This is a genomic window from Massilia sp. Dwa41.01b (assembly GCF_014171775.1).
Taxonomy (GTDB): Bacteria; Pseudomonadota; Gammaproteobacteria; order Burkholderiales; family Burkholderiaceae_D; genus Telluria.
Map to the genome: position 1 here is coordinate 4,269,659 of NZ_CP050454.1, position 57,671 is coordinate 4,327,329.

At 63.0% G+C, this 57,671-nt stretch carries 47 protein-coding genes, 2 tRNA genes and 8 pseudogenes (2 of these 57 running past the window's edge); 26 read left to right on the plus strand and 31 right to left on the minus strand.

Annotated features, from left to right (window positions below):
* The 4 genes from radC to G4G28_RS19680 form a co-directional block, all read left to right on the plus strand.
* On the plus strand, positions 1-121 hold the 3' portion of the coding sequence (gene radC / locus G4G28_RS19665; RefSeq protein WP_182989581.1) for a DNA repair protein RadC. It extends 551 nt beyond the left edge of the window; only the last 121 of its 672 coding nucleotides appear in the window; its start codon lies off the left edge, out of view; its stop codon occupies positions 119-121.
* Between the two features lie 173 nt (positions 122-294).
* A complete protein-coding gene (rpmB, locus tag G4G28_RS19670; RefSeq protein ID WP_005665737.1) occupies positions 295-531 on the plus strand; it encodes a 50S ribosomal protein L28 in 237 nt (78 codons plus the stop codon).
* 10 nt (positions 532-541) lie between these two features.
* Positions 542-712 (plus strand): 50S ribosomal protein L33, encoded by a 171-nt coding sequence (gene rpmG / locus G4G28_RS19675; protein ID WP_182991897.1) that lies wholly within the window; start codon positions 542-544, stop codon positions 710-712.
* A 142-nt stretch (positions 713-854) separates the two neighbouring features.
* Positions 855-1,862 (plus strand): hypothetical protein, encoded by a 1,008-nt coding sequence (locus G4G28_RS19680; RefSeq protein WP_183107739.1) that lies wholly within the window; start codon positions 855-857, stop codon positions 1,860-1,862.
* A gap of 105 nt (positions 1,863-1,967) precedes the next feature.
* On the opposite strand, the gene G4G28_RS19685 is transcribed toward G4G28_RS19680, so the two are convergent.
* The 5 genes from G4G28_RS19685 to G4G28_RS19705 all read right to left on the minus strand — a co-directional run bounded on the left by G4G28_RS19685 (position 1,968) and on the right by G4G28_RS19705 (position 7,136).
* Positions 1,968-3,176 (minus strand): fatty acid desaturase, encoded by a 1,209-nt coding sequence (locus tag G4G28_RS19685; RefSeq protein WP_182989583.1) that lies wholly within the window; start codon positions 3,174-3,176, stop codon positions 1,968-1,970.
* Positions 3,177-3,402: 226 nt separating this feature from the next.
* Positions 3,403-4,683 (minus strand): mechanosensitive ion channel family protein, encoded by a 1,281-nt coding sequence (locus G4G28_RS19690; RefSeq protein ID WP_182991898.1) that lies wholly within the window; start codon positions 4,681-4,683, stop codon positions 3,403-3,405.
* Between the two features lie 14 nt (positions 4,684-4,697).
* Positions 4,698-5,999, minus strand: a complete 1,302-nt coding sequence (locus G4G28_RS19695) for an RsmB/NOP family class I SAM-dependent RNA methyltransferase (protein WP_182989584.1) — start codon at positions 5,997-5,999, stop codon at positions 4,698-4,700.
* Positions 6,000-6,014: 15 nt separating this feature from the next.
* Positions 6,015-6,659: a phosphoribosylglycinamide formyltransferase gene (purN, locus tag G4G28_RS19700; RefSeq protein WP_182989585.1), complete on the minus strand. Its 645-nt coding sequence runs from the start codon at positions 6,657-6,659 to the stop codon at positions 6,015-6,017.
* 78 nt (positions 6,660-6,737) lie between these two features.
* Positions 6,738-7,136: a barstar family protein gene (locus G4G28_RS19705; RefSeq protein ID WP_182991899.1), complete on the minus strand. Its 399-nt coding sequence runs from the start codon at positions 7,134-7,136 to the stop codon at positions 6,738-6,740.
* Between the two features lie 537 nt (positions 7,137-7,673).
* Here G4G28_RS19705 and G4G28_RS19710 point away from each other — a divergent pair.
* The 4 genes from G4G28_RS19710 (at position 7,674) to G4G28_RS19725 (ending at position 10,933) form a co-directional block, all read left to right on the plus strand.
* A complete protein-coding gene (locus G4G28_RS19710) occupies positions 7,674-8,018 on the plus strand; it encodes a glycine zipper 2TM domain-containing protein (RefSeq protein WP_308601094.1) in 345 nt (114 codons plus the stop codon).
* Positions 8,019-8,128: 110 nt separating this feature from the next.
* Positions 8,129-8,935: a spermidine synthase gene (locus G4G28_RS19715; protein ID WP_182989586.1), complete on the plus strand. Its 807-nt coding sequence runs from the start codon at positions 8,129-8,131 to the stop codon at positions 8,933-8,935.
* A 24-nt stretch (positions 8,936-8,959) separates the two neighbouring features.
* Positions 8,960-10,786 carry a GspE/PulE family protein gene (locus G4G28_RS19720; protein ID WP_182989587.1) on the plus strand — a complete coding sequence of 609 codons (1,827 nt, stop codon included), beginning with the start codon at positions 8,960-8,962 and terminating at the stop codon, positions 10,784-10,786.
* A gap of 71 nt (positions 10,787-10,857) precedes the next feature.
* Positions 10,858-10,933, plus strand: a tRNA-Lys gene (locus tag G4G28_RS19725).
* 61 nt (positions 10,934-10,994) lie between these two features.
* On the opposite strand, the gene G4G28_RS19730 is transcribed toward G4G28_RS19725, so the two are convergent.
* The 9 genes and pseudogenes from G4G28_RS19730 to G4G28_RS19770 all read right to left on the minus strand — a co-directional run bounded on the left by G4G28_RS19730 (position 10,995) and on the right by G4G28_RS19770 (position 22,952).
* The gene (locus G4G28_RS19730; protein ID WP_182989588.1) at positions 10,995-13,013 is read right to left on the minus strand and encodes a DUF2235 domain-containing protein; all 2,019 of its coding nucleotides are present in this window, start codon (positions 13,011-13,013) and stop codon (positions 10,995-10,997) included.
* Positions 12,994-13,566 (minus strand): DUF3304 domain-containing protein, encoded by a 573-nt coding sequence (locus G4G28_RS29445; protein WP_182989589.1) that lies wholly within the window; start codon positions 13,564-13,566, stop codon positions 12,994-12,996. The genes G4G28_RS19730 and G4G28_RS29445 overlap by 20 nt, the downstream gene beginning before the upstream one ends.
* A gap of 329 nt (positions 13,567-13,895) precedes the next feature.
* Entirely contained in the window at positions 13,896-14,147 is a 252-nt protein-coding gene (locus tag G4G28_RS19740; protein ID WP_182989590.1) for a hypothetical protein, read from the minus strand.
* Between the two features lie 61 nt (positions 14,148-14,208).
* On the minus strand, positions 14,209-15,090 hold the full coding sequence (locus tag G4G28_RS19745; RefSeq protein ID WP_182989591.1) for a DUF4123 domain-containing protein: 882 nt from the start codon (positions 15,088-15,090) through the stop codon (positions 14,209-14,211).
* Positions 15,087-16,353 (minus strand): annotated as a pseudogene (locus G4G28_RS19750) (DUF2345 domain-containing protein); the annotation flags it as partial. The gene G4G28_RS19745 and the pseudogene G4G28_RS19750, both read right to left, overlap by 4 nt.
* A 211-nt stretch (positions 16,354-16,564) precedes the next feature.
* Positions 16,565-18,532: a DUF2235 domain-containing protein gene (locus G4G28_RS19755; RefSeq protein ID WP_182989592.1), complete on the minus strand. Its 1,968-nt coding sequence runs from the start codon at positions 18,530-18,532 to the stop codon at positions 16,565-16,567.
* The gene (locus G4G28_RS19760; RefSeq protein WP_182989593.1) at positions 18,492-19,010 is read right to left on the minus strand and encodes a DUF3304 domain-containing protein; all 519 of its coding nucleotides are present in this window, start codon (positions 19,008-19,010) and stop codon (positions 18,492-18,494) included. Before G4G28_RS19760 ends, G4G28_RS19755 begins: the two co-directional genes overlap by 41 nt.
* A 202-nt stretch (positions 19,011-19,212) precedes the next feature.
* Positions 19,213-20,091: a DUF4123 domain-containing protein gene (locus G4G28_RS19765; protein WP_182989594.1), complete on the minus strand. Its 879-nt coding sequence runs from the start codon at positions 20,089-20,091 to the stop codon at positions 19,213-19,215.
* Positions 20,088-22,952, minus strand: a complete 2,865-nt coding sequence (locus G4G28_RS19770; protein ID WP_183107740.1) for a type VI secretion system Vgr family protein — start codon at positions 22,950-22,952, stop codon at positions 20,088-20,090. The genes G4G28_RS19765 and G4G28_RS19770 overlap by 4 nt, the downstream gene beginning before the upstream one ends.
* On the opposite strand from G4G28_RS19770, the gene G4G28_RS19775 reads away from it, so the two are divergent.
* From G4G28_RS19775 to G4G28_RS19790, 4 genes and pseudogenes are all read left to right on the plus strand, one after another.
* Positions 22,894-23,697 carry a hypothetical protein gene (locus G4G28_RS19775; protein ID WP_229425211.1) on the plus strand — a complete coding sequence of 268 codons (804 nt, stop codon included), beginning with the start codon at positions 22,894-22,896 and terminating at the stop codon, positions 23,695-23,697. The genes G4G28_RS19770 and G4G28_RS19775 overlap by 59 nt on opposite strands.
* Before the next feature lie 89 nt (positions 23,698-23,786).
* Positions 23,787-23,862, plus strand: a tRNA-Lys gene (locus G4G28_RS19780).
* A gap of 61 nt (positions 23,863-23,923) precedes the next feature.
* Positions 23,924-24,520, plus strand: coding sequence for a YigZ family protein (locus G4G28_RS19785; RefSeq protein WP_182989595.1), 597 nt, complete (start codon positions 23,924-23,926; stop codon positions 24,518-24,520).
* Positions 24,521-24,713: 193 nt separating this feature from the next.
* A pseudogene (locus G4G28_RS19790) lies at positions 24,714-25,745 on the plus strand (MFS transporter); the annotation flags it as partial.
* 89 nt (positions 25,746-25,834) lie between these two features.
* Here G4G28_RS19790 and G4G28_RS19795 read toward each other — a convergent pair.
* The gene (locus G4G28_RS19795; RefSeq protein ID WP_183107741.1) at positions 25,835-26,674 is read right to left on the minus strand and encodes an HDOD domain-containing protein; all 840 of its coding nucleotides are present in this window, start codon (positions 26,672-26,674) and stop codon (positions 25,835-25,837) included.
* 148 nt (positions 26,675-26,822) lie between these two features.
* Positions 26,823-27,308 (minus strand): BON domain-containing protein, encoded by a 486-nt coding sequence (locus tag G4G28_RS26790; protein WP_229507731.1) that lies wholly within the window; start codon positions 27,306-27,308, stop codon positions 26,823-26,825.
* Between the two features lie 188 nt (positions 27,309-27,496).
* On the opposite strand from G4G28_RS26790, the gene G4G28_RS19805 reads away from it, so the two are divergent.
* The 3 genes from G4G28_RS19805 (at position 27,497) to G4G28_RS24845 (ending at position 29,330) form a co-directional block, all read left to right on the plus strand.
* Complete coding sequence (locus tag G4G28_RS19805; protein WP_210283266.1) at positions 27,497-27,997, plus strand: hypothetical protein; 501 nt, start codon at positions 27,497-27,499, stop codon at positions 27,995-27,997.
* A gap of 374 nt (positions 27,998-28,371) precedes the next feature.
* Entirely contained in the window at positions 28,372-29,091 is a 720-nt protein-coding gene (locus G4G28_RS19810) for an SDR family oxidoreductase (protein WP_202033684.1), read from the plus strand.
* On the plus strand, positions 29,085-29,330 hold the full coding sequence (locus tag G4G28_RS24845) for a hypothetical protein (RefSeq protein ID WP_202033686.1): 246 nt from the start codon (positions 29,085-29,087) through the stop codon (positions 29,328-29,330). The genes G4G28_RS19810 and G4G28_RS24845 overlap by 7 nt, the downstream gene beginning before the upstream one ends.
* A 42-nt stretch (positions 29,331-29,372) precedes the next feature.
* On the opposite strand, the gene G4G28_RS19815 is transcribed toward G4G28_RS24845, so the two are convergent.
* From G4G28_RS19815 to G4G28_RS28600, 8 genes and pseudogenes are all read right to left on the minus strand, one after another.
* Entirely contained in the window at positions 29,373-30,056 is a 684-nt protein-coding gene (locus G4G28_RS19815; protein ID WP_182989597.1) for a hypothetical protein, read from the minus strand.
* A gap of 84 nt (positions 30,057-30,140) precedes the next feature.
* Positions 30,141-31,767 (minus strand): annotated as a pseudogene (locus G4G28_RS27785) (methyl-accepting chemotaxis protein).
* Positions 31,768-31,929: 162 nt separating this feature from the next.
* Positions 31,930-33,663: a hypothetical protein gene (locus tag G4G28_RS19825; RefSeq protein WP_182989599.1), complete on the minus strand. Its 1,734-nt coding sequence runs from the start codon at positions 33,661-33,663 to the stop codon at positions 31,930-31,932.
* A gap of 111 nt (positions 33,664-33,774) precedes the next feature.
* Positions 33,775-34,428 carry a TolC family protein gene (locus tag G4G28_RS28590; RefSeq protein ID WP_308601105.1) on the minus strand — a complete coding sequence of 218 codons (654 nt, stop codon included), beginning with the start codon at positions 34,426-34,428 and terminating at the stop codon, positions 33,775-33,777.
* Positions 34,429-34,510: 82 nt separating this feature from the next.
* A pseudogene (locus tag G4G28_RS28595) lies at positions 34,511-35,257 on the minus strand (TolC family protein); the annotation flags it as partial.
* Between the two features lie 16 nt (positions 35,258-35,273).
* A complete protein-coding gene (locus tag G4G28_RS19835; RefSeq protein ID WP_183107743.1) occupies positions 35,274-36,779 on the minus strand; it encodes a DHA2 family efflux MFS transporter permease subunit in 1,506 nt (501 codons plus the stop codon).
* A 107-nt stretch (positions 36,780-36,886) separates the two neighbouring features.
* On the minus strand, positions 36,887-37,672 hold the full coding sequence (locus tag G4G28_RS19840) for an efflux RND transporter periplasmic adaptor subunit (RefSeq protein WP_308601108.1): 786 nt from the start codon (positions 37,670-37,672) through the stop codon (positions 36,887-36,889).
* Positions 37,673-37,760: 88 nt separating this feature from the next.
* Positions 37,761-38,066 (minus strand): annotated as a pseudogene (locus G4G28_RS28600) (biotin/lipoyl-binding protein); the annotation flags it as partial.
* 129 nt (positions 38,067-38,195) lie between these two features.
* Between G4G28_RS28600 and G4G28_RS19845 the strand changes: the two are divergent.
* From G4G28_RS19845 to crtB, 8 genes and pseudogenes are all read left to right on the plus strand, one after another.
* Complete coding sequence (locus G4G28_RS19845; protein ID WP_182989601.1) at positions 38,196-38,852, plus strand: TetR/AcrR family transcriptional regulator; 657 nt, start codon at positions 38,196-38,198, stop codon at positions 38,850-38,852.
* A 128-nt stretch (positions 38,853-38,980) separates the two neighbouring features.
* Positions 38,981-39,166 carry a hypothetical protein gene (locus tag G4G28_RS19850; RefSeq protein WP_182989602.1) on the plus strand — a complete coding sequence of 62 codons (186 nt, stop codon included), beginning with the start codon at positions 38,981-38,983 and terminating at the stop codon, positions 39,164-39,166.
* 395 nt (positions 39,167-39,561) lie between these two features.
* Positions 39,562-40,530 (plus strand): polyprenyl synthetase family protein, encoded by a 969-nt coding sequence (locus G4G28_RS19855; protein WP_183107744.1) that lies wholly within the window; start codon positions 39,562-39,564, stop codon positions 40,528-40,530.
* Between the two features lie 117 nt (positions 40,531-40,647).
* On the plus strand, positions 40,648-41,073 hold the full coding sequence (locus tag G4G28_RS26805; protein ID WP_229507732.1) for a hypothetical protein: 426 nt from the start codon (positions 40,648-40,650) through the stop codon (positions 41,071-41,073).
* Positions 41,074-41,376: 303 nt separating this feature from the next.
* A complete protein-coding gene (locus G4G28_RS26810; protein ID WP_229507733.1) occupies positions 41,377-41,928 on the plus strand; it encodes a glycosyltransferase in 552 nt (183 codons plus the stop codon).
* 68 nt (positions 41,929-41,996) lie between these two features.
* Positions 41,997-43,127 (plus strand): lycopene beta-cyclase CrtY, encoded by a 1,131-nt coding sequence (gene crtY / locus G4G28_RS19865; protein WP_229507734.1) that lies wholly within the window; start codon positions 41,997-41,999, stop codon positions 43,125-43,127.
* Positions 43,120-44,609 (plus strand): annotated as a pseudogene (locus G4G28_RS19870) (phytoene desaturase). Before crtY ends, G4G28_RS19870 begins: the two are co-directional and overlap by 8 nt.
* Entirely contained in the window at positions 44,606-45,598 is a 993-nt protein-coding gene (crtB, locus tag G4G28_RS19875) for a 15-cis-phytoene synthase CrtB (protein ID WP_183107745.1), read from the plus strand. Before G4G28_RS19870 ends, crtB begins: the two are co-directional and overlap by 4 nt.
* Positions 45,599-45,686: 88 nt before the next feature.
* On the opposite strand, the pseudogene G4G28_RS26815 reads toward crtB, so the two are convergent.
* Positions 45,687-46,028: pseudogene (locus G4G28_RS26815) on the minus strand (beta-carotene hydroxylase); the annotation flags it as partial.
* Positions 46,029-46,150: 122 nt separating this feature from the next.
* Between G4G28_RS26815 and G4G28_RS19885 the strand changes: the two are divergent.
* Positions 46,151-46,564, plus strand: coding sequence for a DUF2141 domain-containing protein (locus G4G28_RS19885; RefSeq protein ID WP_183107746.1), 414 nt, complete (start codon positions 46,151-46,153; stop codon positions 46,562-46,564).
* Positions 46,565-46,753: 189 nt separating this feature from the next.
* On the opposite strand, the gene G4G28_RS19890 is transcribed toward G4G28_RS19885, so the two are convergent.
* The 6 genes and pseudogenes from G4G28_RS19890 to aceE all read right to left on the minus strand — a co-directional run bounded on the left by G4G28_RS19890 (position 46,754) and on the right by aceE (position 55,857).
* On the minus strand, positions 46,754-47,071 hold the full coding sequence (locus tag G4G28_RS19890) for a hypothetical protein (protein ID WP_183107747.1): 318 nt from the start codon (positions 47,069-47,071) through the stop codon (positions 46,754-46,756).
* Between the two features lie 269 nt (positions 47,072-47,340).
* Positions 47,341-48,213, minus strand: coding sequence for an NAD(P)-dependent oxidoreductase (locus G4G28_RS19895; protein ID WP_229507735.1), 873 nt, complete (start codon positions 48,211-48,213; stop codon positions 47,341-47,343).
* 642 nt (positions 48,214-48,855) lie between these two features.
* On the minus strand, positions 48,856-49,335 hold the full coding sequence (locus G4G28_RS19900; RefSeq protein ID WP_182989604.1) for a DUF5063 domain-containing protein: 480 nt from the start codon (positions 49,333-49,335) through the stop codon (positions 48,856-48,858).
* A 472-nt stretch (positions 49,336-49,807) separates the two neighbouring features.
* Positions 49,808-51,688: a dihydrolipoyl dehydrogenase gene (gene lpdA, locus G4G28_RS19905; protein ID WP_182989605.1), complete on the minus strand. Its 1,881-nt coding sequence runs from the start codon at positions 51,686-51,688 to the stop codon at positions 49,808-49,810.
* 12 nt (positions 51,689-51,700) lie between these two features.
* Positions 51,701-53,040: pseudogene (aceF, locus tag G4G28_RS19910) on the minus strand (dihydrolipoyllysine-residue acetyltransferase).
* Positions 53,041-53,163: 123 nt separating this feature from the next.
* Entirely contained in the window at positions 53,164-55,857 is a 2,694-nt protein-coding gene (gene aceE / locus G4G28_RS19915; protein WP_182989607.1) for a pyruvate dehydrogenase (acetyl-transferring), homodimeric type, read from the minus strand.
* Between the two features lie 386 nt (positions 55,858-56,243).
* Here aceE and folD point away from each other — a divergent pair, with 386 nt between their 5' ends.
* Both folD and G4G28_RS19925 read left to right on the plus strand, forming a co-directional pair.
* Complete coding sequence (folD, locus tag G4G28_RS19920; protein WP_182989608.1) at positions 56,244-57,152, plus strand: bifunctional methylenetetrahydrofolate dehydrogenase/methenyltetrahydrofolate cyclohydrolase FolD; 909 nt, start codon at positions 56,244-56,246, stop codon at positions 57,150-57,152.
* Between the two features lie 138 nt (positions 57,153-57,290).
* Positions 57,291-57,671, plus strand: partial view of a M3 family metallopeptidase gene (locus G4G28_RS19925; RefSeq protein WP_182989609.1) — the start only. It continues 1,707 nt past the right edge of the window; only the first 381 of its 2,088 coding nucleotides appear in the window; it begins with the start codon at positions 57,291-57,293; its stop codon lies off the right edge, out of view.

Here is a 57,671-nt window from a genome sequence, read left to right on the forward strand (position 1 = left end):
CGACCTGGCGCTCACACAGGCGCTGCGCGAAGCGCTGGCGCTCGTCGACATTCGCGTGCTCGACCATTTTGTGGTGGCGGGAACACAGGTGCACTCGTTTGCCGAGCACGGGCAATTGTGATGCTGCCCGGGGTTAACTGCGTGAAAACAAGCCTTTAGCACCGATTGTACAATTGTGACTTTTATCCACATGAGCAGGACACAATTGTTTTTCGCAAGTGATTGATTCAGCGATGGTTTTCACGCTATACTCTCGTTTTTCCGAATTCGGAACTTATTCTTAAGGAGTGCGCTATGGCACGTGTCTGCCAAGTTACTGGCAAGGGAGTGATGGTTGGCAACAACGTCTCCCACGCAAACAACAAAACGAAACGCCGTTTCCTGCCTAACCTGCAGAACCGTCGCATCTACGTCGAATCCGAAAACCGTTGGGTCTCGCTGCGTTTGTCGAACGCCGGCCTGCGCGTCATCGACAAGCTGGGCATCGACGCCGTTCTGGCCGACATGCGCGCTCGTGGCGAAAAAGTCTAATTAGGGAGCTATCATGGCAAAAACTGGCCGCGACAAAATCAAGCTGGAATCGACCGCAGGTACCGGTCACTTCTACACCACCACCAAGAACAAGCGCACGATGCCGGCGAAGATGGAAATCATCAAGTTCGACCCGAAAGCTCGCAAGCACGTTCCGTACAAGGAAACCAAGATCAAGTAATCGATCCTGGAGCTGTACAAGAAAAGCCGCCCATGCAAATGTGCGGCTTTTTTGTATTGACGATCGTGTTGTGACAATCGGTGCATTTTTTACAAGCACCGTCGCGTATAGTGGCGGGGTTCCGAACGAGACGATTGTTCCCATGTATCGCCGCACCACCGTTTTACATCGCCCCGTCTTCGCCGCCCTGCTGTTCTGGGCCGCCGCAGCAACCGCCGAACCGGGTCCCGCTTATCCGAACACGGGCAGCTTCGGTGTTCCGTTCGAGACGAGCGAAGACTGGTATCGGGAGTGCATGCGCGTCGCGCAGGTGCAAACGCCACCGGTTCCGCCGGCGCAGGCCCAGCCGGCAAGCTGCAAGGCGACTGACCTCTACTATTCGAAACTCGACCAGGCGCAGACCTCCGACGCCGAGTGGCGCCAGGTGCGTGCCTGCGCCCAGGCCAGCGGCGACGACGCCGTCCTGATGATGTTGTATGCGAACGGCCTCGGCCAGCCGCGCGACCTCGACCGCGCCATCTTCCATGCCTGCCGCCTCGATACCGCCAAGGCCGAAATGGAGGCGCGGGTCGGCTACCTCGCCTCGGGCGCAGCCAATGCCGACGGCCAACCCTTCGACCTGTGCGACCACATCACCAGCGGCTACATGGGATCGGTCTGCGCCGGCCTCGGCGAAACGCGCAGCGAACGGTCGCGCGCGCTGCGCCTGGATCGCTTTGCTGCCACGCTGCCGGCGCGCGCCCGGCTTCCCTTCTCCCAGCTGCGCAAGGCGGCCGAGGCTTTTGCCCGGCAGTCGGCCTCCGAAGTCGACCTGAGCGGCACGGGCGGCGCCGGTTTTGCCATCGGCCGCGCCTCGCGCCGGCGCGACGAATTCGTGCAGGCCGTGTTCGACGCGGCCGCGGGCGAGATACCCCCGTGCGACGCCGGCGCAACTGGCGCAGCTCGACCGTCAGTTGAACCTGCGCTACCGCAAGCTGATGGGCGGCGCATCGGATGCGGGGGCGACCATGCCCGCTTCAAGGGCAGCACCGTCACCCGCGCCGACGTGCGCATTACCGAACGCGCCTGGCTGGCCTACCGCGACGCCTGGGCGCCCTTCCGGCGGCGGGCGCGACCCGTACCGACCTGGTCTCGATCCAGGCGCTGCTGACGCGCCAGCGGATCGCCCAGCTCGGCAAGCTCTGACGGCACGTCCAGAAACGAAAAAGGCTCCCCGAAGGGAGCCTTTTTCGTTTCCACCGCCGTGCGGCGAAGGTCAGGCGTAGCTGCGCAGGCGCAGCGAGAACTCCTGCAGCGACTTGATGCCCGACGCCTCGGCACGTGCGCACCAGTCCTGCAATTGCTGCAGCAGCTGGTCGCGCGTCGAATGCGAGCGTTCCCAGATCGCGGCCAGTTCCACGCGCATCTGGTGCATCGTTTCCAGTGCCTTGCTGTGCTTGAACAGCTCGATCAATTGCTGCTTTTGCGACAGTTCCAGCTTGGCCGGCTCGCGCTGCAGCAGCTTGCGCGAGGTTTTCAGGAAACGCTTCTCCAGCGCAGCCTGCGTTTTCAGGTGCTCGAGCTCTTCGCGGAAAGCGACCTTGACCGACTTCGCATACTTCGCCATCACGTCGTACCGGTTGGCGATGACCGATTGCAGGGTGTCGAGGTCGGCAACCTGCTTGTTCTTGGCGAACTTCGGCTCCGGCGCCACTTTCTTCACCTTGGCCAGGCCCAGCATTTCCAGGGCGCGGATATAGGCCCAGCCGATATCGAATTCGTACCACTTGCTCGACAGCTTGGCCGAGGTGGCGAAGGTGTGGTGGTTGTTGTGCAGTTCTTCGCCACCGATCAGGATACCGAACGGGAAGACGTTGGTGGCCGCATCGCTGCACTCGTAGTTGCGGTAGCCCCAGTAGTGGCCCAGGCCGTTGATGATGCCGGCCGCGGTAATCGGGATCCACAGCATCTGGATCGCCCAGATGGTGACGCCGATGACACCGAACAGCACAAAATTGATCACCAGCAGCGAAGCGACGCCCAGCATGCTGTACTTGGTGTACAGGTTGCGCTCGATCCAGTCGTCCGGCGTGCCGTGGCCATACTTGGCCAGGGTTTCCTGGTTCTTGCTCTCGGCGCGATAGAGCTCAGCGCCTTCGAGCAGCACTTTCTTGATGCCGCGGGTGACCGGGCTGTGGGGGTCTTCCTCGGTATCGCATTTGGCGTGGTGCTTGCGGTGGATCGCTGCCCATTCCTTGGTCACCTGACCCGTCGTCAGCCACAGCCAGAAGCGGAAAAAGTGGCTCGGGATGGCATGCAGTTCCAGCGCGCGGTGCGCCTGGTGGCGGTGCAGGTAGATGGTGACGCTGGCGATGGTGATGTGGGTGACCACCAGCGTGTAGAGCACGACTTCCCAACCGGACAGGCCGATCAGGCCGGTATTCAGAAATTCCAGGACGGAATGCAGGATGTTGCTAAAGCTCATTAAGGCTCCAAAAGAAAAACAGTCTGAGGCACGCCGACTTTCTGCGAGAGGGTCGCCCAGGCATGCAGCGCGAAACGCGCACACCACGACGATATTCTACGCACTTTCTCATGACGCACAGCACGATACCCGCAGGTAAATTGCGCCAGAGCTCAAAATGTGCGACACGAAGTTGCACGATATGCATGGAAAGCGCGTGACAACGCCTCAACAGCTTGAAGCGTCATCAAGCGCGCTCAACTTGCGGCATCGGTGGTGGCAGTCCCAGGCGGATCGTGCCGTCGCGCACCAGCGCATAGATATTCTTGTTCACGGCCGAGATCACGCTGCCGCTGCCCTTCTCCGCGTCGACGATCGAAAAGCCGAGTTCGAGCTCGTAGCCGGTGGGGCCGAAGGCGTTCAGTTGCACTGACGGCGCCGGATCCGCGACCACGCGCTCGACACCGTCGGCCTGGCGCAGCAGGGAATCCATCACCTCGTTCAGGTCGCTGTCGTACGCCACGGTGACTTTCGTGCTCAGGCGCACGGCCTTGTTGGTGGCCGCCTGGTTCAGCACGACGCCGGTGATCAGCATTTCGTTCGGCAATAAGGTTTGCGTACCGTCGAGCGCTTGCAGCACCGTGGTGCGCGTATTGATGCGTGCCACGCGGCCCGAATACTTGTCGACCGTGATCGGGTCGCCGATCGACAGGCTGCGTTCCAGCAGGATGATGAAGCCGGACACATAGTTGCTGGCAATGCGCTGCATGCCCAGACCGAGACCGACGCCGAGGGCGCCGCCGAAGACGGACAGGATGGTCAGGTCCAGGCCGACCAGGTTCAGGCTCACCAGCACCGACACCAGGATCAGGAGCGCGTTTGCCATACGTGCGAGCACCACGCGCGACGAAGTATGGAGGCTTTCCAGTCCCATCAGGCGCTCTTCGAGTGCGGCACCGGCCCACAGGGACACCATCATCAACACGACAACCGAGGCAATGGCCTGCAAAATGTCGAGTAAGGAGATTTGCTTGTTCTTCCCCAGCGTCACCACGTGCAGGTCGAGGAACTTGATGACGTCCGGCCACATGCCGGTGAGATACAGCGCAACGGCCACCCACACCACCAGCGCCAGGATCTTCTCGAAGGTCTGCAAGGCAGGACCCAGCTGCCCGTGGCGCGCAAACACGCGCCGCAGCATGTAGAAGACGATGCGGATCACCGCCATCGAAGTAAACAGCGGCAGCGCCACGCGCAGCAGGTGCACGCTTTGATGCTCCTGAAGAGCGAGCTTGGCGCTCCAGACCAGGCCGGCAATCAGGAGCGGCGCCAACACCCGGCCGAAGCCTTCGACGCCAAGGCGGCGAATGGCGTTCTGGCTGTCGTCCTCGTGCAGCCAGCTGCGCCGGATGAAGCGCGCCAGCAACAGGCCGACGAGGACCGCGCCGACGATGGCCAATGCCTGCCACAGGATGCGCGGATTGCTGATGTCCTCGAGCAAATCCTGCAACAGGTCGGTCAACGGCATCGCCGGCGCGGCCTTCACGCTTCGTCGGCCTCGTCAGCCGCCTTGGCAGCCTTCGCCGCCATTGGCTTACGCTCGAGCACGGCGGCAAAGAAGCCGTCGGTACCGTGCCTGTGCGGCATCAGCTTGAGGTATTTGTCCATGTCCAGGTCGATCTTTTGCTCAGCCAGGACTTTGCTCATCGGCACCAGTTCGAAATCCGGGTGCGATGCCAGGAATTGCTCGACGATGAAGTCGTTCTCTTCGTTCAGCAGCGAGCAGGTGGCATACACCAGGCGGCCGCCGCCCTTGAGCAGGCGCGCGGCGCCGTCGAGGATCGATGCCTGCTTTTCCTGCATCTCGCCCACGGCGCTCGGCTGCTGGCGCCATTTCACGTCCGGATTGCGGCGCAGCGTACCCAGGCCCGAGCATGGGGCGTCGACCAGCACGCGGTCGATCTTGCCGGCCAGGCGCTTGATCTTGGCATCGCGCTCGTGCGCGATCAGCACCGGGTGCACGTTCGACAGGCCGCTGCGGGCCAGGCGCGGTTTCAGTTTCGACAGGCGCTTTTCCGAGACGTCGAAGGCGTAGAGGCGACCGGTATTGCGCATCGTCGCGCCCAGGGCCAGGGTCTTGCCGCCGGCGCCGGCGCAGAAGTCGACCACCATCTCGCCACGGCGCGCGGCCACGATCTGGGCCAGCACCTGGCTGCCCTCGTCCTGGACCTCGATCGCACCATCCTTGAACAGGGGCAGGTTCTGCAGGGTCGGCTTCTTCCTGATGCGCAGGCCCAGCGGCGAATAAGGGGTCGGCTCGGCAAGGATAGGTGCCTCGGCCAGCGTGGCAATGACCTCGTCGCGATTGGCCTTGATCGAGTTGACGCGCAGGTCGAGCGGTGCCGGTGTGTTCAGCACGGCCGCCAGTTCCTTTGCTTCGGCCTCGCCATATTGGGCCACCAGCTTGTCGAACAGCCACTGCGGCATGTTCGCCTGCGCCAGTGGCGGCAGCAGCGCGCGGTCGATTTCCTTGATGCGGGTGAGGAACTCGGTCTCGTCCTCATGCAAGCCACTGAGCGATTCGATCCCGACGGTTTCCGCCAGTCCCATCAGGGCAAGACGGCGCATCGACGGCGTGCCGCCAGTACCGCCGAACTCGGTGAAGAAGGTCTTGTTGCGCAGTACCGCATACACGGCTTCGGCAACGACGCCGCGCTCGCGCGAACCGAGGCGCTGGTGATCCTTGAAGTAGCGCGACAGGGTGACGTCGGCTGGCGCTGTAAAGCGCAAGATCTCGCGCAATACCTCTTCGGTACTGCCGAGTATCGCTGGGGGCAATCTCATGTAAATCCTTGACTATTAAATACTGGTGGTTTCGGCGAGGGGCGTCGCGCGCTGTGTGTCGCTGACGATGACCTCGCCCTGTTCGATGCGCAGCCTGTCTTCGACGAACAGGCGCACGGCCATCGGGTAGAGCTTGTGTTCCTCGACCAGCACGCGTGCAGCCAGGCTGTCGGCCGTGTCGCCCGGCAGCACGGCGACCCGCGCCTGGGCGACGACCGGACCGTGGTCCAGCTCGGCGGTGACGAAGTGGACCGTGGCGCCATGCTCGCGCACGCCGGCCGCGAGGGCCTGCTCATGCGTGTCCAGCCCCGGGAAGGCCGGCAGCAGCGACGGGTGGATGTTGAGCATGCGGCCGGCGTAGTGCTCGACGAAGGGCGCCGTCAGGATGCGCATGAAGCCGGCCAGTACGACCAGGTCCGGTGCGAAACGGTCGATCTGGCGCTGCAGTGCGGCGTCGAACTCGGAACGGGTCGCAAACCCCTTGCTCGGCACGACAGCGGTCGCGATATCGCGGGCCTCGGCAAAGCCCAGGCCGGCCGCGTCAGGCCGATTGCTGATCACGGCCGCCACGCGCGCCGGCCATCCTTCCGCCTCCAGTGCGCGCACGATCGCTTCCATGTTGCTGCCGCGACCAGAAATGAGGATGACGATGTTTTTCATAGGGGGCATTGTACCGCATGCCCCTTCTGCAACCAGATAGGCTGGACCTGCGCGGAGGGGACTACGGTGAGCGCGAATCTATTCGAAAGAATAGAATACGCGGAACGGAACCTTCTTTTCGGCCCAGAATTCGGCGGCGTCGCGGAACACGTCGAGCAGGGTTTCGCGCGCTTCCTTGTCGAATTTCTGGGTATTCGGCAGCTGTTCGAGCACGACCAGGAAACCGGGCTGGGGACCTGCCTGATAAATCGTGTCGGTGAGGCAGGTGCGCAGTGCGTCGAAATTCTTGCTGCAGGGTTTAGGGAAGTAAAAGTTTTCGCCGATGCGGGCGCACACCTGTTGCTTGGTCAGCGTGTTGGCACAGTGGGCATACAGAAAATGGTGGCCCAGGCGCGCCGCCTCTTCCTGCAGTTCCGGCACACGATAGGCGCGAATGGACTGCACAAGATTGGACGGCACTCTCATCAACAAACTCATTTTTCCCTCAAGTCGACCTGGTGTGTGTATCGAAACGCCGGGGCCGCTCACCATGCATACCCGGGCGATAAGGCTGCTCTCCTAAATCGTTTCCACGCGCCAATAAACCCACATTTGTGTAAGGGTAACCTTTTTGTGGTAAGCGAAGCAACCCGAATGTGCGTTTCTGGCGGTATTTCGAAGAAACCTGCCGCTTTTTGGGTGTAAACAGGCCACATATGCCGCGTTTGGCATTCTGGCCATCGCGCGCCTGCCCGGCGTCGCCTGTTACAATTTGTTGCCACGAAGATTGATCAAACGGTCACTGGAGGATTAACATACATGTGTGCAGGAATACTCCTCCCATTCAGTGCCAACGACGAGGCCTAACATGAACATGCAAACCAGATTGATGCTTTCCGCCCTGGGCCTGTGCGCCCTGCCGCTCGCCGGGGCAGCCGAGTTCGAGGACTTCGGCCGTGTCGTGCGCGTCGAACCGCGCACCGAACAGATTCGCCAGCCGCGCCAGAATGCCGCACCGAATACGTCCAGGTGCCGGTGCAGCAGCAGCGCGGTGCCGGCGGCTCGGTGGTCGGCGGTATCGCCGGCGCCCTGCTCGGCAGCCAGGTCGGCGGCGGTAACGGCAAGGTCGCCGCCGCCGCGGCGGGCGCGATTGCCGGTGCCGTCGTCGGTGACCGCATCGAAAACAATGGTCGCCAGTACAACAACGGCGTGCAGGAACAGGCCGTGCGCCAGTGCCGCAATGTCGACTCGTTCGAGTCGCGCACGATCGGCTACGACGTGACTTACGAATACCGCGGCCAGAACTACACCTCGTTCATGAACCGCGACCCGGGCAACCGCATCCGCCTGCGCGTGTCGGTCGAGCCGGACCAGTATTAACAGGCGTTCCGGGAGCGCGAACGGGCATGCAGGCCGTTCGACGTTCCGACCCGTGCTTGCGCATGGGGAAGCCCTCCACCGATAATAGGGCGATTCAACCAGGTCGCCCTATGCTCATCAAACGCAAATCCATCGAACAAGCCGAATCCTCGCGCCGTCCCGCGCGCAAACCCAAGTTCGCGCCCGTGACCCTCTCCGAACAGGACGGCGTACGCTACCTGCACTTCGGTACCGAATGGGTGCAAGGCGCGATGCGCATTCGTAAGCCCGACTGGCCGGAACTGGAATACGCGCAGCAGATGATGGCCTGGATGCTGTTCCTGGAATCGCCGCGCCGCATCGTCCAGCTCGGCCTGGGCGCGGCCACGCTGACCAAGTACTGCTACCGCCAGTTTCCCGAGGCGCAGGTGAGCGCGGTGGAACTCAACCCTTCTGTGATTGCGATTTGCACCACCATGTTCAAGCTGCCGCCCGAGGATGAGCGCCTGAACGTGCTCGAGATGGATGCGCTCGACTTCGTCAACGACCCGGAGAACATCGGCGCCATCGACGTGCTGCAGTGCGACCTCTACGACGCCACCGCCAAGGGGCCGGTGCTCGACACGCCCGAGTTCTACGCCGCCTGCAACGCCTGCCTGACGGACGAGGGCGTCATGACGGTCAACCTGTTCGGCGACCACCCCAGCTTCAACAAGAACATCAAGGCGATGCGTTTCGCCTTCGACCACGTGATCTGCCTGCCGGAAGTCCATGATGGCAACGTGGTGGCGCTGTGCTTCAAGCGCAAACCCGAACTCGACAGCGGCGTGCTGGCGGCGCGTGCGGCGCAGATTGTTGCCGCCACCAAGCTGCCGGCCAAGTCCTGGGTCAAGGGTATCGAGGCCGCAGCCACTACCGCACGCACTACCTCGCGCTGAGCCGGCGCCTACCAGGAGGGACCCTTGAACGCCAACGCCCCACAGCCAGCCGCCCTCCCCGCGCGCACCGCGACCCGGCCGCGCCGTCTTGACTTGCAGACCATTTTCTCCTGGCTGCTGGCGGACGGCATCGTCGAGAAGGACAAGGTCAAGGCGCAGTTTGCCCAGGCCCAGGGCCTGCTCAAAAACGCCGTCGGCTCGATGCATCCGCTGACCGCCATCGCACAGTGCAAGCTGATATCGAACCAGCCGCCGCATCGCCTGCTGACCCTGGACGTCCTGTGCGAATGGTGCGCGGCCAAGGTCGGCCTGCCCTTCATTCGCATCGACCCCCTGAAGATCGACTTCACCAAGGTGGCGGACGTGATGTCGGCCAGTTATGCGGCGCGCTTCAATATCCTGCCGGTCGATATCGGCCCGGGCACGCTGACGGTGGCCACGGCCGACCCGTTCGCGCTCGAGTGGGAAAGCGAGATCGCCAAGGTGGCGCGGCGCCGCGTGGAACTGGTGCTGGCCAACCCGCTCGACATCGCGCAGTACATTTCGCAGTTCTTCAGCCTGGCCAAGTCGATCCGCGACGCCAACAAGAGCAATGCCCAGGACGTCGCCCTGCGCAACAACTTCGAGCAGCTGGTCGAACTGGGCAAGGCGAACAAGCAGTTCGACGCCAACGACCAGCACATCGTCAACATCGTCGACTGGCTGTGGGGCTACGCCTTCGAGCAACGGGCCTCGGACATCCACCTGGAACCGAAGCGCGAAGTCGCGGCCATTCGCTTCCGCATCGACGGCGTGCTGCACCAGGTCTACCAGGTACCTGCCGCCGTGATGCTGGCGATGACGGCGCGCATCAAGCTGCTGGGACGGATGGACGTCATCGAAAAGCGCCGCCCGCAGGATGGCCGCATCAAGACGCGCATGCAGAACGGCCAGGAAGTCGAACTGCGCCTGTCGACCATGCCGACCGCCTTCGGCGAAAAAATGGTGATGCGTATCTTCGACCCCGAAGTCGTGGTCAAGACGCTGCCCGAACTCGGCTTCCCGCCGCTCGACGCCCAGCGCTGGGACGCGCTGACAAACAAGCCGCACGGCATCATCCTTGTCACCGGACCGACCGGCTCCGGCAAGACGACGACGCTGTACACGACGCTCAAGGCGCTGGCGACGAGCGAGGTGAATGTGTGCACGGTGGAAGACCCGATCGAGATGGTCGAGGCCTCGTTCAACCAGATGCAGGTGCAGCCGGGTATCGACCTGTCGTTTGCCGACGGCGTACGCGCGCTGATGCGCCAGGACCCGGACATCATCATGGTCGGCGAGATCCGCGACCTGGCCACGGCCGAAATGGCGATCCAGGCCGCCCTCACGGGCCACCTGGTGCTGTCGACCCTGCACACGAATGACGCGCCTGCCGCCATCATGCGCTTGCTGGAACTGGGCGTACCGGACTACCTGCTGGAAGCGACGCTGATCGGCGTGATGGCCCAGCGCCTGGTGCGCACGCTGTGCCCGGACTGCAAGGCGCCGGACGGCGAACTGGCGGACGATGTCTGGGAGGGTCTTGGCGGCGCCTGGAAGTTGCCGAAACCGGCGCCGGTGTATCGCCCGATCGGCTGCCCTGAATGCCGCCAGACCGGCTACCGCGGCCGCACGGGCTTGTACGAGCTGCTGACGGTAACGGAGCAGTTCACCCACCTGATCGGCAACTCCGCCGACCTGGCCGCCCTGCGCCAGCAAAGCGTCGCCGACGGCATGACGCCGCTGCGCATCGCCGGGGCGATGAAGATCATCGAGGGGGTGACGACGGCGGAGGAAGTATTGAAGGTAACGGCGGCCTTGTCTGCCGGTTGAGACCCGCCCTACGTGTTCGCGTGTTGGCACTAGCGCAAACCTGAATGGCCGGCTATAATGCTGCCTCTTTCGGGTCGTTAGCTCAGCTGGTAGAGCAGCGGACTTTTAATCCGTTGGTCGCAGGTTCGAATCCCGCACGGCCTACCACGAATTTAGCAGCAACAATGAAGGCGTTACGAGTGATCGTGACGCCTTTTTTGTTTTTGGCCTATGCCAATGCTTCTGACCAGTCCGCATTCGACTGTTCACTCGACTTGTTTGTATCCAGACGTGCGTACTTAAGTTTCACGTCCCCGCCGATGTAGACTACCCTGGGGTCAGATGGTAACGTTGCATCCTTGCCAAATCCAGAAAGCGAATCGTGAATACAGTTGTCAAATAGCCAAAGTATTTTTTCATCTCGCAGACCTCGCCCTTTATCGAACTCGTTTTCGAACGCATCTAGCAAAAATTTATAGTGGGGCCGTAGAGCATCCCGATTACGCGGTTTTTCACTTGTTTTCTTTCCGCTCAACTTGTCACGAATGCGGCGGACATCTATCAAAAGCTGCTGATCATAAAACGCCATTAATTCATTGGATCTTTCCATGTTCGGCAGCGCATCTAAGCGAGCCTTGGAGCGTAAATATTGATCCCGCTTAAAATTATACTCTTGCCTAGCATTTTGCAATTGCAGATCAGTTCTATTTTGCGCCGAATCACCTTCGTCACCGCCACGAGAAATCGAAGCTTGAATTTCACGAAGCTCCATCAAGTTACTCAACGCGATTTGTGCATCTGTACTTTTTTTTGAGAGGATGTTTACCTCTTTTGACTTTACCTCCTTAATATTTTGAAACTTTTCATCAGCTGATCTTATCCGGCTCATCATACCCACATCGCCTTCGAGCCGTTTCCGGATGGCATAAAAACGCCATGCGTAATACATCGCCATGTGTCGATTTATACCTTCTCCCAGTGTGGAGAAAGACCCAATGGCTTTAACGTAGTGATTATAAGCATCGCCAACTTTAGCATCAAGATTGAAATCCGATCTGGTTCTTTCGCTCTTTTCTAGAGACATTGGAACACCGCTTTTTAGGGCAAAGTTGTACATGTGCTGTAACGCGATTAGGCACAAATTCTGCGATGGCCGGCTTGCTCGAGCACCCTCACCTGGGGTATAGCCGCCGCCCACATCTGAGTGCACTCCTGGATAGATGATCTCGTGAAAATGAGCCACTTCAGGAATTCCAGTTGATGAAGAAAAACGAATACTATCAAGAGGAAAGGAATTTCTATATTCGTGCGCAGCAACTAGATGCCTTACTTCCTCTACCGTTTCGTGGATGTGTAATCGAGCGCCCCACTCAGTATGACCTGCATACTTTCCCGGGGCGGGGTCTGCTCCAGCTTCGCCAGCCCTTGAAAACGCCAATGTTTCCGGACGTGTATTTTCGTAATCATCCAGACGTTCTGCGATCATGCCGGGCACATCCGATCTAACCGAATCGTATATTCCGGTATTATTGGTGCTCATTGGAAGTCCTACTGACGCAACGGTATCGAATAAACCAGCAAATCTGAATCGCACAGGCCAATTACCCTGGCGCAGCCTCCATTTCTCACTCTCTAAACGGCAATAGCGTTTCATAAGCAAGTTGAGGAATGCACGCGCAAGTGCAGCACCACGGCTAAAACCAAAGACAGCGATGTTTATCTCTTTTATCGCATTTCCGGGTGCCTTCGCTAAAGCAAGTGGACGACGAAGGAATCCTTCAAATTCACGAGCAGCAAATTCCAGCCTTGCTTCGCCCATCGCACCAAACGCATTGCCAGAAGTACTACCACCGTCATCACCAATCTCTCGGAAATAGGTACCTACCCCCGGAATGTAAACCGAGCTTATCCCCTCATCTATATTCGTCTCTTTGTGAGCCCGATACAAACGAGCAATGTTGCTATGTTTCAGTAACTCTAGGTCCGCGTCTCGGTTATTCCCAGTGCCATCAAAGAAGAACGAAAACCAGATAACCTGCTTACAACTTGCCGCATCGCCACGTTGTGCTCCAGCGGTTTTTACTGCCGCGGCAACATTCCCGGCCTTAACGCCCGTCGAGGTGTTCCCACTCGGCTCTACTGCGATTTCACGGCTTTGATCCACAGCGTTTCGCAGTGCACTCCCAGTTGCTTTTAAGGCTGGCGTTTTCGCGTCGCCCACGACACCGCTATTCTGGCTTGACGTCATTTTTGCACCTTGGGAAACGGGAGTCGTCGAGTCGGCTTTTAAGCAATTGCAATTTCGGCCTCGAAATAGCTGATGTCAGCATTGCTTTTACTTCACCACTCGGGTAAAAATGCGTCTCCAAATACTCCGGCCCGCCTGACGCCAAGTCTTCTAGCGGCACAAGTCTTTCTTTATAAAAGTAATGCACAACCTCATCGGTAGCGTCAGTATAATCGTCTTTTATAAGATAAACGCATCCGCCAGCCTGCCATCGAATATGTACCTGCATGGGCACTGTCGCGTTCCGCAGTATACGAACACAACATGCGGTACCACTTCCCCCACTGGACGGCGAGCTCAATCGAATATACCCTCCACCCGCGCCGTCGACTGTGTAGCTCTCAATTTCCCTGTTTGTATAGTTGTAGCCTATGAGTCCTAGCGAAATATATCTCCCCTCATTGATGTGGTGCCTCTGCATAGTTGATGCCGAAACACAAGAAGAAATCACCATGGCGGCGATGAATGCGCCCCTACTTGGACGCTCTTGGAATAATTTCTTACGCATTTTCATTGGCGACTCGATATAGAATAGAATAGCTCGCCATTCAGTGTTCTGGCATGCAAATTAAGCGTCCGAGTTGTATTGCTGGATTTTTAAGCCAATATCGACTTTGTAATATGCAGTCGAGGGGGGGATGATAGCCAAAGGACTGCTTGCATGAAGTTCGCAGGCCTTTTTGCTGGTTTGCAGCCTTCCAGAAACTTGCAAGATTTCCAACTGCCGAAGCTCCTCCTGATGAGCTTGGCGTCTCTGCAGCGATGTGTCTTGCCTGGTTAGTCCCCGCTCGCAGACCCGACTCGGTCGCTTGCAACGCAGAGGCCTTGGTAATCCCCACCCGGTCATTGTTCTGGCTTTTCATCGTTTTCGGACCGTGGGAAGAAAGACTGATCAATGCGCTTCCGATCAAGCGCAAAATGTGGGTCGGAAAAGTTGTCCGTTGTTACCACATGTATCGAACTGTCTGGATAAAAACGTGTTTCGATATAGCTCGGGACGCTACTGTCGGCGCGCTTTACTTCGACTTCTGCCTCTTTATAGCCATAGGCCGACTTTTCTGCACACGCATGGCTCACCGTAAAGATCGGGAGCATAAGCAGTAGAAGGAAAGTCCGTAGACCTAAACGGAGGTAAGGCTTGCATTTCTTGCAGCACTCATGCTTCACTCCATGTCTCATCGAGGTCGAATTCTTCCAGCCTGTCGAGCAAGTCAGATTCGTCTTTCTTTAGCTCATCTATAAGACGAACGCCTTCCAAGCTCTTCATAAATTTTTCGCCCTGTGAAAGGCTTATGGTTGCGAAAACTGAGAGTTTGAAAACCGAACTGATCCCATGTTGTCGCGCCGTTTCAATAACGTTGCAGACAAAAGTAGATTGATCAGCCAAAGGCAACGTCGCGAGCAGCTTGGGCATGTTTCGGCGCAGCAGATCCAGTACTTGGTCGATCTCGCATGCTTCAAACAGCTTGAATTCTTGCTCTTCGCCCAATACGAGGGGAGCGCTGAAGTCATCTATTGCATCGAAGACGGTGACGACACTCGCCAGCTTTCCAGTACGGTCGACATAGCGCCAGCAATCTGCCGGGCTGAAAAATGTCCTGGCCTGCGCGGCGGGGAGAATTGTTAGTAGGCTTTCCAATACGCGCGGATCGAAAAAGCGCAGCATCGCCTCCATGTTTTCCGAAAGGCGTATATCGAGGCGCGCTGCCAACCTGTCGCGCAGCGTTGTCATACCCAAGGGCGAGGTTAATATCACGACAGCGGACGAGTAGGTACCGTGCTCCCGTATCCAGCTGAACAGCGAGCGCGGCACCTGTAACTCGCCTTCGCTACCGGCCAATACGAGAATAGGAGCGACTTGAAGCGCGTTGGCTTCCCGGCTGCAATCGAACAGACTCGCCCACTGAGCGGAACTTCTTGTGAGCTGGCGGTGCAAACCAGGCAAAGCGGCGTGATCAAGCAGGAAGTACAGGTTCGCGTCCGGATGGGCCGCTGCGATCTCTTGAGCAAGCGCGCGAAAATCGATAGAAGTGCTCATTGAGACCTCAGGACAAAAGGTGAGCCGGCTTTGCGTGCCTTCAACAGGCACTCGACACAAATACTCGTCGGTAGCGCCGGAAGCGGATAGTCCAACTTCGCAGGTCCGACAAAACTCTTCTTCCCCGCATGCACCTTGATCTTCCCAGGACACTGCACCGTAATATTCCCTCCTTCGATCGTGATATTCGCCCCACCCGCAGTCGACAAACTGATCCGCTTAGCCGCCGCCCAATCGACGTGCGCATTCGCGCTGATGACATCGACGGAATCACGCGCCTGCACTCTGAGTTCATCGGCCTGCGCCTGGATATCGACCGCGTCCTTGGCCGTGATGACCTGCAGCCCGACACCGCCCTCGCCCGCTTTCACCGCTCCGCCGAGCACGCCAATCGCCTGGCCCGAGTGAACGCGTATCTGCCCACCTGTGACGAACTGCGTATCCTGGCCGCTCATCAAGCTCACGGTCTCGCCATTAGCCAGTTGCAGACTTTGCCCGGCATTCGCGCCGAAGCCGTCTTTCGCGGCAATGGCGATCAGTGGATCGGTGAAGTGCGGCAGCTTGCCGTCGCCGGCTGTGTTCTTGGCGGCGGCATCACCGAACGCAGCGTCGACACTGTTTGAACCGACCATGCCCGACAGGCCCGTCAGCATCGCCTTCAAAGGCGCAGCCTTGTCATCGAGCAGGCTGGCATTGGCTTTGGCGGCGCCAGCATGGGCGGCCAAAGTGACGGTCTGGTGCGTCCTCGCGGCCGTGCTGAGGCTGTCGGCCAGCCTGGCGGCCTGCGCCAGCATCGCGGCTGCGCCGGCAGCTTCGCCCGCGGCATCGCGCGTCTGCACTGTGCTGGATGCGGTAGCTCGACACCAGCAGGCAGGCGCCGGCGCGCACTGCGCCGCAGGCATCCGTACGTAACTCCGCGCCGACGCCGCGGAAGCTGCCGCGGTAGTTGTCGGCGGCATGGATCAGGTGGCCCAGGTTCAGCTCGGTAGCCCCATGGGTGCTTTTGAGCTGGACACGTCCTTGCCCATCCGTGTCGTCGAACAGCAGCTGGTTGTAGCCCGATCCGCCGAACTCTTTGCTGCGCAGGCCCCACTGGGCGGCTCCGTTGCGGTGGCCGACGCTGTCGCCCGATGCGCCATGCCTGACCGGGCTGTTGCCGCCTGCGAGATTGCCCAGGCTTGAAGCGGCATGGTAGTTGACGGACGCAAAGTCGTGCCTGCCCTCGTCCCCGCTAACATTTCCCTCCGGCGTAGGCGCGATCCCCGCTTACTCCATTTGTCGCAGGATCGAATCCCGCACGGCCTACCACGAATTTGGCAGCAGCAATGAAGGCGTTACGAGCGATAGTGACGCCCCTTCTTTGTTGAACTATAGTCCCGCAAATTTGCTCGCCGGAAGAGGCTTTCACAGAGCTGCCAAGACATGAGAGCGACTAACACGTCTGCAGTGCATCAAACTTTTGAGCCACAAGATACTACTGCTCGCGCCGCTGGCGCTTCTGATTACTGCTGGCTGTCAGAGCGAAATTATCGGCTGCAATTTTTTCCTTTAGCATAGCGTCCCCTCTATTACCCCAATAAACTCGGCGGAATTTTACGAGCCCAATTCCGTTGATGAGGAATTCATTAACGTTATCGAAAGCCAAACCGGCCATAGAATCATGGACCCAATAGTCAAAGAACTTGACGATGCTGCCATTCTGTGGGACATCTTTAATAGTCTTCACTACGTTTAGCACATCGCGCTCTGGTGTTTCAGCATCATGCAAAAATGGGTAGTTATTGCTTGACAACCACTTGCGCCAGTCATCCAATTTCTTAGTTATATTATCAATAACTCTGTCGCAATCTGGCTTCGTAAATGAATCCTGGATAGCTAAGATGCGCTTAGCCATAAGCCATGCAAATCGCTGACTGGGGAACGAAGTGTACTTCATGATTTGGTCTTGATAAGGCTGAGCCAGATAACTATCAACACTGGAGCCGCTTTGCTTGCTATGCTCCATCGTCTCAACAACAGCAGCGAGAACAGCAACGAAATGTTCTTGTGTATCCTGTAAATGGACACGCTCTGCTGACGTCTTTCTAAAGAACTCCCGGGTGCGGTACTCCCCCGCTTGTGGGTGACTGTAAGGATCTCGTCTGCCTTGATACCGGTATGTAAAATAAGCTCCCATGTGTGCGCGCATCATTGCCTCCACGGGTCCCTCCTGGATCCCCGCACTCTGCATATAACTCTTAAATGCCGCGAGAGCATTTTCTGATGGAGCAAGCTCGTTCCGCGTCTTAGGGTCGAGTTCAGTAAATGAGAGGAACGGCACGCCGGCAGCCAATGCTGCACAATACATTTCGAATCCGGCAATGCGTGCTAGTGCATCTGTCTTACCTTGCGCATTACTTGAGTAACCGCCACCAACGTCGGAGTGCGCGCCTGGATAAACGTATTCCTTTACATTAGGAGGATATTTTCCCTCAACTCGAACTGAATCCAATGGAAACGTAGCCCTTACCTCGTGAGCAGCAACAATATGCAAGCAACTTTCCACATTGGGATGAATTTGCATGTTGTCGCTGGCCCAAGATTGCCGACCTTCTGATCCAAGCACACCTGTAGCAAAAGCACCAGCTATACCCACCGATGCAACAGTGTCGAAGATGCCCAAAAAATCCAGGCGCAAGGGTATACCGGCTAGTGTATAACCCCCACCATCGCTCTTACATATTTCATGTAACCAATTCACAAATGCACGAGCCTCTGCAGCGCCTCGCGAAAAGCCAAAAACTGACACGTTGATTTGCTCAGGATACGGTTTGTTCCTATTGCGAGACGAAACCATAGCTTCGAGGCGCTTGGCCCAAAATGTGCCAAATACGTGATTTCGATGAACTGCGGTAGATCCTACGCCACCGGTGCCGTTCGCGATCCGTCCGGCTTGGTCAGCCGGAATGATTTCGCTGTCGGAAACGAAGTCACTTACGGCATTGAATATGCGAGTAATTCCCCAAATTAAGCGAGGTTCACCATTCCATGACATACCAGTCCCAAGCGTACCTCCGTTATCGCCAATTTCCGGGAACGCAGTACCGACGCCTGGCACATAAAATCGGTAATATCGCGTCGTTCCACGCTGCTGTCCGTCTGGGTAAGTGTGAAACAGTCGCACAACGTTGCTGTGTTTATGTTTTCCTGGTTCACCTTTGACTGAAACATAATCCACCTCACGATTATTCCCTGTACCGTCAAAAAATATCCCAACAAAAATTTGGCCGCTGCAGGCTGTAGGGGACGTTTTTGAACTAAGGGTCGCAAGTGCCTTTGCACGCCTCATATTTTCACGCGCAGACAAGGGACGCAACGTTGATCGTGTTTCGTTTACGCTCGGACTGTGAGCAAAATCGATATTAGCAGTCAACAGTTCCTCCACCATGCCGAGCAGTTTCACGCATGTCTTCTTTAGTTGTAAATGGCTGCCATGGAGCCAGCTCAGCAGCGCTCAATGGATAGAACGGATGTTCCGGAGAGCAAGGAGAAACGATCATCCTTACTTTATGACCATTGTAAAAGTGTACCTGCAGAGAACCGGCAGACCGGTAATGTGGGATCTCGATCTCCATCGTTTTATTTGCGGGTAATGGATGTGACGCATTTTCCTTTTGATCATATTCCCACGACACATTCGCTTTCAAACCGGGCCTCCATGCCTTTGGTAAGGTAACGCAACAGGTTTCCCCGCCACCGGATTCGGGTCGAATATTAGGCCCGCTTACTCCATTTACAGAAAAAATATGGATTGACAAATCTTTCATGTGATTGTAGCCGCGCAAGCTAGTCGGCGACGTTGCTTCTGAGCAGGCTGATGTCATAGCAACACATATAGCTGTCGTCATAATATAGTAGAGGAATATTTTAGATATTTTCATCTCAATAATACCCGCATTGACAATTTTCGACCTTCGAACCCGTCGCCCCGCTGATAGTAACAACTGGGCTCGCCAATACTTTCATTTGGTTATAGCATCGCAAAATAACTTCAGTTATTGAATCGGCGCACGCCCATCATCACAGACACGCAAAATTATCGACCGGATGATGCGCAGGCACGTTTTTGTTAGTTTCTTCATCTCAGACAATCCCCGCATCAACAATCGCATCCCCTAAAGACTTGGTAGGCCACGCACGTTCCTGAAGAAGCAACTCAAGCTTTTTGTCAAAGTTACTTCTACCCGCAGTAAGGTATGCCGCCACAGCTAGCGCAAGAACATCGGCGCCGTCGTTTACCTTACATCTTTTTGCCAATTCACAAGCACCTTTAATCATGCGATATCGCTCCGAAGCCAAACTATGCGGCGGCAAGATATCGCACATGGATTCTGCAATTAAATTCATCAGCGCATCAGGATGCGATGCATCGAGAAACTCCTCGAGCTGTTCTTTTTTGATCGATGCTTTTTCTTGACCGTAGTGCAGTTCAGGAATATCACACGTTACAGAACGGCCTGACCTGTCGAAATACATCCAAACGGACACAGGACCGCAAAACGTCGCCCATTGATATGGGGTCAGCACGTGCGGCAAATACGATAAAACCCTTGTGTCTGCGAAACGCAACAGCATCTCGTGGGCGTCTATGACGGATACCATGTGCATTGCACGCCATCTTGTGTTGATTTCATCTAAGCTTTCCGTTGCACCAATGAAGCTAAGCATCGGTCGGCCTTGACAGTGTCTAATCAAGCCAGTGATTTTTGCACGAAGGTCGTCGCCGGAAGAAAGAGCGTATAGGCATGGCGCAGCGGCTTTCAAACCCTCTAATTCAGGAAAATCGTAACAATTGATGGCTGGTCGGAAATTCAGTCCCGTTGTGTGCTGACCGTAGTCGAATGCGGTATCAATCAATGCCGCCCAGTTCAACTGCGGCATTCCAGTTATAGTTTTAATTATTTCGTCAACGCTGCGAACGACGGGGACTTCATCGACAGAATGATAAATAGAGTTTTTCATGAAGAGACCATTGCAAGGGGCGAACCAGAACGTAAGGCCTTGAGCATGCACTCAATACAGACTGGCTCACTCGATGGCATTTTTGGTAGCGGGTAATTTGACGACACAGGGCCGCTAAAACTCTTCTTCCCCGCATGCACCTTGATCTTCCCCGGACACTGCACCGTAATATTCCCGCCCTCGATCGTGATATTCGCCCCGCCCGCGGTCGATAAGCTGATCCGCTTAGCCGCCGCCCAATCGATATGCGCGTTTGCACTGATGACATCGACGGAATCACGCGCCTGCACTTTCAATTCATCCGCCTGCGCCTGGATATCGACGGCGTCCTTGGCCGTGATCACCTGCAGCCCGACACCGCCCTCGCCCGCTTTCACCGCTCCGCCGAGCACGCCAATCGCCTGGCCCGAGTGAACGCGTATCTGCCCACCTGTGACGAACTGCGTATCCTGGCCGCTCATCAAGCTCACGGTCTCGCCATTAGCCAGTTGCAGACTTTGCCCGGCATTCGCGCCGAAGCCGTCTTTCGCGGCAATGGCGATCAGTGGATCGGCGAAGTGCGGCAGCTTGCCGTCGCCGGCTGTGTTCTTGGCGGCGGCATCACCGAACGCAGCGTCGACACTGTTTGAACCGACCAGGCCCGACAGGGCCGTCAGCATCGCCTTCAAGGGCGCAGCCTTGTCATCGAGCAGGCTGGCATTGGCTTTGGCGGCGCCAGAATGGGACGCCAACGCCACCGTCTGGTGCGTCCGCGCGGCCGCGCTGAAGCTGTCGGCCAGCCTGGCCGCCTGTGCCAGCATCTCCGCCGCGCCGGCAGCTTCGCCGGCGGCATCGCGCGCGTCTGCGCCGTGCTGGATGCGGTAGCTCGACACCAGCAGGCCGGCGCCGGCGCGCACTGCGCCGCAGGCATCCGTACGCAGCTCCACGCCGACGCCGCGGAAGCTGCCGCGGTAGTTGTCGGCGGCATGGATCAGGTGGCCCAGGTTCAGCTCGGTAGCCCCATGGGTGCATTTGAGCTGGACACGTCCTTGCCCATCGGTGTCGTCGAACAGCAGCTGGTTGTAGCCCGATCCGCCGAGCTCTTTGCTACGCAGGCCCCACTGGGCGGCGGCGTTGCGGTGGCCGGCGTTGTCGCCCGATGCGCCGTGCCAGGCCGGGCTGTTGCCGCCTGCGAGATTGCCCTGGCCTGAGGCGACATGGTCGTTGGCGGAGGCGAAAACATCCGCCCCCTTGTCACCGCGCACCCTTCCGCCCGGCGTCGGGGCGATTCCCCCTTCGCCCTGGCCGTTGTACAAGGCACCGACGACAATTGGACGATCGATGTCGTTCTCAAGAAATTGCACCAGTACTTCCTGGCCGATGCGCGGCAGGAATTGTGCGCCCATCCCGCCGCCGGCCGATCGCTGCGCCACGCGTACCCAGCAGCTGGCACGGGTGTTCTCCTGCCAGTGAAAGCGGATGCGCACGCGGTCGAGGCGGTCGCAGTAGAGCTCGTCGGCGCCGTTCGGGCTGTCGTTACCGTCGGCGCCGATCACGATGGCGCTCTGCGCACCACGGGCCGTCGGTTTTGCGCCTGCACTGCCCTCGCCTGCCCGCTCGGGACGCCAGGGCATCTCCGCCGGTACCGCGTCGAAACAATTGGCGTAGCCGCTTTCACGCGCGTGGGCGATCACGAGTGCCAGCTCGTCGGAGACAGCGCCTGCCATCTCTTCCAACAGCTCCGGGATCGGCCCGAACAGCTCAGAGAGCGCCTGTTGCGCCTGTGGTGGCAGGTTGTTGACGCCGACACTGGTCACGCGCGATACCATCAATACCGGCGCCTCGCCCCACTGGCGCACCGGTACGCCCGTGACCGTGATCCGGGTACCGGCCCGCAGGGTGCGCACGCTCGAGCGGCCGTGCCAGACCTGGGCGCGCGCCTCGATCGCCTGCATCCGCAAGTCGGCATGGCGCTGCGCCTGTTCGCGGTTGGCGTAGGCATATTGGCCATCGGTGTCATACGATTCCAGATAGGGGATCTTGCCGCCCGTTTGCACCCGTGAGGGCGAACTTGCGGCGATCACTTGCCGGGCCTTGTAGTCGACACTCAGAACCGTCGTGAGCGAAGCGTGCAGGCGCCGCGCCAGCGTCAGCGACTGCACCGCGTCCTGGCGCTCGACCGCGCCGACGCGGTGAAAGCGGATGCCCCCGTCCTGCGCGCTGGTCGCGTCCTCCGGCATGGCGCGCGGATGGCTGCTGTCAGCGAAGAAAACAGCGCAGGACCCCTCTTCGCCATCGGCATCCTCGAAGCGCCAGGCCAGCCCCTCCTCGGCCAATAAGCGGCGGATGAAGTCGAGGTCGGATTCGCGGTATTGGCAGCAATAGCTGCGCGGCACTGCATCGCGCATGAAAGCGACAGCGTCGTCGCTCCAGCGCCATGTCGCCAGCGGCAGGTAGGCGCCGAGCACCTCGTCGACGATTTCGATGACGGACCTGTCTTGCCATACGCGGCTGTTGCGCACTTGGCCGAGCCGCCACAACCAGGGGCGCAGACGCAGGCGGTAGCGGGCGAAGCCGCCGTCGCTGCCCAGCATTGCGACCTCGGCGACGTCACCGTGAAAATAGTAGCGCGTGCCGTCGGCCAAGCTGATCGCCAAAGCGGCAGCGTGTCCCAGCAGGCCCGCGATGTCGATATGCGCACTGGTCGACAGCACGATCACGTCGCGCGCGCCGGTAACTTGCAAGGCATCGGTGGCGACAAACGCCTCGACCAGCAATGCTTCCGTACCGAAGCCATCGCCCATATGCAACTCATACAACCTGGTGCTGCTGGAAAACGCCGCCAGCGCGGTCGCGACTTGCTGCGTCAGCGAGATGCTCATGGATGGTAGTGCTCCGGGGTGGTGGCCTGCGATTGATCAGCCGTCTGAAAATCTCGGGATTACCGTTGCGCGCAACGAAAAATTGTCACGATACAAGCAGTCCTACTGGGAAATTTTGCGAAAAATCAATACGGGAACCCCTGTCCACGGAGCGCAACAGCATCAGCTGAACGCTGCATTTTTGACAACGATGCTAGAGTTCCCACAAACACGCTCTGAAGGTCTTTCCGTGAAATACCTGCAAAAAATCGGCTCCATTGGCTACGTCCTGGTGGCCCTGCTGTTCTTTGTCTGCGGCTTCTCGCTGATCGTGCTGGCCGCGATGGAAATCTGGTCGGCATTGCATCCGGGCGATGGCAAGTCGATCCAGGACCGCTTCCGGCTCGTCCTCGAATGCGTGGGCCTCCTGACGATCGCGGTGGCCGCGCTCGAGCTGGGCCAGACGGTGCTGGAGGAAGAGGTGCAGCGCGCCGTGCACGTCAGTTCGCCGACACGGCTGCGGCGCTTCCTGTCGCGCTTCATGATCGTGGTCGTGGTCTCGCTCGGCGTCGAGTGCCTGGTCGGCGTCTTCCAGTTCCTGCATACGAAGCCGGAACTGCTGCCGCATGTGGCGTCGATCGGGGTGGCGGCAGCCATTCTGCTGGCGAGCTGGGGCGTCTTCGTGCGCATGAACGTCGAGGCCGAAAAGCTCGAACCGGAAGCCATGCGTGAGGCGCAGGCGGAAGACCGGCATGTCGAGACCTGATTCCATCCGTTACGGAATCGCTTATTAAACAGCTTGTTTACGAAGTCCTTGGACTTTCGCAAGAGTCCGGCTATAATCTTGCCTTCTTCGGGTCGTTAGCTCAGCTGGTAGAGCAGCGGACTTTTAATCCGTTGGTCGCAGGTTCGAATCCCGCACGGCCTACCAAAGATTCAGAGAAAACGCCAACCTCCGGGTTGGCGTTTTTGTTTCCAGCGCCGGCGCATCCATGCCCCACACCCTCTCCTCTCCCGTGCATCACGAGCTCGTCATCAAGAAGAGCCGCTTCATCGCCTGCGTGCAGGCCATAAGCGACCGGAGCGCGGCGCAGCAGGTCGTGGCCGGCCTGCGCGCCCAGCATCCGGGCGCCGCGCATGTCTGCTGGGCGCTGCTGGCGGGCGGACAATCGGCAGCCGTCGACGACGGCGAACCGAGCGGCACCGCCGGGCGCCCGATGCTGGACGTGCTGCGCCACCAGGACCTGGAAGGCGTGCTCGCCACCGTCGTGCGTTACTTCGGCGGGGTCAAGCTGGGCGCCGGTGGCCTGGTACGAGCTTACACCGACAGCGTGGCCCGGGCACTGCTGGGCGCAGAGAAAATCGCCATCGTGCGCCACGCCACCCTGCGCTGTAGCGCGCCCTACGCCATGGAAGGCATGGTCCGGCGGGAGATCGACGCATCCGGCGCGAGCCTGCTGGAGGTGGCACACGGCGACGACGTCGTCTTCGCGTTCAGCCTGCCGGAGGGAGCCGCCGCCGCTTGCGTGGCGCGCCTGAACGAAGCCGGTCACGGGCGCATCGCCTGGCTGCGCGATGATGCGCCCTGAGCGCCATCAGCCACACGAATACCCGACATCACGACTCGAAAGCTGACCAAGCCCGCCAGGCGGGCTATAGTGGTCGGTTCCTCCGGCGCAGTCCGCCATCATCACGATTGTAAAGACACCTGTTTTGATCAAGAAAAGCCTGCTCCCACTGGCCCTCGGCGGCTTCGGCATCGGCATGACCGAATTCGTCATGATGGGTCTCCTGCCCGATATCGCGAGCGGCCTGGCGGTCAGCATCCCGCAGGCCGGCTACCTGATCACCGCCTACGCGATCGGCGTGGTGGTGGGCGCGCCGACCCTGGTCAGCCTGATGGCCAAGCGCCCGCCGCGTAATGTGCTGATCTGGTTCATGCTGATGTTCGCCCTGTTCAACGCGCTGTCGGCGCTGGCCCCGAATTTCGGCCTGATGCTGGTATCGCGCTTCCTCGCCGGCCTGCCGCACGGCGCCTTCTTCGGCGTCGGCGCGGTCGTGGCCAGCCGCCTGGCGGACGAAGGCAAGGTGGCCGCCGCGATGGCGACCATGTTCACGGGCCTGACGCTGGCCAACGTGGTGGGGGTGCCGCTGGGTACCTGGCTGGGCCACAACATGAGCTGGCGACTGGTCTTCCTGATCGTGGCCGCGATCGGCCTCGTCACCGCCTTCAGCCTGAAGCAGCTGGTGCCCTTTTTTGGTGCCAACCCGAGCGGCGGCTTCCGCAAGGACCTGAAGATTTTCCGCAGCCGCGCCCTCTGGCTGGCGCTGGCGATTACCTCGATCGGCACCGGCGGCTTCTTCGCCTGGTTCAGCTATATCGCGCCGTTGCTGACGGACGTGTCGCGTTTCGCGCCAGGGCAGATTCCGCTGATCATGACGGTGGTCGGGGTTGGCATGACGGTGGGCGTGAACGTGGGCGGACGCCTGGCGGACCGCTTTGCGCCGATCCGCGCGATTGTCATCCTGCTGGCCAGCATGACCGCCCTGCTCCTGCTGAACGGCTTGCTGGCCGCGTCGCAGCCGACCATGCTGGTACTGGCTTTCGCCACCGGCGCCAACGCACTGGCGCTCGGCCCGCCGATCCAGATGCTGCTGATCGACCACTCGCGCGAAGCCGAGATGCTGGGCTCCTCGCTCGGCCAGTCCGGTTTTAATATCGGCAACGCCACCGGTGCCTTCCTTGGCGGCATTCCGCTGACGCTGGGGTATTCCTACGCCTCGCCGCAATGGGTGGCGGCGGGCCTGGCGGTGACGGGGATGGTGCTGTCGCTGGCCATGCTGATGCTGCGGCGCCCGCCGGCGCTGGCGCGCCAGGGGACGCTGACGACGCTGCGGGCGCTTCAGACCAGCGACGGTCCGCCGAGGGCGGCGCAGGTTTCCAGCGCTTCAGCGCGGATGGTGTCGAGCATCTCTTCGTCGAGCACGAAGTCGAGCGCGCTCTCGCCGTGCTCGGGCAGCGGTGCCGGTGCCGTGCCCAGCGGCGACGGGATCGGGGCGAAATGGTTCGCCAGCAGCAGCGTGTCGAGCAGGGTCGACGGCGGCATGCTGACCCAGCTGCGGCGCAGTTCGCCAACCGCTTCGGCCACGGGCTCGGGTACCGCCAATTTCTTGAGCACCTCGAGGCCGACCACGTCCTCGCACAACTCTCCCCACTTTTCCGGATCGTCGTCCAGCAAGCCAGGGAATTCGTCGGCGCGCGAGAGCAGGTAGAAGCCACCCATCTCGTGGATGATGCCGGCAAACAGGGCGGTATCGACATTCACGCCGGTGACGTGGCGTGCCATCGATGCGGCCAGCGCCGCCACGTGCGTGGTGTGCTGCCAGAGCTGCTCGGCCTTGGCACGCAGGCCGGGGTCATTGATGCGCGCGCCGAACTGGCGCACCACCAGGCTGGCAACGAGCGCCTGCAGGCGGCGGTAGCCGATGCGGGTGACGGCCGCGCGCACGTTGGTGACCGGCGGGCCGCCGCTGCCGCCAAAGGCCGCGGAATTGGCCAGGGCCACGGTACGGGCGGCAAGCTGCGGTTCGGCCAGCACGAGGCGGATCGTCTCGTCGAGCGGGCAATCGGGATCGTCGAGCGCGCGCTGCAGACGCAGCACGGCGTTCACGCTGGTAGGGAAGGAAATTTCACCGCGGGCCGCCTGGGCCACGATGTATCCAAAGGCTTCGAGTTTATTCACCCGAAAATTATACTCGCCTGCCGGCCGGGCTGGTGAGTATGCATTACGGATAGCCTGGAAGACCGGCGTCGGCGCGCAAGACGATAACGCGCAGGCCGGGAGGCCGCGCGCGTCGGAAAGTGCGGCCGGCACGCATGCCGGCGCCGGCTTACTTGACCTTGATCGCGCTCTTCACGCTGGTCACGCCTTCGACCGCCTTGGCCGCCTTGACGGCCTTGTCGGCTTCGGCCTTCGATTCGACGAAGCCGCTCAGCATGACCACGCCTTTTTCGGTCTCGACGTGGATCGCCAGCGATTTCAGCTCCGGCTCCTTGAAGATGCTGGCTTTTACCTTGGTGGTGATGGCCGTGTCCGACGCCGCCACGGCCGTGCTGCGGCCGGCGTCGCGGGTCTTGTCGGCAGCGGTGTCCGTCGCCTTGTCGGTCTTGTCGGCAGCGGTGGCCGCGGCCTGGCGCGTCTTGTCGCCGGTGGCATCGACGGCTTCCTTCGTGTTTTCCTTGGCATTCGAGGCGGCCTGGCGGGTCTTGTCGCCGACGTTCTCGACGGCGCTGCCGGTCTTGTCGGCGATCGTCGCGCCAGCGGCACGGGTACGCTCGCCCGCGCCTTCGAGCGCGTTCTCGGTCTTCTGCGCCACGGTCGAAGCGACCTGCTTGGTCTTGTCGACCGCGGTGGAAGCGACGTCCTTGGTTTTCTCGGCAACGGTCGCCGCTACCGTCTTGGTCTTGTCGACGGCGGTCGATGCGGCGTCCTTGGTCTTGTCGGCGGCGGTCGATGCGGCGTCCTTGGTCTTGTCGGCGGCGCGCTCGGTTCGCGTTGTCGGCCTTGTTCACCAGCGCGGTGGCGTTGCCCTTGCTGTCGACCAGGCAGCCGGTTTCGGCGGCGCCGGCGACCTTCTCGCATTTCGCCACTGCCGCGGCCTTGACCGGATCCCCGGTGTCGGTGCTGGCGATCAGGCCGGCGCTGCCGCTGGCGCCCACAGCGGTGCTACCGGCGCTGGCCTGGGCTTTGGTCGTGGCCTTGGCGTCGGCCAGCGCGGCGGTGCGCACCGACTTGGCGTTGTCGATGCAGCTGTCCTTCTCGGCGCCGTTCTTGGCGTCGCACTTGGTCTTGGCCACTTCATATTCGGCTTCGGCGACCTTGCTGCGTGCGCTGGCACGGCCCGCTTCCGAGTTGTTGTACTTCGCAATTGCCTGGGATTCGGTGCGGGCGCGCATCGCCTTGGCCTCGGCCATGCAGACGTCCTTGTCGTTGCCGCTCTTGGCATCGCACTTGGCCGTAGCCGCCTTGTATTCGGTCGCCGCCTTCTGGGTTACGTTGCGGTAGGTCGCAGGATCGTGGTTGAGGGCGGCAGTGGGAGCGGCAGCAAAGCTGGCGCCGGCCGCGGTAGCCAGCAGGGTTGCGAGCAACGTTTTCATGGTGGTGTCCCTCTAGTTGAATGTTGTGATAACACCATTAAACGCCCCGCCCCGCCCATCATCTGTGCGACAACGAACACTTGCATGAAAAACCACATGGTGAGACGAACCGGCATCCATGCCTGCGGCGCGAGCGGCCGTCCACGTCCCCCGCGCAAAGCGGATCCGAAGGACGCGCCTGCCACTTCCAGAAGCAGGCACCATAGTCGTTCCATCCACGCCAGGCTCTGCCGGAAGGTCCGCGCGAGCGGCCGTGTTAACGTTCACAGAAAGGCCCATACCATGCAGCCAAGGAAACTCCGCGTCGTCATCACGGGCGCCTCGAGCGGCATCGGCGCCGCCACCGCGGTCGCGTTCGCCAGGCAGGGCGCGCAACTGGTGCTGGGCGCGCGCGGCAAAGAGGGACTGGAAGATGTCGCCGCCCGCTGCCGCGCGGCCGGCGGCAACGCCCACACGGGCATCGTCGACGTCACCGACGCCGACGCGGTCGTGGACTTCGCCGCGGCGGCACGCCGCGCGCTGGGCGGCATCGACCTCTGGTTCAGCGATGTCGGCATCGGCGTGGTCGGCAAGTACCACGACGTGCCGATCGCCGACCACCGGCGCGTGGTCGAGGCCAACCTGGTCGGCCACATGAACGACGCCCACGCCGTGCTGCCGATCTTCCTCGAGCAGGACCACGGCATCTGGGTCAACATGATTTCGGTCGGCGGCTACGTCACCACGCCCTATGCGGCAGCCTACGCGGCCAGCAAATTCGGCCTGCGGGGATTCAGCGCTGCCCTGCGCGGCGAACTGCACGGCAAGCCGCGCATCCACGTCTGCGACGTGTATCCGACCTTTGTCGACACGCCGGCGATCTACCACGCGGGGAATTACACGGGTGCGAAGCTGGGTTATCCGCCGGGCATGCTGGCGCCGGAGACGGTGGCCGATGCAGTCGTCGCGCTGGCACGGCGGCCGCGCGCCACCACCGTGCTGGGCGTGCCCTCCCCGTGCTGAAGTTGGGCGAAGCGGCCAACCCGCTGCTGGCGACGCTGATGAATGGTTTCATGGAGAAGTGGAGCCAACGGGCGGACCGGGTACCCGATACGACGGGCTCTCTGTATGCGCCGCCGCCCGGCGCCAGCGGCATCGGTGGCGGCCAGCGCCGGCCCGGCGAACGCAAGACGGCCCTGGCGCTGGGTGCGGCCGCGCTGGCCGTCGCGGTCGGCATGGGGCTGGCGCGGCGGCGAAGCTGATGGAAGAGCCAGGCGGGCGAACAGCCCTGCCCGACGCTGCGCTCAGTCCTTCAGCAAGCCTTCGCGCCACAGCGGCGCGGCATCCTCGAAAGGCTGGGCGGCGGCGCCGAAGCGCTCGCCATCGCGTGCCAGCTCGACCCAGACCCGGGTGTCGTGGCCGCCACGGGCCACCGGCCGCACGCGCCGCACGGTTTCGAACCAGCCGTGCACGCGCCCATAGGCCTCGGGATTGCGGTGGCGGGTCCAGGCCAGCGCGGCCAGGTCGGCATAGGCTTCCTCGCGGCGCGACTCGCGCATCGCTTTCGAGGCCGCCAGCAGCTCCGGATCGTCCGCGCTCTCTTCCCCGGTTTCGACAAAGCCGGCTGGCAGCGCACGCCAGGCGCCCCGGGCATGACGCCAGCAATGGGCGATCTCGTGCGCCGCCATTGCCTCGATCAGCTCACCGCGGCGCTCGGCCGGGACGCTTTCCGGGATCGTTTCCGCCTGCGGGTTACCGCGCAGCGACAGCACCAGCTTGCAACGTCCGCCGGCATAGCCCATCGCCAGCGGCACGTCGTTCTCGCGCGCCTGCGGCTGCACCACGATGTCGATCGGCAGCGCCAGCGATCGCGAGTAGGAGAGGACGGGAGCCGCCGCCTGCAGCCAGCGCTGCTCGAGTGCGGTCAGTTCGGCCGCCTGGGCGGTGGCAGCGCTGGCCAGGACGCCAGCAAGGAGAAGTTTGAACATGGGAGAGTTCCAGGTTTTTGAAATGCCTCAAGGCAATTCTAGAACCGAGAATATCTTCCCATGTAGAAATATTTTTGCGCCTGTTCAAACCGACAATGCCAGAGCCCGCTTCACGGGTGGCTTTGCCCCGTTTTGACTCTCGACCTGTGTCATTTTGAAGACACTGACGACCTGGGCCAGGGTGGCCGCCTCGTCCTGCAGCGATGCTGCCGCACCGCCGGCCAGTTCCACCAGGTCGGCATTCTGGCGCGTAGCCTCGTCCATGCGCCCGATCGCGGCATTGACCTGTTCGATGCCCGCGCTCTGCTCGACGCTGGCGGCGCTGATCTCGGCCATGATGTCGGTAACCCGCTTCACGCTGTCGACGATTTCTTCCATCGTGCTGCCGGCGGCGTCGACCAGCTTCGCGCCGGCGTCGACACGCTCGACCGAACTGCCGATCAGGGCCTTGATTTCCTTGGCGGCCGCCGCCGAGCGCTGGGCCAGGTTGCGCACTTCGGTGGCGACGACGGCAAAGCCACGTCCCTGCTCGCCAGCGCGTGCAGCCTCGACGGCCGCATTCAGCGCCGATATTGGTCTGGAAAGCGATGCCATCGATGACGCCGATGATGTCGACTACCTGCTTCGACGAGGCATTGATCGACGCCATCGTCTCCACGACTTGCGCCACCACCTCGCCGCCGCGCACGGCCACGGCGGAGGCCGACTCTGCGAGCGTATTCGCCTGGCGTGCGTTGTCGGCGTTCTGGCGCACCGTGCCGGTCAGCTCGAGCATCGCGGTGGCCGTGTCCCGCAGAGTGTGGGCCTGGCTTTCCGTGCGCCCCGACAAGTCCTGGTTGCCTGCAGCGATGCCGGTCGAGGCATTCGCGATATTGAGCGTGCCATTACGCACCTGCGACACGATCGCCACCAGGCTGTCGCGCATGCCGCGCATGGCAAACAGCAGGCTCGCGGTATCGCCCGGCAGCGTATCGATCTGGACGCCCAGGTTGCCGGCGGCAATGCTGCCGACGATGCGGGCGGCGTAGTCCGGCTGGCCGCCCAGCTGGCGCAGCAGGCCGCGGCTGATGAACCAGGCGCCGAGGGCACCGGCGGCCACCGCGATCGTGCACAGCACGCCCATCCAGGTCAGGAAGCTGCCCGTCAGCGCGCGTGCTTCGGCGGCCGAGTCCTTGTTCAGCTGCTCTTCGAGGTCGATCAGGCGGTTCACGCTGGCCAGCCAGGAAACGAAGGCAGGTCCGGCCTGGGCGCCGAGCAGCGTGCGCGCGCCGTCGACGTCGCCGGCCAGGCGCAGTTCGACCACCTTCGCAATCAGGGGCTGGGTCTTGCGCTCGTCTTCCTTGATGGCGGCCAGCGCGCTTTTCTCGTCGGCGAGGATGTCGTCGCGGCCGGCAAACAGGGCGTCGAGCGCCGTGCCCGCGCGCTCGTAGTTCGCCGCGAGCGCGCCGATCCTGTCGATCGACGGCTGGGCGCCGGCATTGTCCGTGGCCAGCACGACATCGCGCAGGGCAATCGCACGATCGTGCACACTGCCGCGGAAATTGATGGCGTGACGTTGCTTGACGTTGTTCACGTCATTGATGCGGTTGAGGGTGGCATCGATGTGGCCGACGCGGCTCACCGCCAGCGCCGTCAACACCATCATCAGCGCCAGCACGGCGCCAAAACCCAGCGCCAGTCGGGCGCCGATCGTCATTTTCGAAGAAAACATGGAAGCTCGCTATAGGTCAGCCGGACACGCGCCGGATGCGCCACACCCAGTTATTGCCGTGTGGAAATGTGGCGACTATAACAGAACAGCCATGGAATTCGTCAAATTACAACGCTATTTTTTACTCATCTGTTGTAAATCATCGGATTTATCGAAAAAATACTAGCGCTGGGAAGCGTCAGTAAGGGAAGCCGCGGTGACGAAGCCGGGACGGATATCGTTCGGCACCGCCTTCATCCGGTCGAGCGCCTTCTGCACGCTCGGGCGGATGACGACGTACTTCGCCATCATCGCCCTGGCGCGCGCGTAGTCTCCGGTTGCCTCGATGGTCAGGAACTCGCGGTCGAGGTCGGCCACGGCCGCCTTGATCTTCTTGAAGTCGACCGAGAACCTGCCGTCGCCGTGGGCAACGAAAGCGCCCTTGTCGAGCAGGTAGTTGACCTGGATCGCCATGCCGCGCGCGTGCGAATCGGTCAGGCCGAAGTGCAGCGTGCGAAAGCACGAAGCGAGGAAAGTGTTGTACAGCTTGCGCTCCGCTGCCGCGCCCTGCCCCAGCGTGTCCTTCAACTGGCCCTTGTCCATCATGTAGCCCAGCGCCCACAGGCCGGTGACGTCGGCCTTGGCTTCCTCGATGGTGGAATAGGTTTCCTTCAGGTCCTGGCGCGGGGTCGATTCCTGCTCGCCCCCCTTCGTGTGGTGCGGACCCAGGCCGTGGGTGATTTCGTGGGCCAGGATGTGGGTGAAGAAGGAATCGAAATCGAGGTCCTTCTGGTCTTGTGGGCGGAGCACCAGCTTCGTGATCGGTTTCAGGGTCGACTCGAACTTCGCTTCCTGCACGTTCTTGAGCATGACCCGTTTCGAGCCGCGCTCGCGGATGATGCGTTCGTCGTTCGGCAGGTTGTAGGCGGCCGTCTGCACGCTCATGTTGCCGTCGCCCGCGCCATACACCTGGTTGACCACCACCATCGGCGCCAGCGCCCCTACCTTCGGATTGCGGTATTTCGGGTCGACGGGCAGGTTGTCTTCCAGCTCCTGCATGTGCTTGCCGAAGAAGTCGAGCTTCCGCGTCTCCTTCGCGTCGCGCACGCTGACATAGGCCTCGAAGGCAGCCTTGTAGCCGAACAGCTCGTCGTTATAGGTTTCATACGGGCCGATGGTGATGTCGACCGGCGAATCGAGGTCCATCCAGGCGAAGTCCGAAGCGAGATAGTCGTTCGACAGGAAGGCGTCGGCGCGCAGGCTCAGGAATTTCTTCAGCGAGGCGTTGTCGGTGCTGGCGGCGGCTTCGCGCAGCAGCTTTGCCAGCTGTTCCAGTTCGGGCTTGTATTCCTCGGAGTACGGCACCGTGCGGAACTTTCCGTCCGCGCCGTTACGGATCACGGTGAAGTACCACTGGGCCGCTTCCTTCTCCTTCGGCGGCAGGGTGTTCATCCACGCTTCCAGTGCTTCCTTGCTGGCAGCGGCCGGATAGAAATTCGCCCCGTCGGGTTTGTGCGCGGGAATGGCGATGCCGGCATACTCGGCCGGCATGAAGGAGGCGTTGCCGTCGATGATGGACCAGGGTCCCTTGTTCAGCCAGAAGGCGTCGCGCCGGGCGCGGCCCAGCGGCGTGGTGTCCTTCTGCAGCGCGGCCCACAGCGCTTCGTTGCCGGCCCAGCGCTGGCGCAGCTGCAGGGTGTCGATGATCTTTGCCGCCTCCACCAGCTTGGCAATCGCTGCGCGGTCGCCTTTCGACAGGGCGGCGATATCGGCGCGCAGTTCGATCGGGGCGAAGCGCTTGGCCATCGCGTTCAGTTCGGCGGCGCTGGCGGCATGCGGCTTGACGGCGGGTGCCTCGGCGGCGCAGACGGTGCCGGCGGCGAGGGCCAGCACGATGGGTGCGAGAAGGTGTTTCATGGGTCCCCCGGTTGTTGTAGGTGCAATCAGGGGATTGTAATACGGTGGGGAGAAGACCAGGCGCGGATGCGGCCGGCGGGCGCAGGGTGGGCACTCCGTGCCCACCCCAGGTTATTTCGACAGCACCGTCGCTTCCGCCGGCTTCTGTTCCCAGCCGCCGCCAAGCGCGCGCGCCACCGCCACCGAGGCCAGCAAACGCTGGGTACGGATCTGGGCCGCGGCGCGGTCCGCCGCCAGTGCGCTGCGCTGGGCGTCGGTGACGTCGAGATAGGTCGAGATGCCGCGCTCGTAGCGTGCCTGGGCCACCAGCAGCGCGCGGCTGGCCGCCTGCTGTGCCTGCGCCTGCACGTCGCCCTGCTTCTGGCGCTGCTGCGCGTCCGACAGCGCGTCTTCCACTTCGCGCAGGGCCGTCAGCAGACGGCTCTCGTGGTTCGCCACCGCTTCCTCGTAGCGCGCGCGGTACAAGGCCAGGTTGGCGCGGTTGCGGCCGCCGTCGAAGACCGGCAAGGTCAAGGCCAGCGGCCCGATCGAGAACTGGCGCGCGCCGCTGTTGCTGATGTCGCGCAGCGCTTCCGAGGCATAGCCGAAGTTGCTGGTCAGGGTCAGCGCCGGGTAGAAGGCGCCTTCCGCCACGCCCACCTGGGCGTTTGCCGAACGCAGGTTGGCCACGCTCGCGGCCAGGTCCGGACGCTGCGACAGCAGGCTGGCCGGCAGGCCGACCGGGATCGTTGGCGGCAGCGGCAGCGCCGGCGGCCGCGGGCGCAAGCAGCGGCGCGCTCGGCGAGGTGCCGACCAGGATGGCCAGCGCGTGCTCGACCAGGTTGCGCTGGCGCTCGACCTCATGCAGGTCCGCTTCGGCGTTGGCGCGTTCGATGCGGGTGCGCGACACATCGAGTTCGTTCGACAGGCCGGCATCGAAGCGGGCCTCGATCAGTTCCTGCGCCTCGCGCCGCGCCGCCAGCGCATTGGCCAGGATGGCGCGTTCGGCGTCGAGCCCGCGCAGCTGCCAGTAGCTCTGCGCCACCTGGCCGGTCAGCATCAGGAGCACGCCGTCGCGGTCGTTCTGCGCGGCCAGCGCGCCGGCATCGGCCGCTTCCACCACACGGCGCACGCGGCCCCACAGATCGAGTTCATAGGACAGCGAAGCGCCCACCGAGAAGTTGTTGCCCTCGATCGAGCGGTGGCCCAGCGCCAGGCCCTGCGAGGTCTCGGACGAGGTGCGCGAGTTGGACACGCCGGCACTCACCGACACGCTCGGCGCCTGGCCGGCGCGCACCACGCCCAGCTGGGCCTGCGCCTGCAGCAGGCGCTGCGCGGCGGCTTTCGCGCCCGGGCTGTCGCTCAGTGCGCGTTCCTCGAGCGTGTACAGCGTCGCGTCGTTGAAAGCGGTCCACCAGGTCGACGGCAGGCGTGCGCTGTCGGCAGCGGTGTTGTCCAGGTGGCGGTAGGCAGCGGTTTCCTGGACCTTCGGCTCGGCGAAGTCGGGACCGATGGTCATGCAGCCGGAGACCAGCGTGGCGGCGGCCACGGCCAGCAGCGCGCGGCGCGGGAGGGAGTTGAACGATGTGGCGTAGGAAGCGAACATGTTTTTCATCTTTTAAATGGGGGGCTCAATGCGCGCCGCCGCCGGCGCCGCCGGGGGACTTGACCTTGTCGGCGAGCCAGACCATGGCAATGCAGCTCACCAGGATGACGCCGACGATCCAGAAGCCGTCGTTGTAAGCCATCACATAGGCTTCGCGGCGGACGATGCGGTCGAGCGCGGCCAGTGCCTGGTTGGCGGCCGTCGCCGGATCGATGCCGGAGGCGACGAAAGCCTGGGTCATCGCATCGAGGCGCTCCTGGGTCGGCGCCGCGTAGCTCGAGATCGACTCGCCCAGGCGCGCCGAGTGGAAGTGCTCGCGGTTGGTGAGCGAGGTCGCCAGCATGGCGATGCCGACCGAGCCGCCCAGGTTGCGGGTCATGTTGAACAGGCTCGCGGCCGACGGCATGTCCTTCTGGGCGATGCCGTTCATCGCGAAATTCGACAGCGTCAGCATCACGAAAGGCTGGCCGATGGCGCGCACGATCTGCGTCACCATCAGCTGGTCGTAGCCGGTGGAAGCGTCCATGAAGGCATTCATCAGGCAGGAGCCGCCGAACATCAAGAGGCCGAAACTGCACATGATGCGGTTGTCGACTTTCGAGGACATGGCCGCCGCGAATGGCATCACGATCAGCTGCGGCAGGCCGACCCAGGCGATGACTTCGCCGATCTGCATCGGCGTGTAGCCGGCGATCTGGCCCAGGTACAGCGGCAGCAGGTAGGACGAGCCATACAGGCCCATGCCGGTGACGGCCGACAGCACGGTGGCGATCAGGAAGTTACGCTGGCCGTACAGGCGCAGGTTCACGAAGGTCTGCTGGCGCGTGAAGCTGGTGACGATCCAGCCGAGGATGCCGATCAGCGCCAGCGCCGCGAAGTTGATGATGAACTGCGAATCGAACCAGTCCTTCGAGTTGCCCTCTTCCAGGAAGATCGTCAGGCAGCCCAGCCCGAGGGCCATGAAGCCGATGCCGAGCCAGTCGGCATTGAGCAGCTGCTTGAGCTGCGCAGGCTCCTTGTCGAGGCCATAGATCATGCCGGCGATGAGCAGCACGCCCGGCACCCAGTTGATGTAGAAGATCGAGGGCCAGCCGTAGAGCTCGGACAGGTAGCCGCCCAGGGTCGGGCCCATGGCCGGCGCCAGCGTCGCGGTGAGGCCGAAGATCGCCATGCCGACCGCGCGCTTGGTGGTGGGCAGGCGCGTCATCACGAGCGTCATCGCCATCGGGATCAGCGCGCCGCCGGTGAAGCCCTGCAGCATGCGGAAGACGATCATGCTTTCCAGGTTCCAGGCCGCGCCGCACAGGGTCGAGAACAGCAGGAACAGCGCGGTGGTGCCGATCATGTAGCGGCGCACGCCGAAGGCGCGCGCGAACAGCGCCGTCATCGGAATGACGACGATCTCGGCGCACAGGTAGGCGGTCGAGATCCAGGACCCCTCTTCCTGGGTCGCCGACAGCGTGCCCAGGATGTCCCGCAGCGAGGAGTTGGTGATCTGGATGTCGAGCACCGCCATGAAGGCGCCCAGCATGCCGGCGGCGACCGCGATCCAGGTGCGGGCATCGACGCGCGCACCGGCGGCGGGCGCGCCGGAAACCCCGCCTGCGCAGGCTTGGTCGTACTCGTCATGAAGCGTCCTTATTTGGCCGCAGCCGTGCGCGCGGTCTCGCGCTGTTGCTCGTTATTCGATTCGTGCTTCTGGCGCAGGTCGACTTCCGCCACCACCGACATGCCCGGCACCAGCCGGCCCGCCAGGCGCTGCACGTCGGCGGGCGCCAGCGTGACCTTCACCGGCACGCGCTGCACGATCTTGGTGAAATTGCCGGTGGCGTTATCGGCCGGCAGCAGCGCGAACTGGTTGCCCGAGGCCGGCGAGAAGCTGTCGACGCGGCCGACCAGGTGCTCGTCCGGCAGTGCGTCGACTTCGAGGTCCACCACCTGGCCGGGCTTGAGGCCTGCCAGCTGGGTTTCCTTGAAGTTGGCGTTGACCCAGACCTTGTCCTCGACCACGGCGACCAGTTGTTGGCCCGGCTGCACGCGCGCGCCGACTTCGACGCTGCGGCGGCCGATGCGGCCGTCCACCGGGGCCACGATGCGGCTGTAGCCGACCTGCTGCTTCGCGTCCTTCAGCTGCGCCTGCAGCACCTTGATCTGCGCCTTGAGCACGTCGCGCGCCGACGAGGCGGCGTTGATCTGGGCCTGCGCGGCGGCGGCGTTGTCCTGGCGTGCATTCACGTCGGCGGCGGCGGCCGTGCGGGCGGCGTTGGCGGCATCGACTTCGGCCTTCGAGACAGCCTTCATCTGCTTGTTGTACAGCTGGCCGAAACGCTCGGCGTCCTGGCGCGCGCAGCGCCAGCGCCTGGCCCTGGCCGACTTGCGCCTGGGCCGCCTGGGCCTGGGCGCGTACTTGCGCAACCTGGGCATCGGCCTGGATTACCTGCTGCCGGGCGCTGGCGATCTGCGCCTCGATCTGCTCGACGCGCACGTGCTGGTCGCTCGGATCGAGTTCGGCGATGACGTCGCCCGTCTTCACATGCTGGTTGTCCTCGACCAGCACGCGCGTGACGACACCGGCGATGCGCGCCGAGACCGGGTGCACGTGGCCGGCGACATACGCGTTCTCGGTGTCGACGAAATAATGACTGCGGTACCACATGCGGCCGCCGGCGCCGAGCGCAGCCAGCGCGATCACGCCGACCACGAACAGCACGCGCTTGTTGGGCGGAGTCTTGCCGGCGGCAGCCGCGGCATTCACCGGAGTAGCGGGAGGAACGGTGCCGAGCGGCTTGTGCTCGCTCGAAGGCTGCGTTTGGGACATGAAACGACTCCGATAGGAAGTAGGAACAGAATTCTGGAATAACAATTCCGGACATTATTCTTCATCCGGGCCGAGCCGTCAAGAAATGAAACGGTTGCATTTCATTTGTCGCTGCTTTACAGTGGTGCCATGAGCAAACCATCGCAAGCGGCTGCCGGCGCGAGCCTGCGCAGCGCGGGCAGGCCCAAGGCCAGCGACGTCGAGGCCCGCATCCAGGACCTGATCGACGTTGCCGCCCAACTGTTCCTGAGCAACGGCTATACCCGCACCAGCCTCGAGTCCATCGCCCGCGCCGCCCGCGTGGCGGTGCGTACCATCTATGTGAAGTTCGGCGGCAAGGCCGGGCTGCTCAATGCCGTCCTGATGTCGCGCCGCGACCAGTTCTTCCGCATGCGCGACATGGACAAGGACACGCGTCCGTTCCGCGAGGTGGTGGACGACTTCGCGCACCAGTTCTTCGACTTGCTGGCGAAAGAACAATTGATCGCGATGCAGCGCGTGGTGATCGCCGAAGCGCCGGGCAATCCCGAGCTGGCCGAAATCTTCTACGGCGCCGGCCCGCGCCTGACGCGCGAGATGCTCGAGCGCTATTTCGCGCGGCCCGACGTGCGTGCCCAGTTGCGCGAGGACTTGCCCTTTGCCCAGCTGCCGACCATCCTCACCAGCACCATCGCCGGCGACTCCGTGCAGCGCTTCGTGTTCCCGCACAAGCAGCCGCCGCGCGACGAGGCACATCGCCTGCTCGACGGGCGCCTGGCCCTGTTCTACCGGGCCGTACTACGCTAATCGAGCTGGGAGAATGTGCGGGAACGCACCGACCTGGTGCGTCCATTGTGCGAAGCTGAACCCCTTATCAAGGAGGATGTCATGGATCTCAACAAGAACATCACGGCGGTACACCGCAAGGGGGCAGCATGAGCAAGACCTCCCGCTACGAATGGCGCGACCAGCAGGCTGCATTGCATGAGCGCGTAAAGGGTTTCCTCCAGAACCCCGGCAACGAACAGCTTGAAGCTGTGGTCGCCGAAATGCGCGCCTATGCCGATGCGGCCAAGTCCGGCCATATCGAAATCCCGCAGACCTGGACCAGTTACAGCTGACCGATCTGCACGGGCGCCCTGCGCCCATAAAAATGCCGCCGGGCTTGCACCCTGCGGCATTTTTTTTGCCTGTCGCGAGGGCCGCGCACAACGGCGGCATCGTATTCAACGGACGGAAACGCGATTTAATCATTTACAAACATTGCATAACGTCCCGGTTTGATTGCCCTTCTGCTCAGCCTGCGCCCTTGCCCCGGAGGGACGCCGATGAATATCCGGACTTTGCTTCCAAAATGCAACTAAACTGCGCCAAAAGCACGTAAATACCGGATGCGGTTCCGTGCGCACGGTTGACGGCGTTAATCATTTTGTCATTGCATTTCCGGTATCATGAACAATAAATTCATCAATTTTTTATTCACGACTTTGTTCAAGATCTTGGCGGGAGAACGCGCATGACTACGCAGGCACGACGGTTCGCCAGGCTCGAGCTGGAAAATCCGGGAGATATCGCGGGCGCGGAACTCGAGCGCGTGCGCGAGGAACTGGAAGACCGCCTCGCTTTCCTGCTCTCCGACAGCGGCCCGAACTCGGACCGCCTGGCGGCCGCCATGCGCGCCGGCGCGCTGGGCTCGGGCAAGCGCATGCGCCCGCTCCTGCTGATGCTCGTCGCCCGCGACCTCGGCTGCGATTCGCCGGCCCTGATCGACGTCGCCTGCGCCGTCGAACTGGTGCATGCGGCCTCGCTCATCCTCGACGACATGCCCTGCATGGACGACGCCCGCTTGCGCCGCGGCAAGCCGACCATCCACGTGCAGTTCGGCGAAGATGTCGCCATCCTGTCCTCGATCGCCCTGCTCAGCCGCGCCTTCGGCATCCTGGCATCCGCGCAGGACATCCCGCCCGCGGTCCGCGCGCGCCTGGTGGCACGGCTGTCGGAAACCATCGGCGCGCAGGGCCTGGTGCGCGGCCAGTTCCTCGACCTGCAGGGCGGCGCCCGCTCGGCCGAGGACATCGCCACCACGAATGAACTCAAAACGGGCGTGCTGCTCGGCGCGGCCGTCGATATGGCGGCCATCATTGCCGAAACTGACGATTGCGTCTCGCAGTCGCTGCGCGCCTTCGCGCTGGCGGCCGGTCACGCCTTCCAGATCCGCGACGATTTCCAGGACGGCCCGGACATGGACCCGAGCGTCACCGGCAAGGACATCGGCAAGGATGTCGGCAAGTCCACCTTCATCAACACGCTCGGCTTCGACGAGGCGCGGCGCCGCCTGATGGACCACCTGCACGAGGCCGACCGTTGCCTGACCGACGCCATCGGCAGCAAGCAGGGTACGCGCCGCTTCGTCGGCAGCCTGTTCGGCCAGGGCATGGCACCGGTGTCCGCGCCGCGCCAGCCCGACTACGCCGTGCACCATTGAAGGGATGCCAGGCACGCTCGCTGCGTGCCACGCCCATATCGACCCGTCTGGACAAAGGATTTCGTGCATGGCCCACTTCGGCGTGGTGACACCCGCCTTTATAGTCACTTCCAGGCCATGGCCGCCCTCGGCCTCGAACTGGTGGCACGCGGCCACCGTGTCACCTTCCTGCACCAGCTCGACGCCGCGGCCTACCTGGAGGACATGCCGCCGGGCGCGCTGCAATTTCACGCGCTCGGCGCGGACACCCACCCGGCCGGTTCGCTCGCCGGCAACCTGCGCCGCGCCGCCAGCCCGGGTGGCCCGCTGGGCCTGCGCCGCGTCATCCAGGACCTGGCGCGCACCACCGACATGCTGTGCAAGGAACTGCCGGCCGCGATTGCGGCGCTCGGCATCGACGCCCTGCTGGTCGACCAGATGGAAGCGGCCGGCGGCCTGGTCGCGGAAGGGTTGGGCCTGCCTGCCGTTCGTGTCGGTGGCCTGTGCCCTGCCGGTCAACCGCGAGAGCGGCATTCCGCTGCCGGTGATGCCTTTCGCCTTTGATGCCAGCGAACGCGGGCGCCATATGGTTGAGGGCAGCACGCGCGTCTACGACTGGCTGATGTCGCCCCACGCGAAAGTCATCGAAGCGCATGCGCGGCGCCTGGGGCTGGAGCCGCGCCACGCGCTGCACGAGTGCCTCTCGCCCTCGGTGCAGGTCAGCCAGACGATTGCTTCGTTCGAATTCCCGCGCAAGGCATTGCCGCCGCAGTTTCACCATGTCGGTCCGCTGCGCTTCTCACGCAAGAGCGCCGGCGCGGCAGCTGGCGCGGTCGGCATACCCCGGTCGATCCCGCTCGCCCTTTTGTGTTCGCTTCGCTCGGCACCATGCAGGGCGGCCGCCTGGCGCTCTTCAAGCGCATCGCCCGTGCCTGCCGCCAGGAGGGTGTGCAGCTGCTCGTCGCCCATTGTGGGGGCCTGAACGCGCAACAGGAAGAAGCCCTGCGCCGCGCGGGCGCCGATTGGGTCTGTGCGTTCGCGCCGCAGCAGGAAGTGCTGGCGCGTGCAGACGCCGTGGTCTCGCACGCGGGCTGGAACACGGTGATGGATGCCATCGCCACGCGCACGCCCATCCTGGCCATGCCCATCGCCTTTGACCAGCCCGGCGCGGCCGCGCGCATCGTTCACGCCGGCATCGGCCTGCGCCTGTCGCCGCGTTTCGCCAGCGCCGGGCAGATCGCCGGCGCCCTGCGCCGGCTGCTGGACGATCCCGCTTTCGCCGAACGCATGGCGCCGCTGGCCGACGACCTGGCACGGGCCGGCGGCACGGCGCGCGCGGCCGACCTCATCGAGGACGCCCTCGGCCTGGCCCCCGCTGCCCATGCCGGCGCGGAAGCAGGAGTGGCCAGCCTTGGATAAGCCGCACGCTCCCCGGTGGCGCAGCCGCCTGGGACCTGATCCTCGTCGGCGGCGGCCTGGCCAATGGCTTGATCGCCTGGCGCCTGCGCACGCTGCGCCCTGCCCTGCGCATCCTGCTGCTGGAAGCGTCCGGCGGGATCGGCGGCAACCACACCGGGTCCTTCCACGACGGCGACCTGAGCGACGCGCAGCGCACGTGGCTGGCGCCGCTCGTCTCCGCGCAGTGGCCGCGTTACGACGTGGTATTCCCGGACCATGCGCGCACGATGGACAGTGGCTACGCCAGCGTGATGTCGCACGACTTCGCGCGCGTGATCGAAGCGGCGCTCGGACCGGCCTTACGCCTCGATACCCCGGTCGATACGCTCACGCCGACCAGCGTCACCCTGGCCGGTGGCGAAACCCTGCACGCGCACGCCGTCATCGATGGCCGCGGCGTGCGCGCGACGCCGCGCCTGGCGCTGGGCTACCAGACCTTCCTCGGCCAGGAGCTGCGGCTCGATGCGCCCCATGGCCTCACGGCGCCGATCATCATGGACGCCAGGGTCGCGCAGCAAGGCGGCTACCGTTTCGTGTACGTACTGCCCTTCGACGAGCGGCGGCTGCTCATCGAAGACACCCATTACGTCGATGGCACGGAGTGGGAACCGGAGCGCCTGCGCGCAAACATCGCGGACTATGTAGCATCCCACGGCTGGCGCGTCGCCGAGCTGCTGCGCGAGGAGCACGGCTCGCTGCCCATCGTGCTGGCGGGCGACTTCGACGCCTACTGGAAGGACCTCGCCGGCCAGCCCTGCGCCGGATTGCGCGCGGGCCTGTTCCACTCGACCACCGGCTATTCGCTGCCGCACGCGGTGCGCCTGGTCGAGCGGGTCGCGACGTTTTCGGATTTCAGCGCGCCGCGCCTGTTCGACGCCATCCGCGACGAGGCGCGCAGCGAGTGGCGCCGCCAGCGCTTTTTCCGGCTGCTCAACCGCATGCTCTTCCTGGCGGGCAGTCCGGATGCGCGCTGGCGCGTGATGCAGCGTTTTTACCGCCTGCCGGCGCCCCTGATCACACACTTCTACGCCGGCCGCCTGCGCCTGCGCGACAAGCTGCGCCTGCTCAGCGGCAAACCACCCGTGCCGGTGCGCGCGGCCATTGCGGCCGCGTGCAAGATCCACCCTCACCAGATCAGATCGGAAATGCAGAATGATTGATGCGAAAAAGGCGGTCGTCGTCGGCGCCGGTTTCGGCGGCCTGGCCCTGGCCATCCGCCTGCAGGCCAGCGGCATGCAGACTACCCTGCTGGAAAAGCGCGACAAGCCGGGCGGACGCGCCTATGTCTACGAGGACCAGGGCTTCGTGTTCGATGCCGGCCCCACCGTCATCACGGATCCGTCCTGCATCGAGGAGCTGTTCGCGGCGGCCGGCAAGCGCATCGAGGATTACGTCGAGATGCTGCCGGTCGCGCCCTTCTACCGCCTGTGCTGGGAAGACGGCAGCCACTTCGACTATGCCAACGACCAGGAGGCGCTCGACCGGCAAATCCATGCGCGCAACCCGCTTGATGTCGCCGGCTACCAGCGCTTCCTCGCCTACTCGAAAGCCGTGTTCGACGAGGGCTACCTGAAACTCGGCGCCGTGCCCTTCCTGTCCTTCCGCGACATGATCTCCGCCGGCCCGCAGCTGGCCAAGCTGCAGGCCTGGCGCAGCGTCTACGGCATGGTGTCGAAATTCGTCCAGGACGAGCACCTGCGCCAGGCGTTTTCCTTCCACTCGCTGCTGGTCGGCGGCAATCCGTTTGCGACATCCTCGATCTACACCCTGATCCACGCGCTGGAACGGCGCTGGGGCGTGTGGTTCCCGCGTGGCGGCACCGGCGCCCTGGTGCGCGGCCTGGTGCGCCTGTTCGAGGACATCGGCGGACGCATCGAACTGAACGCCGCCGTGGCGCGCATCGAAACGCAAGGCGAACGCGCCAGCGGCGTGCGCCTGGAAGACGGCCGCCTGTTCCCGGCCGACGCGGTGGCGTCCAACGCCGACGTCGTCCACACCTATGCCGACCTCCTTGGCGGGCACGCGCGCGGCCCGCGCAGGCGCAGGCGCTGCGCAAGAAGCGCTTCAGTAATTCGCTGTTCGTGCTGTACTTCGGCCTGGACCACCATCACAGCCAGCTGCAGCACCACACGGTGTGCTTCGGCCCGCGCTACCGCGGACTGATCGACGAGATTTTCACGGGCAAGGAGCTGGCGGACGACTTCTCGCTCTACCTGCACGCGCCCTGCGTGACCGACCCCTCGCTCGCGCCCCCGGGCTGCGGCAGCCACTACGTGCTGGCGCCCGTGCCGCACCTCGGCAATGCGCCGATCGACTGGTCGGTCGAAGGTCCGCGCTACCGCGACCGCATCTTCGACTACCTGGAAAAGCGCTACATGCCGGGACTGCGCAGCCAGCTCGTCACCAGCCGCATCTTCACGCCCTTCGATTTCCGCGACGAGCTCAATGCCCACGTCGGCTCGGCCTTCTCGCTCGAACCGATCCTCACGCAGAGCGCCTGGTTCCGGCCGCACAACCGCGACAGCGCCCTGCACAACCTCTACCTGGTCGGTGCCGGCACCCATCCGGGCGCGGGCGTGCCGGGCGTGATCGGCTCGGTCAAGGCCACCGCCGGCCTGATGCTGGAAGAGGCGCGGGCATGAGCGAGGCGTTGTTTGAACACGCAACCCGCACCATCGCGGTCGGGTCGAAGAGTTTTGCTGCGGCAGCAACCCTGTTCGACCCGGCCACCCGGCGCAGCGTGCTGATGCTCTACGCCTGGTGCCGCCACTGCGACGACGTCGTCGACGGCCAGGAGCTGGGCTCCAGCACCGTCGCGCCCGCGGGCCACGACGCCACGCGCGAACTGGAGAAGCTCTACGAGCAGACGCGCCGTGCCTATGCAGGCGAAGCGATGCAGGACCCGGCATTTGCCGCCTTCCAGGAAGTCGCGCTGAAACACGCCATTGCGCCGCGCTACGCGTTCGACCACCTGGCGGGATTCGCGATGGATGTCGAGGGCGCGCGCTACCAGACGATCGACGACACCCTGCGCTACTGCTACCACGTGGCAGGCGTGGTCGGCCTGATGATGGCCTCGATCATGGGGGCGAAAGATCCTGCGGTGCTCGACCGCGCCTGCGACCTCGGGCTGGCCTTCCAGCTGACAAACATCGCGCGCGACATCGTCGACGACGCCAGGAACGGGCGCTGCTACCTGCCCGCCGAGTGGCTGCAGGAAGCGGGCATTCCGCCGGCGGACCTGGCACTGCCGCGCTACCGCGTGGCGCTGTCGCGCGTGGCGGCGCGCCTGGTGGATCATGCCGAACCCTATTACGACTCGGCCGCGGCCGGCATCCCTGCGCTGCCGCTGCGCTCGGCCTGGGCTATCGCCACCGCGCGCAACGTCTACCGCCAGATCGGCATCGAAGTGAAGCGGCGCGGCGCGCACGCCTGGGACGAACGCGTCGGCACTTCGAAGACCATGAAACTGTGGCTGCTGGCGAAAGGCGGCGTAACGGCGCTTACTTCGCGGCTGGCGTCGGCGCAGCCGCGTCCCGCGCATCTGTGGCAGCGTCCGCCCGAGGGGACGCCCGAGGGGACGCCCGAGGGGGAAGCGCACCTCCGTGCAGCGCCTGCAACTGCCGCTTGAGGGTGGCGGCCGAGGGCGCGTACAGGAAGCCGAAGGAGACGGCGCCATCCTTGCCGGCCACCGCATGGTGCATGCGGTGGGCCTGGTACAGCCGCTTCAGGTAGCCACTGCGCGGCACGTAGCGAAACGGCCAGCGCCCATGTACCAGGCCGTCGTGGGCGACGAAGTACAGCAGGCCATACGCCGTCATGCCGGCACCGATCCATTGCAGGGGCCAGGCGCCCTCGGTGCCGAACCAGATCAGGGCGATGGCCACGCCGGCGAACACGACGGCATACAGGTCGTTCTTCTCGAACCAGCCGGTACGCGGCTCGTGGTGCGAGCGGTGCCAGCCCCAACCGAAACCATGCATCACGTACTTGTGCGCGACAATGGAAAACACTTCCATCAGCACGACGGTGGCAAGAAGGACGAGCGAATTGAGCAGCATGGTGGTGAGCAGAATGGGTCGGAAAAACGGGTGAACCGGAATGACGACAGCCTACCACGGCGCCCGCTCGCACGGCTGGGATTTGCGGCCACGCACTTCAACACATCAACAGAGGATTGCCCATGCTTTTTCGTAGCGCACTGACCTGGTTTCTTTCCTGCGGCCTGCTTGCCAACGCCATGGCCGGCAACGTCGAAGTCCGCGTCTCCGGCATCAAGGGCGCCAGGGGCAAGGTGAATGTCGCGGTCTGCGACAAGGAACGCTTCCTGAAACAGTGCGGCTACAGCGCCTCGGCCCCGGCCGGCGACGGCGAGACCATCGTCACCCTGAAGGATGTGCCCGCCGGCGCCTACGCCGTGCTGGCCTACCAGGACGCCAACGACAACGACCGGCTCGACCGCAACCCGCTCGGCATGCCGAGCGAGCGCTACGGCTTCAGCCGCGAGGCACGCGGCAAGTTCGGTCCGCCCACCTTCGAGAAGGCGGCGATCGAGGTCGGCGAGGCGCTGACCGTCGCCCCGGTAAAGCTGCGTTAACACCGCGCCGCTGCCCGTAGGGTGGACGGCTCCGCCCGGCTGCGTGCATGCACGCGTCGCAGGCGCCGTCCACGCGTCCAACGGGCGCATGCATCGTCGCGAGGTATCAAGAGCCGGTTGAACGCGTGGACGGCGGGCGGCCGCGCCGCGTCGAAGCCTCCTTGGCGGTCCAGCCGTCCACCTTACGCCTTATCCGGCCGCGCCCGCGAAACCGGCCTGGACACCGCCGTCGAGCACCCGCATCAGGAAATGCACCTTGCGCGGTGCCCGGTGGCGCTCGTGGATTTCGCGCGTCAGCACCTCGACCCGGCGCGGCTCGAGCGCCAGCCGGCGCACATCGACCTGCTCGCCCGCTGCCGCGTTGCCGGCAAAGCGCGCCGCCAGCTGCTGGGTCACGGTGCCCGTCAGCGTGACCGGCGCGCCATGCACGGTCGTGTTCAGCTCGAAGCAGCGCGATTCGGGCAGGACGAACAGCGTCCCGACATATTCAGTAGCGTGCTCTTCCATATCCGTCTCCTGTGGCAGTCAGCCACTGTACCGGCGCCAAGCCGCGCCGTCCGCTTGCACTTTCATCATAGGCAAGGCCGCGCCGGGGCACAACCGAAACACAGTGCAGACGGCACTCACGGCACGGTCCTCGTGGGGTTGCAGCTTCGCTGCCGATGCGGCGATTGTTACCGGCAACAATCCCGCGAATCTGCTGCCCTCGGAAGCACCCGGACCGCATCGGCAACGCCACAAACCCCTTCGCGCCGCTGCACAGCCAGTCGACCAGCCTACTGACGATCCACCTTCGACATCTTCGCCAGCGCCGCCAGGTCCAGTTCCCCGTCGCCGCGCCTGACGGCTTCCTGCAAGGTCTCGCGCAACACTTCCCCGAAGCGCAGGCGCACGCCCTGCGCTTGCGCCGCATCGTTGGCCAGCCCGACATCCTTCCAGCCCAGCGCCAGCTTGAATCCCGCTGGACTGTAGCGCTCCTGCGCGATCATGCCGCCATACCCCTTGTAGACGGGCGAGCCGGCAAACAGCGTACTGCTGAGCAGGTCGAGAAAGCCGCCCGCGTCGATGCCGTGCGCCCCCGCCAGCGCGACCGACTCGCCCATCGCCTCGATTGCGCAGGCCAGCGTCAGGTTGGCGCCGAGCTTGACGGCGTTCGCCTGCTCGGGCGCATCGCCGAAGCGCCAGGTCTTCTGGCCCATCAGGTCGAACAGGGGCTGCACGCGTTGGATGAGTTCCGCCGGCCCGGCCGCGACGATATTGAGCTTGCCGGCCGCCGCCACGTCGACCCGTCCCAGCACCGGCGCGGCGACGTAGCCGATGCCCTGCTCGCGGTGCAGTGCCGCCATCTCGCGCGCAAAGGCAACCGAGACGGTGGCCATGTTGACGTGCACGCTACCCGGCTTCATGGCCGCCAGCGCCCCGCCCTCGACCAGGACCGCGCGCGTGGAGGCGTCGTCGGCCAGCATCGAAAACAGCACGTCCACCGCCCCTGCCTCGGCCGGGGTGTCCATCGCATGCGCGCCCTGCACAGCCAGCTCCTGCGCGGGCGCCACACTGCGGTTCCAGACGCGCAGCAGGTGGCCTGACCTGAGCAGGTTGGCTGCCATCCCGCGCCCCATGGCGCCCAGGCCGACGAATCCGATTTCCATGTGCTCTTCCTCCCTATGCATGCCGCACGGCTGTCGCTCCATTGAATCAGCATTCCGAAAACAAGGGCGCAGAGAGCGCCACCGATAGACCCAAGCTGAAGAACAATTGCCATATAGCACGACAATTGTTACGCTCTTCGCGCTGCCGGCTGCGGTATGCGGGGCGCTTGCGGCGAAGAAACGTGAGACAAGGGAAAGGGCAAGCCGCCACAGGCACGCTTTCCGGCCTGCCCCCCTGAACCCTGGACGAAAAAATACCGGAACCTCACGGCCCCAGCTTCGGTCCTTCCAGCAACGACGCCAATCAGCGCGTGCGCGGCGGCGGCAAATTTCGCACTACTGGGGTCACACTACTGGGGTCGGTCACACTACTGGGGTCAGGTCTGACAAACGGACACGAGCTCTGCCGTCAAACGCCAGCAATCATGAACAGCGTCGGGGTCAGGTCTGGCATATGGACACAAGCTCCGCATTCGAAGCGCCAAGGGATGGTTTATGGCTGAGCTCGTGTCCGAATGTCAGACCTGACCCCAGCCCTGCGCAGGCGGGCCCTTCCTCGCACGACGAATGAAGACGATGGATTTCGACAAGCCGGGCTCGTGTCCGAATGTCAGACCTAACCCTGGCTTTCGTTTCCAGGGACTAGTCTGGCCATCTGTTCCGTGCGAGCCAATAATGGATGACGCCCAAGGCATTCACGGCGTGTTCGCCCCAATGCGTATCGAACGACTCCTGCCAGACAGCGACGCCGGCCTCGCGATGGCCGTCGTCGAACACCAGCAACCCCTCCTTCAGGTCGCGCCAGATATCCGCAAGATCGTCTGCCAGATCGCCTAGCGCAGCCTCTCCGGCGGGCACCTCCAAGGGGTCGCAGACGCTACCGTAATAACCGACGGGTAGCGTGCCGAATCGCTTGAACACGATCGACCATTCCTCGTGGGAGAGCGGCCGCTCGACCCATTCGCATTCGCAGCGCGGCAGGTCCACCGCCATGGCATAGAGTACAGAGAGATGACGCCGTGCGGCCAGCATCTCCGACTTGGGCGTCCCCAAAGGTGACGCGTCCTGCGCCCAGTCGCACAACTGGCGCACCGCGAGGGTGAAGTCATCAAGTGTTGGCATATATGGGTAGGCACTTCAGCGGTAGGCTCTTCAGCCTAGAGGGTCATACGGTGGGTCACATACGGTGGGGTCACACATACGGTGGGGTCACACACATACGGTGGGGTCACACATACGGTGGGGTCAGGTCTGACAAACGGACACGAGCTCTGCATTCGTTTGGTTTTATTAAGTGCATTGCATACAAACTTGATCAGATTACGCGCATGCTGTTGCCCACATGCAGCCAGGAATAAAGGCGACGATGAAGTGCGCAACGCAAGACCAGACACCAATCAAGGCGATCTGCAGGAATTTCGTCCCCCATCGATTTGGCAAATAACCCGCCATCAGGACGATTGATATACGCAGTCTACGAGCTTATTGTTTCGATAACAAGGCGGAGCGTTCTCCTCAATGACCAATTTGCCGAGCCTATAAAAAAACCGGAACCTCACGGTCCCGGTTTCGTCGCTACCTATCCCGGCAAGAATCAGCGCTTGCGCGGCGGCGGCAAGTCCGTGCAGACGCCTTCGTAGGCTTCCGCCGCCATGCCGATCGACTCGCCCAGCGTCGGGTGCGGGTGGATCGTCTTGCCGATGTCGACGCCATCGGCGCCCATTTCGATGGCCAGCGCGATTTCGCCGATCATGTCGCCGGCATTCGTGCCGACAATCGTCCCGCCGATGATGCGGTGGGTCTCGGCGTCGAAGAGCAGCTTGGTGAAGCCTTCGTCGCGGCCGTTGGCGACCGCGCGGCCGCTGGCGTTCCACGGGAAATGGCCCTTCTCGACCTTGATGCCCTTCTGCTTGGCTTCGTCCTCGGTCAGGCCGGCCCACGCCACTTCCGGATCGGTGTAGGCCACCGACGGAATCACTTTCGCGTCAAAATAAGCCTTCTCGCCATGCGCCGCTTCCGCCGCCACGTGCGCTTCGTGCACTGCCTTGTGCGCCAGCATCGGCTGGCCGACCAGGTCGCCGATAGCGAAGATGTGCGGCACGTTGGTGCGCATCTGGCCGTCCACGCCGATGAAGCCGCGGTCGGTCACGGCCACGCCGGCCTTGTCCGCGGCGATCTTCTTGCCATTCGGGCTGCGGCCGACGGCGACGAGCACCAGGTCGTACAGCTGCGGTTCCGGTGCGGCAACGCCCGCCTCGGCCGATTCGAACGTCACGCGAATGCCTTCAGGGAGGGCTTCCACGCCGACGGTCTTCGTCTTGAGCATGATGTTGTCGAAGCGGTGGGCGTTGTACTTCTGCCAGACTTTCACCGCCTCGCGGTCGGCGCCCTGCATCAGGCCATCCATCATTTCGACGACGTCGATGCGCGCACCGAGGGTGCTGTAGACGGTCGCCATCTCCAGGCCGATGATGCCGCCGCCGATGACCAGCATCTTCTTCGGCACCTGGCGCAGTTCGAGCGCGCCGGTGGAGTCGACGATGCGCGGGTCTTCCGGCACGAAGGGCAGCTTCACGACCGAGGAACCGGCGGCGATGATCGCCTTGGCGAACTTCACGACCTTCTTCGCGCCATCCGGGCTTGTTACTTCGATGTGGTTCGGGCTAAGGAACTGGCCCACGCCCTGCACGATATTGACCTTGCGCGCCTTGGCCATGAAGGCGAGACCCCCGGTCATCTTCTTGATGACGCCGTCCTTGTAGCCGCGCAGCTTGTCGATGTCGATCTCGGGCGCGGCGAAGGTCACGCCATTGGCCGCCATGTGCGCGGTCTCGTCGATGATGTGCGCCATGTGCAGCAGCGCTTTCGACGGGATGCAACCGACGTTCAGGCAGACGCCGCCCAGGGTCGCGTACTTCTCGACCAGCACGGTATTCATGCCCAGGTCGGCGGCGCGGAAGGCGGCCGAGTAGCCGCCAGGGCCGGCGCCGAGCACCATCATTTCGCATTCGATGTCGACCTGGCCGCTGTAGCTGGCGGCGTTCGGTGCCGGCACGGCGTTCGGCGCGGCGGCGTCGGCTTTGTGGGCCGGCGCGTAGGAATCCGTCGGGCCGGCGGCGGCGGTCGGCGCGACGGCCTGGGTGCCGATCTGCGCATCCGGCTTGGACGACGCGGCAGGAGCAGCAGCCGGAGCAGCAGGCGCAGCGCCTGCGCCCGCACCAGCGGAATCGGCGTGCGCCGATTCCTCCAGCATCAAGAGCAGCGACCCTTCATTGACCTTGTCGCCAACCTTGACCGACAGCTCCTTGACCACGCCCGCATGGGTCGACGGAATCTCCATCGAGGCTTTATCGGACTCCACGGTGACGAGCGACTGGTCGACCTTGATCGTGTCGCCCGGTTTCACCATCAGCTCGATGATTTCGACATCCTTGAAGTCGCCGATGTTCGGGACCTTTACTTCAACAGTACTCATGCTCGGCGCTCCTTACAGAAGGGTCTTGCGCAGGTCGGCCAGCACTTCGGCCAGGTAGGCGGCGAAGCGTGCGGCACCGGCACCGTCGATGACGCGGTGGTCGTAGGACAGCGACAGCGGCAGCATCAGGCGCGGCTGGAAGGCCGAGCCATCCCACACCGGCTTCATGGCCGACTTCGACAGGCCGAGGATCGCCACTTCCGGCGCATTGATGATCGGCGTGAAGGCCGTGCCGCCAATGCCGCCCAGCGAGGAGATGGTGAAGGTCGCGCCCTGCATGTTCGCCGGGCTCAATTTGCCGTCGCGTGCCTGCGCCGAGAGTTCGCCCATTTCGGTGGCTATCTGCGACACCGTCTTCTTGTCGGCATCCTTCACCACCGGCACCACCAGGCCGTTCGGCGTGTCGGCCGCGAAGCCGATGTTGTAGTACTGCTTCAGGATCAGGTTCGCGCCGGTCTCGTCGATCGAGGCATTGAACTGCGGGTATTTTTTCAGTGCCGCGACCGAGGCCTTGATGACGAAGGCAAGCATGGTCAGTTTGACCGTCGACTTCTGCTTGGCCAGCGCCGCGTTCGAATCGACGCGGAACTGTTCGAGGTCCGTCACGTCCGCTTCGTCGAACTGCGTCACGTGCGGGATCATCACCCAGTTGCGGTGCAGGTTCGGGCCGCTGATCTTCTTGATGCGCGACAGCGGCAGCAGCTCGGTCGGGCCGAACCTCGAGAAGTCGAGCGACGGCCATGGCAGCAAGTCCAGGCCGACGCCGGAACCGCCCTTGGCAGGTGTTGCAGCGGTCGGGCCGGCAGCCATCACGCCCTTGACGAAGTTCTGCACGTCGAGCTGGGTGATGCGGTTCTTCGGGCCGGTGCCGGGCACGCGCGACAGGTCGACGCCGAGTTCGCGCGCGAACTTGCGGATCGATGGGGAGGCGTGGGCTTTCGATGCGTCGCCGGCTGGGGCAGCGGCCGGAGCGGGCAGGCAGGCGCAGGCGCAGGTGCAGGTGCAGGCGCGGCAGCCGGCGCAGGAGCGGCAGCTGGTGCGGGGGCTGCAACTGGTGCAGCGGCGGCCGGTGCAGCCGCTTCAGCAGCAGGCGCAGGCGCGGCAGTGGCACCTTCAGCCTCCTCGAGCAGCAGCACGATCGACCCTTCGGCAACCTTGTCGCCGACCTTGATCTTCAATTCCTTGACGACGCCGGCGTGGCTGGACGGGATCTCCATGCTCGCCTTGTCCGATTCGACCGTCACGAGCGACTGGTCGACCTTGATCGTGTCGCCCGGCTTCACCATCAGTTCGATGACTTCGACTTCCTTGAAGTCGCCGATATCCGGGACTTTGACTTCCACAATGCTCATAGTGTTAGCTCCATTATTATTCGTTGGCCTGGGATGGCACACCGCTCCTGCAGGTCCGAGGGCTCCCCGTCAGGGGCACCCTCGGGAGAAAAGGAGCGGCGGCTTCTTCTATCACCAGAGCATTTACACGTGTACCGGATTCGGCTTGTTCGGATCGATGCCGTACTTCTCGATGGCTTGTGCCACGACGCCCATGTCGATCTTGCCTTCGTCAGCCAGTGCGCGCAGGGCCGCAACCGTCACGTAGTAGCGGTTCACCTCGAAGAACTCGCGCAGCTTGGCGCGCGAATCCGAGCGGCCGAAGCCGTCGGTGCCGAGCACTTTATAGGTGCGGTCTTTCGGCATGTAGGCGCGGATCTGCTCGGCGAACATGCGCATGTAGTCGGTGGTGGCGACGATCGGGCCAGTCGACTCCTGCAGCAGCGAGGTGACATATGGCACGCGCTGCTCGGCGGTCGGGTTGACCATGTTCCAGCGGTCGCAATCCTGGCCGTCGCGCGCCAGCAGCGACAGCGACGGTGCCGACCAGATATCGGCGGCCACGCCCCAGTCGTTCTGCAGCAGTTCGGCGGCAAAGATCGATTCGCGCAGGATGGTGCCCGAGCCGATCAGCTGGACGCGATTCTGGGCCTCGCCACCTTGCTGGAACAGGTACATGCCCTTCAGGATGCCCTCTTCCTGGCCCGGCTTCAGGCCCGGCTGCTCGTAGTTCTCGTTCATGATGGTGATGTAGTAGAACACGTCTTCCTGTTCTTGCACCATGCGACGCAGGCCGTCCTGGATGATCACCGCCACCTCGTGGCCGAAGGTCGGGTCGTAGGGCAGGCAGTTCGGGATGGTCGCCGCGATGATGTGGCTGTGGCCATCCTCGTGCTGCAGGCCTTCGCCGTTCAGGGTCGTGCGGCCGGCGGTGCCGCCCATCAGGAAGCCGCGCGCGCGGATGTCGCCCGCCAGCCAGACCAGGTCGCCCACGCGCTGCATCCCGAACATCGAGTAGAAGGTGTAGAACGGGATCATCGTGCGGTTGTTGGTCGAGTACGAGGTCGCCGCGGCGATCCACGAGCTCATGCCGCCCGCTTCGTTGATGCCTTCCTGGAGGATCTGGCCGGCCTTGTCCTCGCGGTAGTACATGACCTGGTCTTTATCGACCGGTTCATACAGCTGGCCCTGCTGGTTGAAGATGCCGATCTGGCGGAACAGGCCTTCCATGCCGAAGGTACGCGATTCGTCGACCAGGATCGGCACGATGCGCTGGCCCAGGCTCTGGTCTTTCAGCAGGCTCGTGATCACGCGCACATAGGCTTGCGTGGTCGAGATTTCGCGGCCAGGCGCGGTCGGCTCGAGCACGGCCTTGAACGATTCGAGCGGCGGCACGACGAGCTGCTCGTCGGCCTTCTCGCGGCGCTGCGGCAGGTAGCCACCCAGGGCCTTGCGGCGCTCGTGCAGGTACTTCATTTCCGGCGAATCGTCGGACGGCTTGAAGAACGGGATCTCGGCCAGCTTGTCGTCCGGGATAGGGATGGCGAAGCGGTCGCGCATTTCGCGGATGGCCTCGTCATCGAGCTTCTTGGTCTGGTGCGCGGTGTTGCGCGCCTCGCCCGACTTGCCCATGCCGAAGCCCTTGACGGTTTTTACCAGCAGGACGGTCGGCGTGCCCTTGTTTTCCTGGGCGTTCTTGAAGGCGGCGTAGATCTTGTGCGGATCGTGGCCGCCGCGGGTCAGGCGCCAGATGTCGTCGTCGGTCATGTTGGCCACCATCTTCAGCAATTCAGGATGCTTGCCGAAGAAGTGCTTGCGCACGTAGGCGCCGTCTTTCGCCTTGTAGTTCTGGTATTCGCCGTCGACGGTTTCCATCATCACGCGCTGCAGGATGCCGTCCTTGTCTTTCGCGAGCAGGGCATCCCAGCCCGGGCCCCAGATGACTTTGACCACGTTCCAGCCGGCGCCGCGGAAGTCCGCTTCCAGTTCCTGGATGATCTTGCCGTTGCCGCGCACCGGACCGTCCAGGCGCTGCAGGTTGCAGTTGACGACCATGACCAGGTTGTCGAGCTGCTCGCGCGCGGCCATGCCGATCGCGCCCATCGATTCCGGCTCGTCCATCTCGCCGTCGCCGCAGAAGACCCAGACCTTGCGGTTGGCCGTGTCGGCGATGCCGCGCGCGTGCAGGTACTTCAGGAAACGCGCCTGGTAAATCGCCATCAGGGGTCCGAGACCCATCGAGACGGTCGGGAACTGCCAGAAGTCCGGCATCAGTTTCGGGTGCGGATACGAGGACAAGCCCTTGCCGTCGACTTCGCGGCGGAAGTTCAGCAGCTGCTCTTCGCTCAAGCGGCCTTCGAGGAAGGCGCGCGCATAGATGCCGGGCGAAGAATGGCCCTGGATGTAGAGCAGGTCGCCGCCGTGGTCTTCGGTCGGGGCGTGCCAGAAGTGGTTGAAGCCGATGCCCAGCATGTTCGCCAGCGAAGCGAAGGACGAGATGTGGCCGCCCAGGTCGCCGTCGGCGCGGTTGGCCTTGACCACCATCGCCATCGCGTTCCAGCGCATCCACGAGCGCAGGCGCTCTTCGTATTCGAGGTTGCCGGGGCAGTGCTCTTCCAGGTGCGCCGGAATGGTGTTGACGTAGGCGGTGTTGCTGGAGAACGGGATATGGGCGCCGCGGCGGCGCGCCAGGTCGACCAGGCGCTCCATCAGGTAGTGGGCGCGATCGGTACCTTCGTTTTCGATAACCGCCTCGAGCGCCTCGAGCCATTCCTTTGTTTCGAGAACGTCCGGGTCATTGGCGGCCTGGGCCGTCAACTGATCGAGTTGAGCTGACATTGATGCGTCTCCTTGGTTGGTGCCCCACCCCGATCCCCAGATCGCCGGCGGCGGATTTGTGATGAAATTCTGAAAATAAGCCATGGGATTCTACCAGTGCCATCTGGCTTTTTCAAATTACGATATATCGTTTCATTATGTGGAATCCAGTAGGATGGAGTCCTGACTCCACGCGGTATGCACCGCTCCAAAATCGCATCGCATGCACCGAATGCGGATGCGGCATACCGCCGGGCTTGCACGCGACGTACCGCGTGGAGTCGGGACTCCACCCTGCAAACCCAACCATCTGTCTATCGTCAAATATGACAACGAAGCGCCGAGGGCGGCGCGCGATACCCGTGGGGGCCGTATAATTTCATTTTTGTCCAGTGATGAGCCCCACCATGCCAGCCCAACCCATCGACGGAGTCCAACTTTCCCAACAATTGCGTGCCGAAATCGCCCAGCGCGCGGCCACGCTCACCGCCGCCGGCGTGCAGCCGGGCCTGGCCGTGATCCTGGTCGGCGAAGACCCGGCCAGCCAGGTCTACGTCCGCAACAAGGTCAAGGCCTGCGGCGACGTCGGGTTTCATTCGGTACTGGAAAAATACGATGCCGACCTGACCGAAAGCGCCTTGCTGGCGCGCATCGAAGCGCTGAACGAGGACCCGTCCATCCACGGCATCCTGGTGCAGATGCCCCTGCCGCGTCATATCAACCCTTCGAAGGTCATCGAGGCAATCGCCACGAACAAGGACGTCGATGGCTACTCGGTGCTGTCGGCCGGCGAACTGGTCGCCAACCTGCCGGGCTTCCGCCCTTGCACGCCCTACGGCTGCATGAAGCTGATCGAAAGCACGGGTGTTGATTTGCGCGGCAAGCATGCGGTGGTCATCGGACGCTCGAACACGGTCGGCAAACCAATGGCGCTGCTGCTCTTGCAAGCCAACGCCACCGTGACCATATGCCATAGCGCGACCCCGGACCTGGGCTACCACACCCGCCAGGCCGACGTGATCGTCGCCGCCGTCGGCCGCCGCAATACCGTCACCGCCGACATGGTCAAGCCGGGCGCGATCGTGATCGACGTCGGCATGAACCGCGACGATGCCGGCAAGCTCTGCGGCGACGTCGATTTCGCCGGCGTGGTTGAGGTGGCCTCGCACATCACGCCGGTGCCGGGCGGCGTCGGCCCGATGACGATTACCATGCTGTTGATGAACACCGTCGAGTCCGCCGAGCGCGTGCTCGGCAAGCGCCAGGAGCGGCTCGCCCCGGTTGCGGGGATGGATCCGAAGCCAGGCACCGCATAAGGTAACCTCGCAAACCTACTGCGCGTTGCACTGCCGGCTTGCGATGCTCGCTGTACTCTCGTACAGCTGCGCTTCTCAGCCAACATTGCTGCCGCTCGCTACGGTTTTCGAGGTCACCGAACATTTGAAAGGAGCACCATGAATATTGAAACCAGTAACCCCCTCCTCGATTTCTCAGGCCTGCCGCGTTTCGATGCGTTCCGTCCGGAACACGTCACGCCGGCCATCGAGCAACTGATCAAGGAAGCCGCCGCCGTGGTGGCGGAGCTCGAAGCACCGAGCGACAACGTAACCTGGGACAATTTCGTGGTGCCCCTCGAGGAAGCGACCGAGCGCCTGGGCCGTGCCTGGGGCATCGTCAACCACCTGAACCACGTGGCCGACACGCCCGAGCTGCGCGCGGTCTACAACGAGAACCAGCCGAAAGTCACCGAGTTCTGGACCACGCTGGGCCAGAACGAAGTGCTGTTCGACAAGTACAAGGCCATCCGCGCCGGTGCCGAATACGACACGCTGAGC

Excerpts from the sequence above, each read along its gene's own strand:
- rpmB (WP_005665737.1), top strand. The coding sequence starts at position 295 with ATGGCACGTGTCTGCCAAGTTACTGGCAAGGGAGTGATGGTTGGCAAC.
- G4G28_RS19680 (WP_183107739.1), top strand. The coding sequence starts at position 855 with ATGTATCGCCGCACCACCGTTTTACATCGCCCCGTCTTCGCCGCCCTG.
- G4G28_RS19685 (WP_182989583.1), bottom strand. The coding sequence starts at position 3,176 with ATGAGCTTTAGCAACATCCTGCATTCCGTCCTGGAATTTCTGAATACC.
- G4G28_RS19690 (WP_182991898.1), bottom strand. The coding sequence starts at position 4,683 with ATGCCGTTGACCGACCTGTTGCAGGATTTGCTCGAGGACATCAGCAAT.
- G4G28_RS19695 (WP_182989584.1), bottom strand. The coding sequence starts at position 5,999 with ATGAGATTGCCCCCAGCGATACTCGGCAGTACCGAAGAGGTATTGCGC.
- purN (WP_182989585.1), bottom strand. The coding sequence starts at position 6,659 with ATGAAAAACATCGTCATCCTCATTTCTGGTCGCGGCAGCAACATGGAA.
- G4G28_RS19705 (WP_182991899.1), bottom strand. The coding sequence starts at position 7,136 with ATGAGTTTGTTGATGAGAGTGCCGTCCAATCTTGTGCAGTCCATTCGC.
- G4G28_RS19715 (WP_182989586.1), top strand. The coding sequence starts at position 8,129 with ATGCTCATCAAACGCAAATCCATCGAACAAGCCGAATCCTCGCGCCGT.
- G4G28_RS19730 (WP_182989588.1), bottom strand. The coding sequence starts at position 13,013 with ATGACGTCAAGCCAGAATAGCGGTGTCGTGGGCGACGCGAAAACGCCA.
- G4G28_RS29445 (WP_182989589.1), bottom strand. The coding sequence starts at position 13,566 with ATGAAAATGCGTAAGAAATTATTCCAAGAGCGTCCAAGTAGGGGCGCA.
- G4G28_RS19740 (WP_182989590.1), bottom strand. The coding sequence starts at position 14,147 with ATGCTCCCGATCTTTACGGTGAGCCATGCGTGTGCAGAAAAGTCGGCC.
- G4G28_RS19745 (WP_182989591.1), bottom strand. The coding sequence starts at position 15,090 with ATGAGCACTTCTATCGATTTTCGCGCGCTTGCTCAAGAGATCGCAGCG.
- G4G28_RS19760 (WP_182989593.1), bottom strand. The coding sequence starts at position 19,010 with ATGAAAATATCTAAAATATTCCTCTACTATATTATGACGACAGCTATA.
- G4G28_RS19765 (WP_182989594.1), bottom strand. The coding sequence starts at position 20,091 with ATGAAAAACTCTATTTATCATTCTGTCGATGAAGTCCCCGTCGTTCGC.
- G4G28_RS19770 (WP_183107740.1), bottom strand. The coding sequence starts at position 22,952 with ATGAGCATCTCGCTGACGCAGCAAGTCGCGACCGCGCTGGCGGCGTTT.
- G4G28_RS19785 (WP_182989595.1), top strand. The coding sequence starts at position 23,924 with ATGCCCCACACCCTCTCCTCTCCCGTGCATCACGAGCTCGTCATCAAG.
- G4G28_RS19810 (WP_202033684.1), top strand. The coding sequence starts at position 28,372 with ATGCAGCCAAGGAAACTCCGCGTCGTCATCACGGGCGCCTCGAGCGGC.
- G4G28_RS19815 (WP_182989597.1), bottom strand. The coding sequence starts at position 30,056 with ATGTTCAAACTTCTCCTTGCTGGCGTCCTGGCCAGCGCTGCCACCGCC.
- G4G28_RS19825 (WP_182989599.1), bottom strand. The coding sequence starts at position 33,663 with ATGAAACACCTTCTCGCACCCATCGTGCTGGCCCTCGCCGCCGGCACC.
- G4G28_RS19835 (WP_183107743.1), bottom strand. The coding sequence starts at position 36,779 with ATGCTGGGCGCCTTCATGGCGGTGCTCGACATCCAGATCACCAACTCC.
- G4G28_RS19840 (WP_308601108.1), bottom strand. The coding sequence starts at position 37,672 with ATGCCCAGGTTGCGCAAGTACGCGCCCAGGCCCAGGCGGCCCAGGCGC.
- G4G28_RS19845 (WP_182989601.1), top strand. The coding sequence starts at position 38,196 with ATGAGCAAACCATCGCAAGCGGCTGCCGGCGCGAGCCTGCGCAGCGCG.
- G4G28_RS19850 (WP_182989602.1), top strand. The coding sequence starts at position 38,981 with ATGAGCAAGACCTCCCGCTACGAATGGCGCGACCAGCAGGCTGCATTG.
- G4G28_RS19855 (WP_183107744.1), top strand. The coding sequence starts at position 39,562 with ATGACTACGCAGGCACGACGGTTCGCCAGGCTCGAGCTGGAAAATCCG.
- G4G28_RS26805 (WP_229507732.1), top strand. The coding sequence starts at position 40,648 with ATGGCCGCCCTCGGCCTCGAACTGGTGGCACGCGGCCACCGTGTCACC.
- crtB (WP_183107745.1), top strand. The coding sequence starts at position 44,606 with ATGAGCGAGGCGTTGTTTGAACACGCAACCCGCACCATCGCGGTCGGG.
- G4G28_RS19885 (WP_183107746.1), top strand. The coding sequence starts at position 46,151 with ATGCTTTTTCGTAGCGCACTGACCTGGTTTCTTTCCTGCGGCCTGCTT.
- G4G28_RS19890 (WP_183107747.1), bottom strand. The coding sequence starts at position 47,071 with ATGGAAGAGCACGCTACTGAATATGTCGGGACGCTGTTCGTCCTGCCC.
- G4G28_RS19895 (WP_229507735.1), bottom strand. The coding sequence starts at position 48,213 with ATGGAAATCGGATTCGTCGGCCTGGGCGCCATGGGGCGCGGGATGGCA.
- G4G28_RS19900 (WP_182989604.1), bottom strand. The coding sequence starts at position 49,335 with ATGCCAACACTTGATGACTTCACCCTCGCGGTGCGCCAGTTGTGCGAC.
- lpdA (WP_182989605.1), bottom strand. The coding sequence starts at position 51,688 with ATGAGTACTGTTGAAGTAAAGGTCCCGAACATCGGCGACTTCAAGGAT.
- aceE (WP_182989607.1), bottom strand. The coding sequence starts at position 55,857 with ATGTCAGCTCAACTCGATCAGTTGACGGCCCAGGCCGCCAATGACCCG.
- folD (WP_182989608.1), top strand. The coding sequence starts at position 56,244 with ATGCCAGCCCAACCCATCGACGGAGTCCAACTTTCCCAACAATTGCGT.